The organism is Marinobacter xiaoshiensis (assembly GCF_031631795.1).
GTDB classification, from domain to species: Bacteria; Pseudomonadota; Gammaproteobacteria; order Pseudomonadales; family Oleiphilaceae; genus Marinobacter; species Marinobacter xiaoshiensis.
In genome coordinates, this window is sequence record NZ_JAVMBO010000013.1 from 1 (window position 1) to 57,671 (window position 57,671).

A 57,671-nucleotide genomic window follows, 5' to 3' on the forward strand; every position below is an offset into this window, starting at 1 on the left:
GGGGCAGACCAGAGCGGCCGTCATCAGGATGCCTCGCCACCAAGGCAGTCGCTGCAGGTTATTCGCCGCTTCCCGCCACGAAAGGCATAACCAAAGTACGATAGGAATTCCGATCAGAACGATGGCCAACGGCCCTTTGGACAGGAGCCCGATCACCATTCCAAGAAAGAAAATCCATCGCCACAGACCTCCCTCTCCTGCCATCACCAAACAGAAGCTGACGAGAGTAAGGGTTGTACCCAATGCCAGGAAGGCATCTGTCATAACGGCGCCAGCACTGATGTAAGTGAGCGCCATGGTTGCGAAAACCAGGCAACTCCATTGAGCAACCTGCACACTCCAGATTTGCCGCGCCAGTCGCCAAACAAGCCACACCATAGCGACCGTTGCCAGCCAGGCCGGAAACCTCAGCGAAAACTCCGAAACACCAAAAACCTTGATGGCCGCCGCCTGCGTCCAGAACGACAAGGGCGGTTTACCCCAAAAAGGTACGCCGGGCTCGAACCACGGCGTAATCCAGTCACCGGTTTCCGCCATCAGGCGGGCAATTTCCGCGTAACGCGGCTCGGTGGTATCGGCAAAAGGGAAAAGTGCCATGCCTATAAAGCGACTAACCAGCACAGCAACCAGGATCAGCAGCCAAACATTAAACCGCTTTGACATGTCGCACCCTCGTTGTTTTACGATGCGCCTGTTGGCGTGTACCACTCAGGTTTTCGATCACCTCATCTGTCAGGTACACCGGGCGCTGCTTTGATTCCATGTAAGTCTTGCCGACGTATTCGCCCACAATGCCCACACTCATAAGCTGAATACCGCCGAGAAAGCTGATGATGGCCACCAGCGAGGGGTAACCGCTGGTAGCATCACCCAGCATCAATGCCTTGACCACAATCCACGCCCCGAATACCGCACCCATGCTGGCGGCAATTAGCCCGATCAAAGTGGCCCAGCGCAAGGGCGATATAGAAAACGACGTCAGTCCTTCCAGTGCTAACCCGACCAGCCCGGGGTAATCCCATTTCGTTTCGCCGGCCGCTCGGGGTTCACGATCGTATTGGATGACTTGGGTCGGCATACCAATCCAGGCAAATAAGCCTTTCATATAACGGTTGCGCTCTTTCAGACCCAACAGCGCATTAACGGCTTTGCGGCTCATCAACCGAAAGTCACCGGTATCCACCGGGATATTTGTCCGGCTGGTCCGGTTCAGCAGTCTGTAGAAAAGATGCGCGCTCCAGCGTTTGAACGCGGTTTCGCCAGCCCGTGAGCGCCGCTGCATCAGAACAACGTCAACACCCGACTGCCAGCTTTCGACCATGGCCGGAATTTGCTCAGGCGGATCTTGCAGGTCTGCATCCAACACAATCACCGCATCGCCGTTGGCGTGCTCCAGTCCTGCAGTCATTGCAGCCTCTTTGCCGAAATTACGACTCAGTTTGACCAGTCGGACGCCGGACGTTCGGTCAATAACGCTGCGGATGTATTGGGCACTGCCATCATCACTGCCGTCATCAATCAGCACGATTTCCCAGTGCAGGTCCAGGGTGGCAAGCACCGGTAGAACCCGCTCAAAGAAAAGGGGCAGCATCGGGCGCTCGTTGTACAGCGGCACCACCAGCGATAACAGCGGCTTGCCAAACGGGTCATCCAAAGGTACGACGGGGAACTCAACGCGTTTGTTCATGGAAAACCAGCCTCTGGTAGACGATGTAATTCAGTGCAGCGACAAGCCCTGTGGTCACGATTTGTGACAAGGTGACGGGAAGTCCCAATACGTTATTGAGTAGAAAAAAGAAGGCGAGATTGCAGAACCAGGCGCCAAGACAGGAGACGATATAGCGCCACAACGTGACCCTGTGAGGGCCGGCATTGCGAAATGCCAGGCGCCGCTGGAGGCCGTAATTTAGCAGCGCACCAGACACGCTTCCGCTAACGGTTGCCAGCACTGGTTCAAGCCCGGCAGCGATCAATGCTGCCATTACAAACCAGTGGAGCAACGTAGAAAGGCCGCCGGCCGCTACAAATCCCTGAAGTTGGCGCGATAGGAGTGTGCTCATGACAATAATCACCACATTGACGACTGAAAAAGTCGACCTGACATTGAGTGGGTATATTGACCCACCCTGTGTCACAGCTTTGTGGAGGTTTTATCAGGAAAATGTCAAAACATGAGATGATCCGCGCCTGAATCCGGCTTGCGGATTAATAATGGGCAGGAAAGTTTAAGCAGGCTTGATTTATATAAGTGGCGAGTAAAAATCTTTTACGCAACCACACCAAATATTCGACCTACTCCGGCCGTAAGTGCCATTGCGAGTGCACCCCAAAATGTAACTCGGATTGCGCCGATAGTAATAGAAGCCCCACCCGCTCTCGCAGCAATCCCGCCTAGAAACGCAAGAAAAACCAGTGAGGATCCTGCAACAACAAAAATTAGTTGGCTGCCCGGTACAACCCACGCCGCAGCCAACGGAAGTGCGGCACCAATGGTAAAAGTGCCTGCCGATGAGAATGCCGCTTGAGCGGGCTGGGCGCTAACCGTTTCCGAGATGCCTATTTCATCCCTGGCGTGTGCACCAAGAGCATCATGAGCCATTAACTGCTCAGCGACTTGCCTCGCGAGAGCCGACTCAAGCCCTCTGCTTTCGTATATTAAAGCGAGCTCCTCTTTTTCAAACTCAAAGTCCTGTTCCAATGATTTTTTTTCAATAGCCAGGTCTGCCTTTTCCGTATCGGACTGCGAGCTAACGGACACGTACTCCCCAGCAGCCATAGACATAGCGCCCGCTACTAACCCCGCAAGGCCTGCCAGAAGAATGCCTCCATGAGCACTGTTAGCGGCAGCCACACCAATAATCAGACTTGCCGTGGAAACTATTCCGTCGTTTGCACCTAATACAGCTGCGCGTAACCAACCCACGCGATGTGAGCGATGGACTTCACTATGACTCATATGCTTTCCCAATCACGCTGCCGAACAAAGACACGATTATCTTCTACGCTTCACCTCACCACATCAAGATCCATGGCCGCCACCGATTGCTTAATCCGGGGCCGAAAAGGAAATCTGTTTCAGCGAAACTCAAAACTTTCTTGATGAAAGCGCAATGAAATAGGCTGTTGCTTCAGACCGCTTCGCAAGGCTTTGGCCAGTCCCTGCGGCCCGCAAAACCAAACATCCACCCGGCGATCATGGATTTGCAGTTGATCCACTGTCAATCGCTGCTCCACCTGGCTATCGTATATGTGCAGCAATATGTCCGGAAGTTGCTCCGTCAACTCTTGTAGACGGGTCACCATTGGGTCGACTGTAGCTCCGGTAGTGCAGTAATGAAGTGTGATAGCCGGATGTTTTTGTTCGGAATTGATCAGACGCTTTTCCAGAGCAGCCAGAAACGGTGTGATACCTATTCCGCCAGCCACCCAGATTTGTTGGGCGTTTTTTCTGCCGCTGTCGGGGTCGAAGCGACCATAAGGGCCTTCCAGAGTAACTGTCTGGCCACTACGTAGCTTACGGGGAATCTTGCGGGTGTAGTCTCCCAGTGCCTTGATATGGAAACTGAGCTGTCCGCTGTCATCGTCAGCACTGGACAGGCTGAAAGGATGTGCCCCTTCGATTCGGTCGAAGGTTACCAGGGCGAATTGTCCGGCCTGATGACCGGGCCACCGCTTGCCCATGTCACAGACGACTTCTGTGATGTTGGCTGATGTCTGCTTGACGGCCTGAACCAGCCCCTTATAACGACGACTCCTTCCGATTTGCCCGGTCAGTGATTGTAGGCCTGCAACGGCACCACCTGCGATCAATAACGTCATGAGCCAACCAGTGGGTTGTTGCCACCATTTCAGCGGGGCCAGCAACAGTGCGTGGGCGGCCAGTACCAGATAGATCACTGGCATCACCCGGTGCAGATAACGCCAGTAATAGTAGGGCACCCATCGAGTCAGGGTAATAACAACCAGAAACAGCAGCAGATACAGGCCGGGTTCGCCCAGGTCTTCAGCGCCATCCTGAAGGCTGTCCAGCAGGCCCGAAAAGTCAGCTTCTTTCAAGCTGCGATCCGAGCCAAACAGCGCTTCCAGGCCATCATCCGCCATTTCGGTAAGCCAGTGTGTGACCGCAAAAACGACGGCCAAAATTCCGGTCCATTTATGCAGTTTATACATGCTGTCCAGACCACCCAGCGGGGATTCCAGCCATGCAGGTCGGGTAGCCAGCACCATGGTGATGGACATGAAATTGATGGCAAGATAGCCGCTGAGTGTCAGGAACTGCTCATAGCTCAGCCCCGGGGTCCAGAAGCTGATCTGAGCCGCCAAAAGCAGCAAAAGGGTGACACTGGTACGTAGGTTAGGCACAAACAAACTCCGTCTTGGGTTTGTTTGAATTCTGCAGGGTTAACCTGACACCAGCCTTAAACGTCTGTGTGAACCACGACAACATTCACTTCTGCTTCGAAACCATCACTCCGGCCTGAGGCTGGTGATCGGAGGGTCAGGACCGTACCCGCACCGCTGGCAATGGCGTCCACGATTGCAAGCCCGATACCGGAGCCCAGTGTTTTCGAATCGGAACGCACAAACCGGTTGCGCAACAATGCGAGCTTCTCTGGCGGTACAACCTCACCTGCATTAGCGACTCGTAAAGTGCCCTCACCTGTCAGGCTGATATTTACTGCCTTGTCGGCTGCGCCGTGCCTGAGTGCATTCTCTATCAGGTTTCTTAGCAGGATGGCAAAGGCGTCAGGATCGAGTAATGACATCACGCTATCTTCAGGTAAATTCAGCCTGAGGCGCCCGGGGGCATTACGCTCATAATCGCTGGCGATTATTTTCAGTATGGGTACAAGGTCGTTGTAGTGTTCAGACAGCGCGCTACCACCCTCAGCCTTTGCCAGTTCCAGCAGCTTCTCCGACAGTCTGGACAGGGTGCGAAGAGACTGTTCGATTTCGCCAGCTCGTGCTTTAACTCCGGCATCCCGGGTTTCGGTTTTTAACCGCTGAAGCTTGGCCAACGCCGTTGCCAGCGGGGTTCGCAGCTCATGGGCGCTGTTGGCGGTAAAGCTTCGCTCGGCTTCAAGCGCCCTGCGCAAACGTTCCAATAAGCGGTTGACTGAAACCATGGTAGGTTCAAACTCTTTTGGCAGGCGATCTACCACTACCGGAGAAAGATCACTACCACCACGGGTTTCTATCGATTGCTGCAGCAAAACCACCTGACGAAGTGACCGTTTTATCACCCACCACACCCCGATCAGGCTGATGGGAATCAGAAGTATTAATGGAGTGAGCAATGCGAGGCTGGTATCCAGTATGGCTTCGTTGCGGTGGGCCAAGGGTTCGGCAACCTCAATGTACAGGGTATCGCTGATGGCGCCCTCCCCGTATATCCGGTGCGTTGACGTTTCAGAAAACCCTTGTTGGGGTTTGGCACCGAAAATTCGGGGATCTGCGTCGTGGGACTGCAGCAGGAGTTTGCCCGATGCGTCACGAACCAGATAGGTTAGGTACTCGTCATGCTCTCTCAGGGCCAGTGCCCGCTGATTGCCTGTTTCATTTTCCCGATTCAGAATATCGGTCACAGCCAGTGGCAAGATTCGCTGCGCAGTCTCCTCCAGGGCGCTGTCGAAAACCTCATTCATTTCATGCCGGGCAATGACCCCGGAAGCAATAACGCCCAACAGCCAGAGCAAGGTCACGCCGAGGGTCAGCCAGGTACCAAGGGTTTTCTGCAAACTGGTTTTAGTGGTCATAAGCGTTTAACCGGTACCCCATTCCCCGGACCGTCACTATGGCATCGCGCCCCAGTTTTTTACGTAAACGGCTGATATACACCTCAATCGTATTACTCTCGATTTCGGCACCGAATTCGTATAACCGGTCTTCAAGCTGTGAACGCGAAAGCAGTATTCCCGGGCGCTGCAAAAACCCTTCAAAGAGCGCCCACTCCCGGGCGGTGAGCTCCACTGGCTCGCCGTTGCGGCTGATGCGGTGATCACCAAGATCCACTTCAAGATCGCCGATATGCACCAGAGGGTTCGGATTGCCGCGATAGCGTCGTGCCACTGCCGCCACACGGGCAGACAGCTCTGACAGATCAAAAGGCTTCACCAGATAATCGTCGGCACCGGCATTCAGCCCTGCAATCCTGTCTGAAACCTGGTCCCTGGCGGTCAGAATGATGACGGGCGTTGTGTCACCGGCCGCTCGCAGTTTTTTAAGAAAATCAAAACCGTGGCCATCCGGCAGCATTAAATCGAGCAAAATCAGATTATAAGCGGTGGTTTTCACGCTGGTTTCCGCAAAACAGAGACTTTGCACCCAGTCCACGGCATGGCCATCCTCGCTGATCTGATCCCGCACTGCCTCACCCAGCCCGGTTGTATCCTCAACCAACAGTACCCGCATGTTTCACCTTTTGCCTGATCACGATCCGAAGATACTACAGCCGTAACCTGACAGCAGCCTGAAGCGCTCAAATACCCGCTGGCAACCCTATTATGTGGTCGTCCGTTCAGCCCACTGTCAGGTAAAAGCCTTAGGGTTGATTAAACCGATTCAACGGGAGACATGCCATGAATATCAAACCCATTGTTATCAGCCTTTCGTTACTGCTGGTGAGCGGTGCCGCCCTGGCAGACGATGACTGCGATGACCCGGTTGCCCAATGGCAGCCCCGAGAAAACCTGCGAAAGCAATTGGAAGCTGAAGGCTGGACCGTGTTCCGCATCAAAGTGGATGACGGATGTTACGAGGTCAAAGGAAGGGACCCGGATGGCTACCGCGTGGAAGCTGAATACTCTCCGGCAACCTTTGAGCTAATGGAAATAGAGCGAGTGGACGACGATGACGATGACGATGACAAGCATCACGACAAGTCCAAGCGCTACAGCGAACCGACCAATGAAGATCGGGTTCCGCGCAAGGGCATTGTTAAAGGTCGCCCCAGCGTAACGGTTGAATAATTAAAGGAGATTACATCATGAAAAAGATTCTGTTTGCTCTGGGGCTTGCGACTGTAATGGCATTGCCAGCTTATGCACAGGCCCGGGAAGTCACCTTTACCACGCAGCTGAAAAACTATGGCGGTGACGGGGCTTACCTGGCTCTCTACTTGACGGATGCCAACGGACAGTACCAGGGAACTCTCTGGATTTCAGGTGAGAAAAGCAAATATTACAAGCACCTGCGGGACTGGGCACGCGGCAGTGGCCTGAATCAAGCTGAATACGACGGCCTAACCGGCGCCAGTGTGACCAGCGGCCGCGCTCTGAAAGTGACTCTGGAACTTGAAGACGCTTTGATCGACTCCGGTTATCAGATTCGTGTTGATACTGCCGTTGAAGACATGCGTGACAACCGTTCGGATGTGGTTGTGCCTCTGACCACTGAAGGCTCCGGAAAAACGGTTTCTGGCCGCGGCTATGTCCAGTCCTTTGTCTATAACCTCAAGTAAACGACGGGAGACACATTAATGTTGCGCAAGCTCCATGGTTTACCGGGATTGGTCGCCGCACTGTTTTTGGTGGTGCTGGCGACTTCCGGGGTTGTGTTGTCGGTAGTGCCGACACTTGAGAGGTCGGCCGCGACGGTTCCCGCTGCCGGCGAACTAAGCGTGGCCGACCTGGCCGAGCACGTAGTGGCGAATTATCCCGGGACCGAACAGATCGCACGCTCTCTATCAGGCGAGGTTGTTGTTTATTACAGCCGTGATGGCCAGCCAGGTGCCGATAGGGTTAATCCCCTGACGGGTAAAGGCATTGCCCCCTACCAGCCATCGGCTTGGTTCCGCTGGGTAAAAAACTTGCACAGATCCTTTCTCATGGACGATGCCGGACGAATACTGGCCGGAGTTTTGGCAGCACTAATGGTATTGATCTGTCTGTCCGGAGCCTTTCTGTTGGCTCGACGCCTGGGGGGCTGGAAGGCAATGTTACGACCCATTGCAGGTTCTGGTAGCCCGCGAATTCACGCCGAGCTGGCACGATTTGCGGTTATTGGCTTGTTGCTGTCGGCACTGACCGGCAGTTATATGTCTGCGGTAAGGTTTGGTCTTTTACCGGAAGGGACGATTACGGAGCTCTCTTTTCCTGCGGAGGTTTCAGGAGGTACGCCGGCACCGGCAGGTTCTTTGAGCGCGCTAAAGAGCGTGGACGTTAACGAACTGCGTGAGCTGGTGTTCCCCTACCCGGATGACCCCATGGATGTTTATTCACTGAGCACTGCCCAGGGTTCCGGATTCGTGGATCAGGCAACCGGGGAGCTGCTGCAGTACCAGCCACGTTCAGCCGGCAGCAAGTTTCAGCACTGGATGGCTCGCCTGCACACGGGTGAAGGCTTGTGGTGGTTAGGTCTGATTCTCGGGCTAGCTGCGCTGACCGTGCCGATGTTGTCATTTACCGGCCTGCAGATCTGGTGGCAGCGGCGCTCATCAGCCATAAGCCTGGGTGAAAGTGCGAGCATCGAAGCCGCTGACACCGTCATTCTGGTGGGCTCGGAAGGCAATACCACCTGGGGCTTTGCCAAAGACCTTCAAAACAAGCTCAATCAGGCAGGCAAAAAGGTGCACTGCGCGCCCATGAATGATCTGGCGGAGCACTATCCGCAGGCCTCTGTGCTTTTCATTCTGACATCAACCTATGGTGATGGTGACGCGCCCTCTTCCGCCAGTCAGTTTATCGCTCGACTTGAACACTTTCAGGCGGATGACGGATTGAAGTTTGTGGTTCTCGGGTTTGGCGACCAACAGTTCCCGAAGTTCTGCCAGTATGCGCAGGACGTGGATACAGCGCTCCGCAGCAAAGGCCTAAAACAAATGCATCCCCTTACCCGAATTGACCGCGGTTCCGCCACGCAGTTTCAGGAATGGGGCGAGGCTATCAGTGAACGCATGGGCATTCCGCTGGCACTGACTCATAACCCCGCACCCGCCGTCACTTCAGAGTTTGAGCTTGTTGAGCGGGTTGATTACGGGGTTGCAGTCAATGCGCCTACCAGCATCTTGCGCTTCAAGCCGGTAAAAAGTGAAAGAAAGCTCTGGCAGAAACTGCTGTTTCAAAACCGGCAGAATCTGCCGGACTTCGAGGCTGGCGATCTGTTTGGGGTTGCGCCACCTGGAGATCGGGCCGCCCGGTTCTATTCGCTGGCCTCCTCTGCGTCGGATGGGATACTGGAAATCTGTGTGCGTAAACAGACCCATGGCATTTGCTCAGGATATCTGCACAGCCTAAAACCAGGAGACAGAATCAGCGGGTTTATCCAGAAAAATCCGGGTTTTCGCCCGGCGGGAGGCGCTACGCCGATCATTCTCGTTGGCGCTGGCGCGGGAATCGGTCCACTTGCCGGTTTCATCCGAAAGAATACCGAGCGCAACCCCATGTACCTCTACTGGGGCGGCCGTAACCCGCAATCAGACTTTCTCTACCGACCGGAACTGGGTTGTTACCTCGATGACCACCGGCTTACCGGGCTGAGCACCGCGTTTTCACGGTCGGCAGAGAAAAACTACGTTCAGGATGCCATCATTGCGGATGAACCCGCACTGCGACAACTGGTTGAGGCAGGTGCACAGATATTGGTATGCGGAGGGCGGGATATGGCCTCCGGTGTACGCCAGGTGTTTGATTCAATTCTCAAGCCGTTAAACCTGGATGTAGAAGAATTGAGAAACGACGGGCGTTACCTGGAGGATGTTTATTGACAGGTAAAGCGAATCGCCTGGTACACCGGATCATCTGTTGGACGGGTGTACCAGGCTAATCATCAGTGTTTGATTGGTTTGAAATTCGGGTCATCAAAATAGGTAGCGTAACTTTCAATTGCGCCCATAACTTTCACCGCACCATCCCGCGCATTGGCTTTGCTTTCCATTGCAGATGCCCCTTCCATCAGTTCGGCAATAATCAGGTGAAGCTGGGCATCCGCCTCAGGCTCAAGGTTGCAGTTTTCAACCATGTAGTTGACTTCATTATTGATTTTAGTCGCCAGTACAGAATATTTCTCTTTTGGCAGTTTGCCAGAATGAATGGCGTCCAAATCCTTATGCATGGCACTTCCGATATTGTTCATCGCACGACTGAGTGGCGCATCAACTGCCCACTTGCTGCCATCGTTCAGCCTGAGTTCCATCTCCCCATGGCCATGGCCATGCTCATGTTCATTGTTGGCCGGCGCGGCCATAATACTGGTGGCTGACAGGCCAAGTACCATGCCAGTGATGATTGCAAACTTTGAAAAACGGGATTTGATGTTCATGAAACGCTCCTTTGAGTGCACCGTTTGGTCGGCTTGAAAGAAGTATCCCAAAATCACCTTAATATTCGCTTAAGGATGCAATTTGTGGCCACAAATATCGACAAACCGAAAGGATCGACCGTCTCTATTCTGAAGCTGCTTTGAAACGCACGGATACAATCAGGCCTTCTCCCGAATCATTGTTATCATCAAACCTCAGAGAAGCTCCATGCAGGTGAGCTATGCGTTCTACGATTGATAGCCCCAGCCCACTACCTTCTTCACCGCTGCCAAGCCCGCGATAAAACCTCGACACCACCACATTACGCGCTTTCTCCGGAATTCCCGGCCCGGTATCAACAACAAGAAGCACCACCTCCTCGCCGACTCGCTTGATTCGTACATCCACTTGTCCGCCCGCAGGTGTGTACCGAACAGCATTATCCACGAGGTTACGAACAAGAATCCCAAGCAAGGTTGCATCACCCAGAACCGCCCCGTCATCGGCCGCCTCAAACCCCAGATCCACGCCCTTGCGTATCGCCGCTTGGGCATGTGAAGCCACGCACTCGTTCACCACTGCAGAAAGTTTGACCGGTTTTGGATTCGCCGATGCTTGTTCTGAATCTACTTGCGAAAGCACCAGCAACTGTTCAATCAGATGCGCCGCACGGTCTGTACCACTGACAATCCTGTCTAGCGCATGCTCCAGTTTTCTCGGGTCCCGGGCAGCAAATGCCACCTGCGCCTGAGTTTTTATGGCCGCCAGCGGAGTACGCAGCTCATGGGCCGCATCGGCAGTAAAGCGTCGCTCATGCTCCAGTGAAACCTGTAAGCGCCCGAAAAGAGCGTTGAGCGCATCCTGCAATGGCATTACTTCCCGGGGAGTATCAGTAAGATCAAGGGGGTCCAGTTTATCCGGTTCACGCTGTTTTACTTCCCGGGTAAATCGGGATAAGGGTGCAAGCCCAGCACCAACGGACAGCCAAATCAGTAGGCCTAACACAGGAACAGCAAAATACAGGGGATGCAGAAGGTGGCTTGCAACACTTTCTGCGAGTGCATCGCGCAGCTCATATTGCTCACCAACGCGCACATTCAGGTGGCCGGCCTTGTCCCATTGGCTGTAAACCCGGTAGCGAACACCATTGATAGTGGTGCTTTCGAAACCATCGCGCTGTGTACCCAGGCGTTCTTCAGGAGCCGTGCTCGAATCGAGGAGCAGCGTGCCGTCACTGTTCCATACCTGCAGCACGGTGCCCGTATAATCACGCACTCGCTGCCCGACCTCACTGGCATTTTGTGATTTGTCCAGGTGCATCGAGATCTGCTCAGCCGCTTTTACCAGTCGGGAGTCAAGCGTCATGCCGATCTCCTTGCGCGCATCAAGATAGGTGAAGAACGCAGTCGCAATCCAGGCCAGCAATACTGATACTGCAAGAATCGTAAAAAGGCGCCAACGCAGCGACGACCTCATGGCGTAGTTTTCTCAATCATGTAACCGACACCGCGAATAGTACGGATCAGTTGCGGAGACAACTTTCGTCGCAGGTGATGAATAAAGACCTCTATCGTATTGCTCTCGATCTCCTCTCCCCAGCCGTAGAGCTGCTCCTCGATCTGTGCCTTTGACATTACTCTCCCTGCATTAAGCAACAAAGTGTGGAGAATCGAGAATTCACGTACAGAGAGATCAACAGGCGTTCCGGACCAAAACACCGAATGACTGACGGGGTCGAGTTGGAGCTCTCCTTGACGGATGACCGGTTCGGCATGCCCCTTGGAGCGACGCAGCAATGCCCGCAGCCGTGCCTGTAATTCGGCAAGATCAAAAGGCTTTACAAGGTAATCGTCGGCACCGGCATCCAGGCCGGCCACTCGGTCCTCCACGGCATCACGTGCAGTCAGAATCAGAATCGGAAGGTTTTTTCCGCTTGCACGGGCTCGTTTCAAGACCTCCATTCCGGAAAGCCCCGGAAGGCCCAGATCAAGGACAACAGCATCGTAGGAGCCTGTGGCGAGTGCAGTATCGGCCTGCCGGCCATCCAGTACCCAGTCCACCACCAGGCCGGACTGAGCAATCCCTGCAGCAATTCCGTCACCGAGTATGCCGTCGTCTTCAACCAGTAGAACTTTCATGGGCAATAACTCCAGTTGGAATCAAGTTGAAATAATTAAGGTCACGACGGATTCACTCATTCATACCTACTTTGCCAGTCAGGGAGTGCGCCTCCCCTATTTCCGCCCAATGAGTAATGCGTTGTTTATCTCCATCCCAGAAATACTTCAGGTGTGGCCCTTGCACCGGGATGGAGACAGCTTTGGGTTTAAACGCTGCAATACACTCACCGCCCGGATGGCGAACGCTGTTATACAGCAGCCCGTTTGATCCTTTTTGCCGCCAACGGCTCGCAAACTTCTGGCTTAGGGCGTAATCATCCGCATCCGGATTGTGCAGATCTTTGAATTCAGGCCCGCGAATGTCGTGCATCTTCATCACCACGGAGCCAATGTAGGCTCTCATGGTCAGTGCTATTGAGTCCTCGTTGGCGGCTGCCATCTCCCGCTCCTTGTGAAATACGGTCTCACGAATAGCGCCTTCAAGAGTGCTGGCCGCGTAGTAAACCCCAAAATGCCGGTCAGCAAAGCGGCTTCCAAACCCAAGGTGCGTGAACGATGCCATTACAGGCGAACTTCCGGGGCCACTGATCCTGTCGCAGGGCTGCACCAGATGGATATCCCCTGCTTCATCCCGCAGCCTGGGGTTTGTCATACTCTCAATCTCGAACGCCAGCTCAAACTCGTCTGGCTCATAGATGCGTTCGAAAAGATCTATGGGCGGGTAATGGCTGGGGATGATCCGGTAGGTTTCCCACTCGGGAAGGTACAGCGGAGGGGGTGAAAACATCACCATCCCCGCTTGGCATCGAAATACTGACGGGTCATCATCAGGTTCATCATGGAGCCTTGTGTCATAAACTCCATGGCAGACTTGCCGCAAAAGGGTATGTCTGATGTTTTCAGGCGAATTCTGCGGTTTGCTCGCTCATGGGTCGGGTATAGAAGCTGTAAGGCCTTATAGATGCCCAGAATGTAGCTGATGCGCTCCATAGTGTCGTTAGAAAGCTTGATTGGATTCAGCTTGGCATAGTTATAGAGCGTTGTTCTGGAGGGACCGCCCAGAATTTTGCTTCGCTCTTCAGCGTTACACCCCCACTCCTCGGTTACTCGAAAGAAGCCCTTTAGCGCAACTCGGCCTTTTTCAGCTTCGCGATCACCGTCAACATTTTTACGTTCAACGACAGCCGTCATGGATTACCTCCCGCCTTGCGATGCCCAACTATGAATAATATAGCAAATCCTGTTCATATTTGCACAATAGAAGTGTCTGCTTCGATATTTCAGGTGCCGTTGGCCCATTGTTAAAGGAACTTTGCTGGAGAGGACCTGGCCCAGCAGTTGGGGCGGCGGTTTTGCGTTGTAAAGCGGGTGCGTACGAATGTAGTAAAGGTGGCAGTAATCTACGTACAGAGGGCGATAATCCAGCCCGTAGAGCTGGCTATGCTGAGGAATAGGGCCAACATCCGCCTTATCGTTAAAAACCATTGCGCCAGGCGAAACGCCGAAGAAAAGCATCTTTGTAACCACCACCGCAACTCACACAAAGATAACTTGCATGGGAGTCCTAACTATCAATTCTGCGATCATTTATTGCTTCGTGCGATTGGGACTAAGCTTTCATTAATTCTTAGGAAACAGGAGCGTAAACGTGAATCGTAGTCCCCATTCGGGTCCATTATCTGGGGCATCAAGGTAATAGCGGGCACCGCCCTGAAAGCTTACCAATTGCTTGCCGAGTTTGGTTACTTTGCTGTAGGCGATATTGAGCGGAACGGTCCACTGCTCAGTCTCCCAGTTATAGGTAGACTCCAGGGCGGCATTGACAGTACGACCATTACCAAGGCCCTTCGCAAGGAACGGCTGTAAATAGGTGGTGTTGATGTCCCCTCGGTCGCTCGCTCCCGCAAAGGACCAAATATGATTAGCCAGCGCACCGTACGTCCAATCGGCGGCCGTTTGTTTCAATGCAACAATAGTAGGACCCGCACCCCATTTTTCTGTCCCAAGCAGGTCGTCGGTTGCTATAGAAATAAGAAGAACCGGTCCGGCGCCCCATGTCCAGCCACTTGCCGTCAAAGCTTTGGGCGAAAAAAATAGACTCTGCGTTACATCGCCAAGTCCAGACTGGTCGCCTGCGTCGGGAAAGATCTCATCCTGATAAACGAGCGGAACGATCGTGCGCGATATCATATTCCAGTCTTCACTGATCGAGACGGGTATCACTGGCTGCACGTTGAGGGTGTACTTGTAACCATCATCCTTAGTGCCGATACCGTCGTCGTAGTTGAGCTGCATTGGCACGCTGGTAAGGCTGGCAATGGGGTTTGCGAGTTGCTTGGCAAGCTCGTCAGCAGAACCCTGCGCATAGGCAGCAGTGCAACCGATGCCCAGCGGAATGGCCAAAACAGTCAACGAGCAAGCTTGCCGAAAAAGCACATTCTTTCTTAATTGTGGGCGCATTGGTTTACTCTCCGGTCCCAAAGCTGTGAGGGTTCGTAAGGTTTTTCTTCTATTCACTTAGCCGTGTAGCCACGGCCTTCGAGGCAGGCAGCATAGGCACGATTGTAATCGTCGTTCTTTGCAGTAGATTGGGCTACCAGCTGTTGCTCCTCCTGTTGATGTTCCTCTTGCGCCTCCCGATTGGCACGGCGCTGCCTTAGTCCACCAACAACGACCCCTGCCACAGCACCGCGCCGCGCCGCTTCCGAGCTATCGCCCGCGATGGCACCCAGGGCGGCACCGCCGGCGGCACCACGCACTGCACCGCCGGCTTGCTGCACTGGCCCCAACTGCGCCACATTGCCAAGCGCCGGATTAGCCGGATCGTAGCCCGCATTTGATTTTGCCCAGTTAGAACAGTCGAGCGTGTCCTTCGCCTGTTGGTCGGATGACTGTCCTTTATCCGGATAGATGAATAACTCTTGTGCCAGTGCCTGATGTGCGGCACTGAGTAGCAATAAAGTGAGCAAGCATTGGTTTAACGTATTCATTCCATAGCCCCTTTATGTCGTTATTTTAGAACCGGATGCCCAACCGCTGGCTCTACGCTAATCGCAAGTGATTCCTGGTACAGGGCATCCACTTGGTCACCAACATGGATATTGGGCAGATCGATATCCTCATCCACGGCCAATGTCACAGTGTGCTCAGCACCATCAAACGTCACTGTTCGTAATTCCGGATCGATAGCGCGTACCACACCCGTGGCATGGATGGTCGAACGTAGCGTTCCGCCAGGCTTTTGGCCAAGCTCGGTACGATCCAGAGTCACGGTATCGACACGTTCGCGCATGCCGTTGGAGGCATCAGATGGGCTGAGTGCCAACGCGACCCCAATGCTGTAGGCCACAACGACCCTGTCACCGGCCCGCACCTGAGGAAAATTGCGTGCCTCCTCACTGACTTCTAGCCGAATGAGTTCGTCATCTTCAGTTCTCAGCACCAAGGCACGGTTGTCCCAATCAACTGCGACAACGATAGCGGTCACCGTAGCGCCCTCTCCTACCAACACGGCCGGCATTTCACGACTGGAATCAACACCACTTATCGACTCCAGCTCACCGGGTCGCCACGTTTTATCAAACCAGGGCTTCAATGGGCCATAAAGGCGCAAAATCGGATACCACCCTTTGCCTGGAACTGTCTGGATCCAATTAGCTTCCTTGCCTTCAGGCGCTTTCGGGGCAAAATACAAGTCCACTGAACCGTCAGCGTTCTCCTGCAAGGCATCCCGCTTGCTGTTCTTGCTTGGGAACGGTTGACTGGTTTGCAGTTCGGAGCGGGTCTGCGGGTCATAGATCACCACCGACCAGAAGTCCGCAGCCGGAACATTGCCTGGAATTTTCAGCCGATAAGTCTTATCGCCATAGAGGTAATCACCATTCTTGTCCACCGTGGTAGCGGCGTATTGCGATCCTTTGCCGACCATTTCCATGACCATTGCAGGCGTATTGACTGTGGCTTGATAGAAAAAGAGTGCCCGAGCATCCAGGTTACGCCCACCTTTGCCACCATCTTTCAACCATTGGTAAGAGCTGCCAACAAAACCGGTTCCCCAGCCACTACCCGGATAATAAGAAAATCCTTCGAGGCGCGGACGAAAAACGATTGCGCGAGCAGTTGCATTACCAATTGCAACCGCTTGTGTCAGTATTTTCTTCATTCGGGCATCGGGATTGAACGGTTTACCCTTCTCAATGCCAATGGACGCAAACAGACCACGCAATTGCGGATCAAGCATTGATACCGGTTCGCGCTCGATCACCGTATGCAATTCTTCGTAGAAATCGAAGTTGTTTGCGTGAATGGTGTTGAAGCTTTTCCCCGAACCACTGATGAACTCCATCTTCGGCGGGTTGCCAGCATCTCTCAGCGGGTAGATTTTAAGGCCGTTTTCAAACATCGCGGTTGCCACATCGGGCTTTCCGTCGACCAAAAATCCACGCAGGAACAGTAAGTTGATATAGCTGGTAGATTTGGAAACGAAATATGTCTCTCCATCCACTACTGCCTTCATGCCGCCCTCAGGAGGGTTGAGATCGCCGTCATAATCAGGCGGCAAGATCAGGTACTTACCACCCTCACCCGCGTCGGGCCCGGTTACTCCCATATCTGTTACGAAGCGAAAGTAAGCGTCATCCACGGTTCCAGGCGCAGATTTAGCAGGGATCTCGACGACGGTGGCTCCGTCTTTCTTGAGATCGAGAAATGCCATGCAGTAGACCGTATCGGTGTTACCGGTCAGGAACAGCGGGCTGGAATCAAGCAGCTTATCCATGATGACAGCTTTGTTCGACGCGTCGGCCCCGATGTCCCGAAAACCCAGACGCATCCCCTCTATTGAGGTAGCGGGAATTCCGTTCAAAAAGGTTTCCGTTCCGCGAATGAGATCAAGGTTGTCGTAAACCTTCTCAACGGTTGCTGAATCAGGCATGCCATCAAAAAAGTTCAATGTGCCAATGGGTGTTTCTACCTCGTCCGGAGTTAGGATTTTGGTAGGAATTTTGTGGTTGTAACCAGGCGTTGTTTGCTCCGCATAGGCTGAAGTTCCTAAAACAAGCATGGCGCAGACCATTGAACAAATGCTCCAACCACGCATGCTCCAGTATTTGCTTATCATAGTAATCTCCAAAGTTGCGAGCATAAGTCATTGATTGTGTTTGTGTTGCCGCTTGTATACTGCAGCGACATACTGCTCCGCGTTTAGTCACGGTGACTGACGGCATCCCTTTGCTTTGCCAATTGCCTCAGTCGACCATAACTATGCCTGGTGGTTGCCAAGTACCTTGGCCCGGCGGCAATACGGAAGGCGTCTCGTTAGCTGGTTTCGGCCAGTACATACGCAGTGCCAGGTAGATCGGCCCATCCGGCGCCGGCAGCCAGTTCGACTCTTTACCCGTGCCGGGCGATTCATGCTGTATATAGACAGTCAGTGAACCGTCTGCATTCTTCTTCATATCAGGCAGCATTGGCGAATTGATCAGATAACGGTTGATCGGATTTTTGACCAGCAACTGACTATCACCGTAGTAGATAGTCACGGACCAAAAAGAGTTCACGGGTGGCAACTGGTCGGCGGCGAAAGTGAGGGTGTAGTTGTGCTTACTGCCATCCAGAACCTGCCCCTTTGCATCGGTCCGGCCCAGAATGTATACCGCTTCTGCGGCGGTGTTGCCGTAGATTCCAGCCTTTGCTCCGCCGGCGCGTTTGAGCCAGTCACCGTTGTAGAAATCGCTGTCGCCCCATAAAGAGCCGACCTGCCAACCATTGATGTCCGTGGCGCCACCGGCTACGAACTGGTTAACCTTTTCGTCGCCGGCTTTCATCCCTTCGGCTATCGCCTGTAGTTGCTCCGACGAGAAACTGGCCATATCCAAGGTCTTCCCCGGGGCGACGCCTATGCTGGCCAACCTGGCGCGAATGGCCTCGTTGTCGTCGGTTTCCGGAATGAACTCAAGCGCAGCGCTGAGATAGTTCCAGAAGTGGGCCTTGACCCCAGCAGATGTCGCGGGCACAAAGTCGATCGCCGGCGCAGCCGCTGGCGCGGGCTTGTCTTGAAATGCTGACAACGGTGCCACCTTGTACTGGGCCTGCACCGTTTCTACGTTGACCATATCTTCGGGGTCGAAAAGCTGAGTGCGAAAAATGACGAACATGAAGGGCGTCGTCGAACGGAAGAGTTTGTTGGTACCCTCAGGTGTTTCGCCTTGCCAGTTGGGGCCAACAACCGCATAGGAGCCGGCGTCACTACCGGTGGCACGGCTGCCGATGTAACCATCGTTGTAGAGGTTCCCGTCGATCAATTGTACGGAGTAGTAACGGTCCTTATCGACCTCGGGGACGCTGATTACAACGGGCTCCGCGCGCAGGTCCAGCCACGCAACCGAGTACGGCGTATCGCTGTTCGGGCTGAGGATCGTGGTGTCCTTGTAAGTATAGACACGCGCCTCGTTCTTGATGTGGTTGAACGGTGCTTTGTACTGATCCGTGTTCTTGTTGACGGCATACTCGTTCATGACGGCGTAGTTCATGACTAACGGCAGGCCATAAATATAACCCTCTTCGGCGATGGCTTTAAATTGCTCTGTGCTGAGCTTTTCTGCATGGGCCGCACCGACGAGCGCCACAAAGGCGGCCATTATCAATATCATTCGAAATTTCATAACAACTCCGTGGGAAAAATTTCCGCTCATATGCTGGATATTTATAAGGTGCTTCTGAATTATTAGTACATAAAAAGCGACGTGGCTCGCGTGTTATCCCCTCCTCTGAAATTCTTTTTTCAGTATTCCCTTCAACGCATCCGCTCGCTATCAAGAAAACGCATGGCCTTATCAGAACAGGATTGGAAACAGGATGGCTGATCGGCTGATTACTGCCTGCCCGGTATCCGGTCGGCTTGTGGGTGTAGGTGCAAGCTGTCGGACGGTGATTCGCCAAGCAGTCGCTTGTAGTCGAGCGAAAATTGCCCCATGTGGGCGAAGCTGCATTCGCGCGCGATACTCGCAACCGTGGTAGTAGTCGGGTCGGCATGGTGCAGTAGCCTACTAGCTTTCCTCAAACGTTCCCGTTTAACGAAAGCCATGGGTGTAATACCGTAGGTGTGCAAAAAAAGATAACCGATCGTTCGCTTGCTCACACCAGAGGCTTCAGAAAGTTGACCGAGTTGGATTCTTTCTTTCATGTGCTGCGCGATGTAGGCGAGCGCTTCATCCAGCCTGTTGTGATGAGTCGATCCCTTACTTTCTATGGTCTTGTTAATTGAGGCCACCCCTGGATGCCAGGTTGCGTAAGAGTTGATTCTAGTGCTGTGAGGAACAGCTTCGCTATCGCGAATCCGCACGGGTACCGATTGGCGAGAAAGAAATGGGAGCGAGCCTTACTGTAACTATGCAGTAGCCCGCGCAAGCGTGACGCTGGGGGACTCACCGAATGCATTCTTGTATTGGGTGGCAAACAGGCTTGGGTGGTTAAAGCCCAATCTGAGCGCCTCAGTTGTGACAGTCGTTCGGCCACCTGACATCTTGAGCCTGCTGCGGACCTGGTGCAGCCGCATCAGGCGTAAATAGCGCGAAGGGCTTGTTCCGAAAGCGTCAGCGAAGGCGTATTCCAGGTATCGACGGCTGGCGTGCATCGACGCGCACAGTTTATCGATGCTGACCGGTTCTGTGATTCTCTCGCGCATATAATCTTCGGCTCGCTTCGCGAAAATATAATGCCCCCACGCCTGAGACATGACTTTCGCTGAAGGGGCATCCATAGAGCTCAGGGCAGCGCCCAACGCATTACGGAGATCGGTGACCAACCAGTCGTCCCCCAGAGGACCCAGCGGAATTTCAACGAGTTGCACAATGTTTGCAATGGCTTGCCGCAGATCCTCTAATTTATCGGCGGGGGGCCTGATGGTTGTACAAGAGGCGATTTTGGTTATGTTCGTACGCGAAGTGGTTTGTTCAATTGACTCAATCCATTCGGGGGGAACGACTAGGGAGATCCATCCGTAGATTTTCGAAAGGTAACCGTTGAGTTCCTGGCCTGGCTGGCAGACTAATAGATGCGACTCGTCGACGGGATTGCCGTTCCAGGTAGCCTGAACGCCCTTGGTGAACGCGCCAATGCTGAATCGACTTGGATCCAGTTCGCCCATCGCTCGGATAGGCAGGTTGACGGTACCGAGGTCGATTGAAAGATCACCTAGTGAAATTTGCTCAAGCGCAATATCGAGGTTTCCGGGCTTCAGTTGGACAAATTCCAGGTTGGCGCCGCTAACGGCATGATTAACCTCGTCCAGATCGTGATATCGAGCCGGGGGCTGGTATTGATTTCCTGAAGTACCAAATCCTTCGCTCATGGAACGCTTCCTGCGATTTTTTGATAGGCCCGTAGAAGTATAGGTCAGACGGCACCTCACCACTAGAAAACCATCAACAAGCAATCAGCTAGGCGCCCTTTCAAGATTACCCTCTGAACCCGGCTTTGTCTTACGCATAATTGATTCGGTTTCGCAGCCTTCGCCCAGGCTGTTTCAAAGACCGAAAACAAACCGGAAGCGATCGCCGAGCAGGCTTATCTCTATGGTGCCCTACAGGCAATATTTTACGGTCAGCGCTGGATCTATACCCAGAACGATGAAGCAACCAACGACATCTACTCGGGACTGAACAAACTCTTCTTAGCCGTCACCATCTACGATACCCGGACACGTCCACTGCTGCAGACGCCTCAACCGTTCCCGACTCTTGGCAGCCAGGACAGCAGCTTTGAAAAAAATGCGGAGGGGTTGAAAGCATCATCATCCCCGCTTGGCATTGTTATAGAGCATTGTCCTGGAGGGCCCACCTAGCAACTTGCTCCGCTCATCGGCATTACACCCCCACTCTTCCGTTATCCGGAAAAAGCCTTTTAGTGCCACACGCCCCTTTTCAGCCTCGCGATCACTTTCAGTGCTTCTACGTTCACATATGAACAATGTAGAACATTGACCACTTTTGACCCCCGCTATTTAGTCTGACGCTTCTTGACAGAGAGGCCGATACAGGGGGAATAATACCCAGATGACCGCTTCTGCCTTAAAACAAGCCATGTGCGCCGATCATTGTTTCTTGGATAGTAAGTGCATCGTTTGATCCGCGTATTCTGAACGCAGCTTGGGAGCACAGCAAAATGGTGTCAGTCAAAACGTTACACGGCTCAGCACAATTGCTCCTGGATGCCACCAGTGGTGTTACTGATATTACGGAAAAGATGCACCGCACTATCGCGCGGGATGCCAATCCACTATACCGGCTGCTCGATGTTGCAGGCTTGTCTACGGAAGAGCGGCGAAGGCACACCACCTACCGGGTTATTCAATCAACCACCTATGTGCTGAAACAGGGGTTGCATTACTCCCTCTCCAGATTCTCAAGGAGTGAGGGGCACCCATATACTTCAAAAAGTATGAGAGTTGTAGCTGCATTGAATGGTGTTTGCGGCGATCACCTTGAGGCCAGTAACAACCCGCTGGCAATCAACATGAATTTCCGAAACAGTCTTGGAGAGAAGGTACAGCCGGGCTCGGGCAATCTCAGCGCAACGGTTCCGGGTGCCAGCCCGCGTATCGTGGTTTTGGTTCACGGTTTATGCCTCTCACATGAGTACTGGAAAGGGCACAACGAAGGCAACCTGGGCACGGAACTGCAGTCCGCTCATGGCTTCACGCCATTGTATCTGAACTACAATACGGGTCGACACATTTCCAGTAATGGCAAAGAGTTAAGTGAACAACTTCAGAAGTTAGTTGAAGCCTGGCCTGTTGAAGTTGAAGAGCTCACACTGATTGGCCACAGCATGGGTGGGCTCGTTATACGTAGCGCATGCTGGTACGGCAGTGAACGAAACCTGCCCTGGACAAAGCTATTGCGAAACGCCCTTTATCTTGGTTCACCACATCACGGTTCGCCCGTCGCCAAGGCCGGGCATATGCTGACCTTCCTCATGAGGCAGTTTCGCTACGTCAGCCCCTTAGCGCTTGGTAGACACACCAGTGCCGGCATCAAAGACCTGCGACACGGTAACTTGCTGGACGATGACTGGGATGGCATTGACCAAGACGACTTCCACCCGGATGGGCGCAAGCCGGTTCCACTTCGCGAAGGCACCCGACACTACTTTATAGCCGCAGCTATAGGTAAGCGTGTGTCGAATATTCCCAGCACTATGATGGGTGACCTACTGGTTCGTCTGGACAGCGCCAAAGGGCATCACGCGGATGACTCGCGAAGGCTGCCAATACGCCTCGAAGATTGTCGTGTATTTGAAAAGCTCAATCATCTGGATTTGCTCGACAACAAGGTGGTGCACGACCAGATACTGGAATGGCTCGCGTAGCAGGCCTTAGCCAGGATACCTACTGCGGTACTCCTCCATAATCAGCGCCACCAATTCGGCGGCGGGCAATTCCCGCGCCATGGGTGCGCCCTGACCTGCCCATTGCGCGGCGAATTCATGATTACCGAGCTTCGAAGCTGCCGTGTTCAGGCGCTTTGCTGCATCGTAAGCCACCGGGTAATCGGCAGTTTGAGGGCTGTCGCTAGCTTCGCCGAAGGATATCAGGCGGTTAACGATTCCACGTGCCGGGCGGCCAGAAAGCACCTTTGTTAACCGTGTATCTGCTGCCCGCTCACTCTTGAGCGCTTCACGGTAGGCCTCATTCGCAGACGACTCCGGGCACAAAACAAACGCTGTTCCGAGCTGAACCGCTGCCGCACCTGACTCAATTGCAGCACTCACCCCGAAACCGTCCATCACGCCACCAGCGGCAATAATGGGTAGCGTGGTCTTCTGCGCCAGCAACCGCACAAGCACAAAGGTGCTCAGGCACTGATCCGCAGCCTCCGGATTGAACATACCTCTGTGGCCGCCTGCCTCAATACCTTGAGCCACTATGGCATCAATTCCTGCAGCTTCAATTATTGCGGCTTCGTCACGACAGGTAGCCGTCGCCATGGTAAAAATGCCTGCTTCCTTCAGTGCGGCAATACGTTCTGCCGATGGAATTCCAAAGTGAAAGCTGACAACCGCTGGTTTCAGCTCAAGCAGCATGGCCAGTGTTTCGTCATCTTCAATAAACGATGTATAAAGTTCGCCGAGTGAATCCGGTGGTTCTATGCCGGCCTCGCCAAACAAAGGGGCCAGATACTGCACCCAGGCAGCCTCAGTGCTCTCATCCCGGCGTGCAGGTTCGTGGCAGAACACATTCACATTGAACGGCCCGCTGGTAAGCGCCTGGGCCTGCTCAATCATCTTCCGGGCCTGAGCCGGTGTGCTGGCACCGATCCCCAGCGAACCCAGTCCTCCTGCATTGGTGACCGCTGCAGCCAATTCCGGTGTAGCAACCCCGGCCATTGGTGCTTGCACGATCGGATGGCGAATACCTAAACGCGCTGTGAGACGGCTGGAAGAATTCATACAGGCTCCTGTTCTGATGAGGCGTTTTCGTAAGTTGCTTATTCCACTGGGCGTACGCGAAACCCGAGTTTCGGGAAATGTACGTGGACAAGCCCAACTTCTGAGGTTTCTCTGGCAAGAATAGTCACACTTTTATCGGTATAGACGAGTGTGCCAGTAACCGGGTCACGGCCATAATCGTCCGGCGCAATAGTGACTTCCTGGATCAGCTGAAACTCGTCTTCCGCATCGGGCAATGCTCGAGGCTGTGCATTTTTTGCTCGCATAGCCGCTTCGCCGGCACTGAGATTTTCAGGCTGTCAATGTCCGAATGCAGTCATTCGTGACAACCAGGCACTTACCTTCGGGTAACCTTGCAACCAAGGCTTTCCCGCCAATTCAACAACGAACCACAACCCGTGATCCCAAGCATTACGCGGATTTTCTCGGAGAAAGGGGATAAGGCGTAATTGTAGAGAATCAGATCGGGCATTTAGTGCAAGTCCTTGTCTGAAGACTGGAGTGTAACGCAGATTACCGCACGCTGCGGCAGCCCAATAAGGCGAAACAGGCCCATTTAGCCAGTGTTTTCACGGTCGTCTTTGACAAACAGCTAATAACAGACAATGGTTCAGGGGTATAGCATGGTCTAAAGCCAAGGAGCGTTTAAAACGCATTCAGAACCCTGCAAACCAAAAGGCCCCCTGAATGCACAGAGCTCCCCAATCGGATATATCGTGGGATTTAGCGAATGACCTTTGCACGCATTGCCGGCACTGGCTCTTACCTGCCAGAGAACATTGTTACCAACAAAGACCTCGAAAAGACGGTTGATACCACGGACAAATGGATCCGTGAGCGAACCGGCATTGAGCAGCGGCACATTGCCTTGAAAGGCCAGACCACCGTGGATCTTGCAGAGCAAGCCGCGTTGAATGCCATTGAAGCTGCCGGCATAGATGCCAGCGAGATTGACCTGATTGTGTTTGCTACGTCCACCCCGGATAAGATCTTCCCTAGTTCTGCCTGCATTCTTCAAGCCCGGCTAGGGATTCATGGATGCCCGGCGTTTGATATTCAGGCCGTGTGTAGCGGATTCGTTTATGCCCTCTCGGTTGCCGACAAATTTATAAAAACCGGGTCCAGCAAAAAAGCGCTGGTTATTGGCGCTGAGGTTTTCTCCCGAATCATTGACTGGTCCGACCGGGGCACCTGCGTGCTGTTCGGGGATGGTGCTGGTGCTGTGATTCTGGAGGCACATGAAGAAACCGGTATTCTTTCCACCCATATTCATGCAGACGGACAGTACGAAGACTTGCTTCATGTGCCCTGCGGAATTGCCAGCAATTACGACCAGGTTAAAGCGGGCAAGGCCTTTGTAGAAATGAAAGGCAGCGAAGTCTTCAAGGTAGCCGTAAACACCTTGGGCAAGATCGTTGATGAAACTCTCGCAGCCAACCAGATGAAAAAATCCGAAATCGACTGGCTGGTGCCTCATCAAGCTAACCTGCGCATCATTGCTGCTACCGCGAAAAAGCTGAGCATGCCCATGGATCAGGTTGTGGTTACCGTTAACAAGCACGGCAATACCTCAGCGGCCTCTATACCTCTCGCCCTGGATGTTGCCGTTAGAGACGGACGTATTCAGCGCAACGATGTTGTAATGCTTGAAGCCTTTGGCGGGGGCTTTACCTGGGGTTCAGCTCTTTTACGCTACTGACACTCATCAGGGCTTCTATAATTCGAAAGCACTCCGCTCTCTTTTTGGCAAAGGACAGGATTGATGGTCGAATTCATGGCAGCCGTGGCTGAGCAAATAAAGAAAAACCTTGGTGACACACTAAACGCCTTTGGCGGCCATGAGGTGGCTTGGCGTGAAGTTGGCGCTTATGTGTTCAGCCAAGCCGTGATTTCGACTCTGTATTTGGCTTTGTTTTTGGGCGCCTACCTGGTGGTGATTGGGCTTGTTCGATTGGTAGTCGGAAAGCGCAATGTAAAGAGCCCGATGTTCAGGCACGGTAGGAGCGGTTTGCGTTATCTTGCCGGGCTGGGTGCGCTACTGATAATACTGGCGCAATTTGGAGCTGGGGTTGAGTTTCTAAAGGCGGCATCCAGAGCGGGTCTGTTAGCGCTGAGCTTCTACGTAGCATGGCTGGTTAGCCGTCGTCTGACCACCGAAACCTTGCGTCGCAACCAGTTAGATGCATCTATCCAACAGTTAGCGGGCAATGTGTTGTCTGTGGTGATGGCGACCTTTGCAGTGGTCACCATTCTTGCGCAATTCGGTTTTGACCTGCTGTCGATTGTTGCTGGCTTGGGTATTGTGGGCATTGCTGTAGGGTTTGCGGCTCAGTCGACGCTGTCAAACTTCATCGCTGGTATCACCTTATTGATTGAGCGGCCATTTCGCATTGGCGACTGGGTCACAATTAATGGCCAGGATGGCAAGGTGGTGAAGATTGCCCTGCGCACCACCTGGCTGCGGACTCGCGACAACATATTCACCATGATTCCCAACGACAGCGTGGCGTCTTCAGAGATTGTGAATTACAGCGCAGAAGGCGCTACAAGGCTGAACATCCCTGTCGGCATTGCTTACAAAGAGTCTGCCAAGGCCGCCAGAGATATCATTATGCCGGTACTTTTGGCGCACCCGGAGGTTTTGCAATCTCCGGGCATGGAGCCACGGGTAGTGCTTAAAAATCTGGGCGACTCCTCAGTAGACCTGGAAGTAAAAATATGGATTACTCCAGATAATCTGGATGTTCAGCCCGGCATCATGGCCGAAGTGTTGGAGCAGATCAAAGAGACGCTCGATGAGGCTGGCATCGAAATACCCTTCCCGCACCTTCAATTGTTTGTTGATGAAGCCAAGGGCTTGAAGCCATTGTTCGAGTCGCTTTATCCGGAAATTCGTCCAGATCGCCCCGTAGAGCGTGAGTAAATGGGTTGCTTCTCCCCGATTGAGTGTATTTCTCCGGGCAAGTCGGATACACTGTATACCTATACAGTAAATTAGACATTCACTGCGAGGAATGACCATGGCGGTACAAGCAGTCTATTTTTCCGATAGGGACGGCCTGGATATGGCATTAAAAAATCCTGAGACCATGCTTTTCACATCAAAGGCGGATGCCGATGCCAGAGATAAGATCCTGGAGTTGGCGGAAGAAATTCAGGTTTATCTGGCCCGAAAAGTAGAAGGACTGGGCGACGACTTGGCGGAAAAGTGCGCCATGGCCATAGCCGAGGATAAAGATCTGTTCCAGAGAGCCCTGAAAAAACCGGATTTGCTCAACGCTACCCAAGAATAGCTCTTTCCCCTTACAAGCCCTATCTATCAAGCCGCGCCTCCCTGGGAAGTGCGGCTTGATGGTTTTTGGGGTCAGTAAAACTACCCCTGAGAACGTGAGACCTGGCGTTTACTGCCACCAAATCTGGCACAAAAAGCCATGACTTGGGTGGCAATAGACACATATAGTGAACAAGGCGTCATTATTTTCACAAGACTGGATATCACGGGTATGGCCAACAAAAACAGCAACACACAACCCTCTGTCATCATAATCGGAACAGGGTTTGGCGGAATAGGCATGGCTATCCAGCTAAACAAGGCCGGATTCACCAATGTCACTTTGCTGGAAAAAGCCGATCGGGTTGGCGGAACCTGGCGCGACAATACCTACCCCGGTGCAGCATGTGATGTGCAGTCCCACTTTTACTCCTATTCTTTCGAGCCAAAGCACGACTGGTCACGAAAATTCGGGCTGCAACACGAACTCCTTGGCTATATGGAACACTGCGTTGAAAAGTATGGGCTGAGTGAACAGATCCGCTTCAACTGTGAGGTGGCGGAAGCCGTGTTTGACGAGGCGCATAACCACTGGATCCTCACGCTGACAAGCGGCGAAAAACTGCAAGCACAGGTTGTCATTTCAGCCACCGGCCAACTTAATCAGCCGGCGTCACCCAATATTGACGGCATGGAAGCGTTCAAAGGCACCTCCTTTCACTCCGCTCGCTGGAATCACGATTACGATCTCAAAAACAAGCGGGTTGCGGTTATCGGCACGGGCGCCAGCGCCATCCAGTTTGTGCCCGAGATTGCCCGTGAGGTGAAATCGCTCGCGCTCTTCCAGCGTTCTGCTGCCTGGGTAGTCCCAAAGCCTGACAGGCCTTTTAAAACCTGGGAGCAAAACCTGTTCAAAGCTGTTCCTGCATGGGACAGGCTGTACCGATACCTGATCTATTGGAAGAATGAAAGCCGAGGCCTCGCCTTCACGGGGTTCAGCAGCCTGTTGAAAGTATTGGCTTTGCAGGCCAAAAAAGAAGCGCGCAAGCACATTAGCGATCCCGGGAAACGGAAACAGATCATTCCGGATTACCAGATTGGCTGTAAGCGCATTCTGATTTCCAACGATTGGTATCCGGCCATCAATCGATCCAACCTGGATCTCGTTACAGACCCCATTGCCAAAGTAGATGCGACTGGCGTTCAAACGCAATCGGGTAAACATTACCCGGTTGATGTCATCATTTTTGGTACCGGGTTTCGTGCTTCTGAATTTCTGTCTCCGATTCGTGTTACCGGGCGCGGCGGCGTGACACTGAACGAAGCCTGGAAGAATGGTGCGACAGCGTTTAAAGGCATCACTGTATCGGGTTTTCCAAACTTGTTCATACTGTATGGACCCAACACAAATCTGGCCCATAACTCCATTCTCTACATGCTCGAATCACAGTTTCAGTACATTCTTGGCTGCCTGAAGGTGCTACAAGAGCATCCGGGTGCGGCCATGGATGTCCATCAACACCGGGTAGAGAGCTATTCCAGCACCATTCAGAAAGATCTTGAAGGCAGCGTGTGGAGCTCCGGCTGCTCATCCTGGTATCTTGATGCCAATGGCAAAAACACACTGAACTGGCCGGGGTTTACCTTCTCCTATCGTCTTGCCACTCGTAACGTTAACCCGGCGGACTACCAACTCCTTAAATCAGCCGGGTAACCCCCGGCTTTTGGCATACTCAACAAGAGCGGCGCTTTGCACCGTCTCTTGGTGTTTGTGATTTCCTTGCTAATGCATTTGCATCGACAACTGATTCATAGGATGATTCTATGATCAGCTGAAGGGATGACCCACAATGCTCAAAAAAATTCAAAAAGGCTCTCTGGTAGAGACCGCTATAGAAAGCTTGAGGCACGCGATAGAAACGGAACAATGGTTGGTCGGCGACAAGCTTCCGGTGGAAGCTGAGCTTTCAGAAGCCCTTGGTGTCAGTCGCAACACGGTGCGAGAAGCGGTACGAGTGCTCGCTCATGTCGGTATGCTTGAAACCCGACAGGGAGACGGCACCTATGTGAGAGCCACCCGGGACGCCGGTGAAACCCTCAAGAGGATCGCCCGCACCCAGCTAACCGATCAGCTTGAAGTTCGGATTATGCTGGAGACCGAAGCCGCAAAACTGGCGGCACAACGGCGCACTGACCAGGACGTTCGTGCCATGACCATGGCACTGGATGCCAGAGGCAAGGCCGATTCGAATTTGCAAGAGCGCATTCGTCACGATGAGGCTTTCCACCACGCGCTTGTGGCCGCGTCCCATAACTCGGCGCTTTCGGAACTTTACGATTACTTCTCCCACGCAATAACTCAGACAATCGAGCGCACCGAAAGCGACGCAGACCTTCCGGAGCCCTCCCAGGAAGATCACGAACTACTTCTTGCGGCCGTTCGCCGTCAGGATTCGGACAAAGCGGAGAAACTTGCCCGGGCACTCCTCTCCCCCAGCCTTCAGGCCCTACGAAAGAGGGGCACGTGACCATGAAATTCCGGCCAGACACATTTACCATTATGTTACTGGGCGCTGTTGCCCTTGCTTCATTTTTGCCGGCCACCGGCGTTGTCGGAGAGTTATTGGCGGTGGCAGGGACAGTTGCCGTTGCCCTGCTCTTTTTCTTCCATGGAGCAGCATTATCACGACAACAAATCGTCGATGGGGCATCTCACTGGCGACTGCACATACTCATCACCGCGCTTACCTTTGGCTTCTTCCCTCTGGTCGTGCTCCCCATTAACGGCATGAGCAACTTCGCACCTTCATGGATGCCCCCAGACCTTGGGCTTGGCTTTTTGTATCTGGGTGTATTGCCATCTGCCGTGTCTTCATCCATTGCATATACAGCTTTGGCCCGCGGTAACGTACCGGCGGCTATATGCAGCGCTGCAGCATCGAACGTATTCGGAATGATGCTGACGCCCTTTCTGCTACTCCTATTGGTAAGCTCTGCTGGTAGCGGGGATTTTGCGGTGGGCGAAGCCCTGAAAGATATCGTTCTGCAGCTACTGCTGCCCTTTGCTGTCGGCCACGCCATGCGCCCCATGTTGGGAGGATTTCTGGGCCGGAATGAACATCTGATGGCGCGCTACGACAAGTGTGTGATCTGGCTGATCGTGTATTCCGCCTTCTCCCATTCCGTGGAAAGTGGTCTTTGGCAAAACCTGCCGCTGAAAGCTATTGTTCTCACCATACTGCTGTGTATCGGGTTGCTGGCTCTGTTTATGTTCTTTGCACGCTTTATGGTGCGGCGGTTCGGGCTCAGTCTGGAGGACGAAGCTGCGGTAGTTTTCTGCGGCTCAAAAAAGAGCCTGGCTTCGGGGCTGCCCATGGCCAAAGTGCTATTTTCCGGACACCCCGGCTTTGGGATGATCGTATTGCCGATTATGTGCTACAACCAGGTCCAGGTTATTATTGGCGCCATACTGGCACAAAAGTATCGTGACAAAATTGCCGAGTCGAAATTACCAGGCGAATCACAATAGGCGGCTGCCTCTTCAGCCGCCACCCATACCTCCAAATATTGTGGCAAGCACTACAAGCCCGATGATCCAACCTATAACGGCCGGCCAGAAGTTAACCATTTGCGGTGCGTCTTCATCCATATGCTCCTGGCCCGGCTCCGGGTCAGGGTATCGGCGCTCCTCATCCTGGATTGCTATTTCCTGAAGACTTTGCCATTCAAACCACTCCGCCAAAAAGATAACAACCGGGGGAGGAAGACTGCCGTTTTCGGCCATAGGCCGAAGCTGCGGCTCCAGTTGTCGGCCAAGCTCCCGCCGCAACAGCGCCTGATCAGCAGGTGGCTCACGAAGAATAGCCTTCCATATGCCTGCATCCCGGCTTCTAGCCGGATCATTCAAAAGCGCCTTGATCTGGATCATAACCTCACGGACGACCTGCCCTTCCGAGGCATCAAGATCACGATCAACCAGGCTTAAATTCTTATCAGGCATATTCCAAACCTATCGATTCATTACGTTTTTGAGAGACAATCATCGTGTAGTCAAATACGATAGCTAAAACATACAAAAAACGACGTTTTACCTTCTACTCGGCAGATTATAGAACGACACCCATGTCCGTTACGAATTTCGACAAAACCGCCTTTCGGCCCACCGCTTTTTACCGCACAAACGTGACGGTAATGGTTTTGGCGACTGCCGTTTCATTGGTGTCAATGGATACTGCCGCCCAATCCCCGGATGGTGATGCTCAATTGGCTGGCTTCTACGGGTTTAACGACGAGATTCCAGAAGTTTTAACAACCACCCGGCTCAGACAACCCAAAACTCGGGTTCCAGGCACCACGACGGTCATTGAAGGCGAAATGATCCGTGATCTTGGCATTATGAACCTTGTTGAGGTATTTCGGCTGGTTCCCGGCATGGTTGTGGCTGAGGTTGGCAGCAACTCCCCTGTCACCACATATCACGGCACGGTTCATTACGAACAGCGGCGCATGCAGGTCCTGGTTGATGGTCGGACAGCGCATCGCGCAACACTGTCTGACATGGACTGGCAAACCATGCCGGTGCCGCTGGAACTCATCGAGCGAATAGAGGTAAGCCGGGGGCCTAACTCAGCAGCATATGGAATTAACGCCTTTTTAGGCACCATCAACATTATCACCAGAAACCCCGCCGACACCTCTGGTGTCGAGATACGAGCCATTCGGGGCTCCAGAAACTACGTTCGCACCTTTGCCTCGGTTGGTGATGCCAATGATAGTTACGACTGGCGGCTTGCCTTTGAGAAGCGAAAATTTGATGGCTTTGATTACCAAAGCGGAGGCCCTGATCCGGAGCCATTTCATGACGGACATAATATCAACTCGTTTAATTATTCTTCCCGCCTGAAGGTAAACTCCGGGTTTAACGCTGATATTCGACTGGGTGTCGTAGATGGCGTAAACGAGCAAGACAAGGACAGAAGCGGAGAACTGGAAGCTGTCGGTCATCCAGATATTGATCTGCGGGACTATTACCTCCAGACGCAGCTTAACTTTACACCCTCAAACAATCACTTCTTTCATATTCTGGCGAGCTTCGAGAACTATGACCGCAGACAGCAGTGGCCCATTGAACTACCGGAAACAGCCGTGGACTGCCTTGCCAATGGTGACCTCCTTTTTTTAAAGGCCAACAAAGGCCTGTGTTTCCCCGGAAGCCCCGGAGGCATCCCGTTAACGGCGGAAGTTAACGCAGATTCAGAAGACTCCCGGTTTGAACTGGAACTACAAGACACGCTTTTATTTAGTGACGATCTTAAGCTGGTAACTGGCATTGGCTTCCGGGAAGACACCTATCGTTCTGAAACCTACTTTAATGGCCGGGGTAACAACCACCAATCCAGGGTGTTTGGTAATCTTGAATACTCACCGACCACCTGGCTCACTTTGAATGGTGGCGGTAACTGGGAGCGCACAACGACAACGGATGAAGGTTATTTTTCACCCCGGGTTGCGGCGAACTTCATCCTTGGCAATAACCACGCACTCAGGTTCGTTTTCTCAAAAGCAGTTCGCACGCCCGACGGGTTTGAGCAAAACCCGGATTATGGATATACACTTAGAAATGTTGAGCCCGCAAAGTATGCGGGATACGAGGGGTACCGGGTAAATAGTACTGATGTATGGAAGCACTACTCCTACGTAACACTCGGGGAAACGCTCAAAGAAGAGACGATAGTATCGAGAGAAATCAGCTACTTCGGGCAGTTTCCTATGGAGACAGGTCAACTGTCCCTGGAGGTTCGCTTATTCAAGGACGAACTCCGGGATATGATTAGCGGCGTTATCCAGTTTAAGGATTGGACCATTGATAACAACGTGGCACTGGATCAGGAGGGCGTTGAAATTGAGGCGTCACTTGAGTTCCCAGGAACAACATTCAGGGCAAGTTATGGCTATCTTGAGCAGGATGGCTGGTATACAGGCCCGGTCATTCGTGATGAAAATGGCAACCCCGACCCAGCTCGCCAGGAATACAATGTTGACTTGCTTGGCCGCATGTCGGCCAGACACTCAGGCAGCCTGGCACTTATTCAGGATCTGCCATTTGGCATCAGGGGCTCTTCCGCATACTACTGGGCGGACAAGTTTCGGAGCTCCCGGTTTGAGCGCATCGATTTCCGATTGGCAAAGCGGTTTTTTCAACCGCGCTACTCAGCGGAACTTGCGCTCACCATGCAACACTACATAAACGAAGAACCGGATATGAGCAGCGCCAACAATATTGCGGATCCCAATCAACTCTTCGTTGAAGCGGGTATACGTTTCTGATCGTTAATCAGGGACGATTTCTGGCCTGGGATGGTATGAAACAAAAGGGGCAAGTCATAAGACGCGCAGCAATGCAGGCAGCTAAGTCCCTGACTGCAACTGCGTTGCTTTGCACCCTGATAGCAGCCACCATTTTCTCCGCCACCCCTACTGCCCTCGCCCAAGACCCTTCACCCGTGTATCTGGCCAGCTCTGGAAACCTGGCTCTGGATAGTCATATCCAAGGCCTCCTTGAACAAACACTCGGCGGACAGCACCAACTGGTGCCTGTTACGGACGAACAAGCGGCGCAGACTGACGACGGCCCAATTGTCACCTTGGGGCCTGGTGCATTTTCACGAATACGACAAGTGAACCGTCAAGCCCCTGTGTTAGCTCTGCTCGTAGAGCCAGATTTCCTGGGCGGGTTCGCTCGCCGCTCATCAGGGCAGATTTCCGGTATCTACCACGGTGCTCCGTTACTCAGGCAAGCACTTATTGGCAAAGCTATTCTCCCTCAAGCTACGCGTATCGCATTGATTGCGACTGCTGGTACGGCAGAGCTATACGATACGCTCATTGATGAACTTCCAGCTTACAACCTCGAGGCACAACTTTTCGTAGTGGATGATGACAAACAGCTCATCTCTACACTTAACAGAGCGCTAAGCTATGGCGATTTTTTGCTGGCTGCGCCAGACCGCACAATCTATAACCCCAGAACCATGAAGCACGTTCTGCTTACAGCCTATCGCCGAAACAGAATTGTGATAGGTCCGAGCCAAGCTTATGTCAAAGCGGGTTCCCTTGCCTCTGGCTACGCATCCTTCCCCGCCATGGTAGAGATGGCAGGGGGGCATCTACAGACATTCTTCGAAACCGGAAGGTTTCCAGACCCGGGTTATCCTCCCCAATTTCGGGTTGATATCAACGAACAGGTTGCTCGCTCACTGAACATTCCACTGGCTACACAAGAGCAGATCATCCAAAACGTAGAACTACGCTTAGACAGCCATGGAGGACAAGGTGATGAGTAAGCAGCCCATCAACACGCCTTTGGCTCGCAAGCTCCTACTACTAGGTGCGCTCCCTTCCGTCGTGATGTTCATTACCTTCATGGGCTTTTTTACTTCCGCCCGTCTGGATGACGCCAGGCGCGATCTCTCGGACAGCAATCAGCTCCTGGCTGATACCTTGGCCCCTTCTCTGGAATACGCCGTTGTATCCGGCAACACTCAGGCGCTGCAGGAAATACTTTCCCAGTCGATCCGGCACAGCAGGGCAGACTGGATTCGCGTGGTGGACGTGACCGGCGAACAGATCGGTTACGTCAACTCCCTTGACAGCGAACCCGGGGATAAGTCGAGCGAATTTCAGATATATCAGGCAGAAATACTGCAGAACCCTCTGGAATTTGAAACCGATCGCCCAACGCTGTGGTTTGAGCCCGAGTTTGGCCTCAGTTCCGGAGCGCTGCGGGTCGGCACAGTTATGGTTGGTGTGAGTAGCAACGCCCTGATAGAACGACGAAACGATATCCTCTGGTCGTCGCTAACGGTAGGCTTGTCTTTATTGCTATTCAGCATTCTGATCATAAAGCATACGTTGAATACGATTCTCTCCCCGATTACTGAGGTGTCGGGACGCATCAATCGCCTTATCGAGGGCGATTATCGCTTGAGCAAAGTGAACAGACGTAAAAATTCCCGGGAGTTGGTTGCGATTGAACAGCAGTTAAACCAACTGGCCGAGCATCTTGAATCATTGAAAGCTTCGAGAGATCAGACACTGGCGATATCTGAGCGGGCCCGTGAAAAAGCGGAAACCGCAAGCCAGGCAAAATCCGAGTTTTTGGCAACAATGAGCCATGAACTTCGCACTCCGTTAAATGGAGTCCTGGGCATGATAGATCTTGTTCAGGAAGAAACCCTGAGCCCGAGGCAGCGTGATTTTTTGAAGACCGCAAGGCAGTCAACGGAAGACCTCTTAACAGTTATCAGCGACATTCTTGATTACTCCCATATGGATAGCGGCGGTATCGTGGTAGACCATCAGCCGTTCAATCTGCACACGCTTGTTACAAATTGCGTTGCATCGTATCGCCACTTGGCAGAAGAACAGGGATTAGCATTAACCCTTAACTTTTACGGGGACTGGCCCGAAACACCTATGGTAAAAGGGGATGCACCCCGGATTCGTCAGATTCTCGCGTGCCTGCTTGATAACGCAATCAAATTCACCACCGACGGTTTTGTTAACGTACAGCTAGGGTGCTTTGGAGTTGAGGACGGCTGCATCATTATCAACTGTTCCGTTAGCGATTCGGGAAGCGGTATTCCCAACGGCCGCGTTACAGACATGTTCAGTACTTTCCAACAACTCGAGGGTGGAGATGCCCGAAGTTTCGGTGGCGCCGGTATTGGGCTGTCTCTTGTTCAAAGGCTGGTGGAGCTACTCGGTGGTCATATCCAGGTGGAATCACATCATGGGGAAGGCTCGTCATTTCGATTTGAGTTACCTCTTGAAGTCGCCTCTACAGCAACCTTATCAATTGAACCTGAATCTGTATTACATGTGGAGACACCTCTTTCCAGGCGTGCCTTGGTCGTTGAGGATAACCCGGTAAACCAGCGGGTGGCGGTAGCACTGTTAAATCGTCTTGGATTTGATACGGAAGCCGTCACCAACGGGCAGGAAGCATTGGAAAAAGTTCATGCCAGCCACCAAGGCTTTGATGTCATCCTCATGGACTGCCAGATGCCAGTCATGGATGGCTATGAAACGACACGCTATATCCGGGAATGGGAGACTGCTAACGGTGTTGGCAGAACGCCAGTAATTGCACTAACCGCAGATGTTCTGCCCGGCACGAAACAAAACTGCCATGAAAGTGGCATGGACGACTACCTGTCCAAACCTGTACGGAAGGAAAATCTTCGGGAAGTGCTGGGGCGCTGGGTAACACTGCTGTGAGCAGCCCGAAAAAACAATCGGTATATAAGCCCGTCCCTGGGCCCATGGTATCTATCAGGCGACTGGCTCCCGCATGGTGACGAATTCTTCTGCGGAGGTTGGGTGAATGCCAATTGTTGAATCAAACTGGGCTTTGGTTGCGCCAGCCTTGATGGCTACGGCAAGCCCCTGAGTGATTTCACCTGCATCTGCCCCCACCATGTGTGCCCCCAGAACCCGATCTGTTGCGTCATCAACAACCAGTTTCATCAGGCAGCGCTCTTCACGGCCACTGAGTGTGTATTTCATGGGGCGGAACTCTGAGCGGTAGATTCTCAAGGTATGCCCTGCTTCGCGCGCCTCTTCCTCTGTCAGACCCACTGTGCCGATATTTGGCTGGCAGAAAACCGCAGTCGGGATTGCGGTGTAATCCATCTCGCCCTTTCCGTCTCCGAACATTCTGCGGGACAGAACCATAGCCTGTGCAAGCGCTACCGGCGTTAACTGTGGCGTACCAATCACATCGCCCAGAGCGGTTATTGAAGGCACAGAGGTTTGGAAGTAATCGTCTACAACCACATGCCCAGAGGCATTAAGTTCGACGCCCAACTCAGTAAGGCCCAAGCCATCAACCAGCGCCCTTCTGCCCGTTGCCGCCATCACAAGACCAGTCTCCATGACCTCGCCATTACTGAGTTTGACTCGGTAGTGGGAGTTTTCAGGCTCAACAGATTCAATTGTTACGCCAAACTCGAGCCGAATGCCCTTCTTGCGCATTTCCTGTTCAGTAAATTTGCGCACATCGTTGTCAAACCCACGAAGGAACAGATCGCCCCGATAAAGGAGCGTTGTCTCCACACCAAGGCCTGCAAGAATACCGGCGAACTCAACTGCAATGTAGCCACCGCCCCAAACAACAGCCTGTTTGGGCAGTTGCGGCAAATAGAACATTTCATTCGATGTAAGAATGCTGTCCTTACCTGGAATATCAGGAACAACTGGCCAGCTGCCCGTTGCAACAGTTATGTGCTTGGTTGAGTATTCCTTATCACCTACGACAACCGTATTCGGATCCTTGATAGATGCGGTGCCTTCAATGATGGTAACGCCAGCATTCTCAAGCAGGCGGCCATAAATTCCGTTGAGTCTTTCAATTTCAGCATTTTTGTTGGCGACAAGTGTTGGCCAGTCAAAGCTGACGCCGTCCATCGGGATATCCCAGCCATAACCTGCTGCATCCTCAAGGTCGTCGCGAACATGAGCCCCATATACAAACAGCTTTTTAGGCACGCAACCAACGTTAACGCAGGTGCCGCCAAGATAACGGGACTCAACTACAGCTACTCGCGCTCCACGCCCGGCAGACATACGCGCAAGGCGCACTCCGCCGGAACCGGCACCAATCACAATCAGATCATAATCCAGGCTGTCAGACACGTTGTCTCCTGTTGCATATTACGGCGTTAATTTTGGTTAGCGGCAACCTTGGCTTCCGGATGGATCTCGCGGAACAGTATGTGATCCTCAAAACCTCCAACACGGAGTTTTCCCAGGCTGCGGAAGCCTTCAGATTCATAAAACGGCAGATAACGACTGTTTCCCGTATCGAGGACCAAGCCTGTTCCACGAGGATTTTCTGCGCACAAACGTTGAACGGCTTGTAGCAAGAGCCGCCCGTACCCACGATTCTGGTACTTGGGGTTAACCCCCATCAATGGCAACTGATGAGCCAGTGGCTGAGGTAACATTGCACGTATCCTTTCGTGATAGTGCAGGTATCTGCGAGTAGAGGCAAAACCTGCAGTCAGAACCATGCGAATTCGCCAGCTAAACTGGTTCGCCAGATTCAACCTCAGATCCGGATCGCCGATAAACGCCACAGCGACCAAGGTATCATTAACCATCACGCCGACCGATTCCTGATTCAGATCAAAGTACAAATCAACAAGCTCACGAACGGTTGCCCGAACGCGCTGCTTATAACCGGGTTTACGATGATTAAACAGGTATTGGAACGTTGGCTCATCCCGGTAGGCATCATACAGAATCGATCTGGCTTCATTCAAAGCACTGATGTCTAACCGAACAATAACCGGATCCGACTCTTTTTTGTTATCGCCACTCATATTTTTGCTCCTGCCCCTGTCCGGCGAGACCACTCCGGAACCAAGTTATTCAGAATCAGATTGCCAATGTCAGGCGAACAGACACCTTGCCTGGCTCGTTACCACGATCCAGCGCAGCCTGGTCTATCACAACCCCGTGTTTGCCATTGAGCATTTCTAGCCATGCCGCAACGTCTGAGTAAGGAGCGGCTTCCAACCAAACCCGAATGGCGCTGTCACCGCTAGGTTCAAAGCGCTGCAGCGTAAGGCCGGAATCCCTAGCCGAGCGGGTTACCAAGCCCATCAGTGCGCGGCCATCGGCCGGTACATCTCCGGAGGTTGCTGCCGGTTTACTGCCACTGCTGCCCAAGCGTCGGATAACTGGCTCATTGGCTTGAATCCAGGCGACCAATTCGGAAGCATTCTCTTTACTGGCAGCCGCTTTATCGTGAAAGCTGGTAACCGGACTCCAAATTGCGAAATACAGAATCCCGAGAAACACAGCAATCGCCAGAACCACAAGCGCCTGCTGATCACGCTTGGGAAGTTGATCGTACTGTGCAATCAGTTTTCCGACGGCGGGCTGTTCTTTCAGTTTCGTTAGCATGGCCTTAGCCTCCGGATACTGTGAGGCGGCCACGGGCGCCACTGGATTCGTTCACCACTGAGCCTATTTTGGCATCCAGTCCCTGACTCGCAAGGCCATTTCTGAGTGTGCTCAAGCGATCGTAGCTATCTGCCCGCACATCAACCACCAATTCCCCTCGAGACTGACTGTAGTTAATGGAATTAAACGTCACCGTACCTGTGCCTGCAACATTGGAGTATTGCTGGCCGGTGTACTTCATCAGAGTGACAAAGTCAGCACCCGGGCCGTCTGAGCCCGCCATGCGTAACTGGCCTTCAATTACCCGCTTTACATTACCCGCGTGGGTTCTTCGGTCCTGAGGAAATGCACTCCTGTATACCGACATGGCCTGCTGCCGCATTTGGTCAGCTTGTTTCTGGTAGTAAAAGCCCATTCCGGCTTCCAAAGCCAACTGCACAACAAACCAGACTGCCGCGACTGCAATCAGGGGCTTCCAGGGCTTCAACGGACTTGCTTTGCCGCCTTTTACCGAGAAATCACGCTGGCACAGGTTGATGGGGCGACACAAGTGGTGATGGTGAGCGTGGGCAAGCAACTCCAATGGCATCAGTTCCAGCGATTCACGGCGAACGGACAGTCGCCCTGGCACCATGATTTCACCGAGCACAGCCTGCTGTTCGTCAAATTCAGTATCAGTGCCATAGATGACCACGGGGACTTCAGCAACCACGTCTTCAGAAGGTGGCATTGCCAGGGTCTGTGCAAACATTCCAAGGTTGGCCGACTGCATGCTCAGCCACTCCCCACGGAAGCTGGCCATCATTGCCGACTCTCCATCAAGGCAAATAGACCATCCTTCTTCTGTAACCGGGAGCAATGCGGCATCGGGGTATATGGCATCGAGCCTGGTGTGGGGCCAGCCCCTGAAAAGTTCCAGCCATTGGGCCATTCTGTCCCGATCAATCGCTGCGACCCTGTACCCCTCTTGTGTGTGCATGCCCAGCGCCAGATGCACACTGTCTATATCCTGGGCTATCTGCTCTTCTACCGCATAAGGCAGGGCCTGGTTAATAAACCGGCTTTGCTTGGCAGGAATATCCGCCAAACAAAACAGGGCTTCATCACCTGGAATGAGCCCCACAAGCAAAACATCGTCAAGCCCGTTCTGACTCAACGTCTGTTCAATGGTACTACGAAAATCACGGCTACCCTGTGCCTGTGCATCACCACCGGCATCATAAAGTACCCAGTTGAAGAGGCGTTCTTCCGGATTTTCTCCAGAGTCCGCAAAGGGCGCTAAGGGTCGCACGTAAAGGCGGTAAGACATGGTTATCCTTCCGAGATGGTGTAGGGTTCTTTGGTAATTCGGTTCTTCTGTCCGGTATCCCTGTGAACCGTCCGGACAATCCCTTCCTGATTACGGAAAACTGTACTCACCATATTTACAACACGGTTATCGTAGGTAATCCGTGAAACAACTTCAAAAAAACGGGTTTGCAAACCCAATCCCACGGGCTTCAGGCCAGATGCGGCAAGCTCCGGGAGTGCGAGAAAATCCTGAAGATTTTCAAATCGCTTTTCTTCACGCTTTTCAACAATAGACTCAGCCTGAGCAGACGACAATTCATCATACAGCGACATCAATACTTCGGCCGTTGCCGTGTTCACATTGATGCCCAACCCATTCACCGGCAAGGCCGTAACATGGGGGCGCAAAGCGACATAGATTTCTTCAGTCATACCTTCTATCAAGCGAAGTTCAGACACGCTCACAAAAGGCTGGTTTGCCGCACGGTAACCTGGCTCTGCCATAAGGTATTGCCCGTCTTCTGCGCCATAGGCACTGATTGTCTGGTCGTCAGGATCTACCCAGTCAACCAGGGCATCCGCAGAAATGCCTGTAATGCCCAGCGCCACAAGCAAACGGGCAAGGCGGTCTTTGGTTATCGGATCCACCTGCCCCTTACCAATAACCAGATCATTCAGGTTAATCCGTCCTCCAAGGTCGTCTATCTGCACCTCTGCTACGCCATTGTTATCGAGGGGCAGGATAGCGGCGTTCTTGGCCCAGAATTCATCCAGGCTGTCGACCATCAGGTTATCTTCTTTATCTTCTTCAAAATCCCTCACCAGAATCTGCCTGGCGAATGCTTCCGCACCCAAGGCAATACTCTGGCCTTGTTGCTGTGCCAGGTAATGGCCGGCTTTGAATACCCGCACATTTTGTTGCTGGCTCATTCCGGATGCCAGCATGACCACCAGGGCCATGGCGAGCAGGACCATAATCAGCGCAACACCCTGCTGGGTGTTCGGGCCCGAATCATAGGAGTGCATAGTCATAGCATTCTACCCCCCTTGCCCCGACGTGCCCGCAGCTTCTTCTTCAGCTGCTTTGTCGTTCGCCTGCTTCAACTGGTCCAGAAGACCCTGAGCACCTTCAAGATCGAAGTCGGGCAGCACAAAGGTTCGCACGATCTCACCAAAACGCTCGTGCTCCAGGGTGATTTCTATCGCTAGAGGAAAGGCTATTTCCGGACGTGTACCGGGGCTTAACGAAGCCATGGCTTGTTCCGGGGGCCATTCCGGCTCCCAGCTGTTCTGATCGTTCATAAACCGCAAATCAAAGGCGGTAACGCCATCCAGAAGCAGGAGGTCCTGGCTGTTGTCCTCCTGACCCTGGTCCACAGTAGGCCAATAACGCCGCCGCAGTTCACTGCCTGTATATTCCCAGCCAACCCGCTGCAAGCTACTGCGCCTTATCCCGAGGGGATTACGCCAACCCTGCCGGGTCAGCATAAGGGAAAAATCATCTTCGCGACTCGTTAATGCCGGCTTGAAATCACCGTAGATATCTCGTGCGGATCGGTTAACAATCTGCATGATATCCCGCTCCATAAGGAGCATGGCCCTCTGCAGGCCATCGAAGCTTTCGGAAAGCTCATCCACGCGATCTCGGGAAGCGATCACATTATTTAAAACCTGCCAGACGCCGATGCCGATAACCGCAGTGATGCTTATGGCTACCATCACCTCAAGAAGCGTAAAGCCCCGCAGGCCCTTAACGTCTCTCATTTTTGGCCTACGAAAGCAGAGAGCGTATGGACCGGGTAAGACTTTGAACTACCGTCCCGGTAACGAGCAACTTCAACTTCTACACGGCGCATTTTAGGTTCGGCGGTGGCCATGACTTTCGTGGTCACTTGCCAGCGGTAAGGGCCGTAGTCTCTATCTTTAGAGTTCTCGGATATGCCTGGCAGGCTTTTATCCAAGCGAATTTCGTTCATGCGATTGTCGGCTAGCCACCCGGCAAGGGTTTTGTCCCGGATGCGCTCATAGCTGGAGATGTACTGACTGGCCACCTCCGCTGAAGCGGTTGCGATCAGGCCGAACACCAGCAGTGCGATCATCACTTCAATGAGAGTGAAGCCTTTGCCGTAATTCGGGAGCTTGGCATGGGTGTGAGGCCTCATCGGTCGCTACCCTCATCGCCGGGTTTGCGCCACTCGATGGGAGAAATGCCATCCGATGCCAAAATGTGGGTGTAGTCCGTCTGGCTACCAATGGTGAACTCAAGTTCAAAAGGCGTGGTTTCGCCACTGGAGAAAAACACCAGATCGGGCCTTAGTTTGTCCTCAACGGACGCCAGCCTCGGTGCGTCACTCTCGATAAACCGGGTGGCAACCAACCAATCTGGGAAGTCTCTGGCTCGGAATATACGCTCCCCTGTAGCTTTCCAGTCGCCGGATTCATCCTGAAACGCAACAAACTGATAACCGTTTTCTTCAAAGAGCAAACCATGCTCGAGATTATTCAACACTGCCTGTTCTGATGCGGTCTGCATTAACAGGTATAGCTCCCGCACTTCATTTTGCAGCTCACGCTGCTGGGAGTTCCCTCCCATGGTAAAAACCGCCAGAGCAGCAAGCAGGCCCACAAGAACCAGGACAACAAGTATCTCAATCAGCGTAAAACCGCTGTCGTTGTTTACTGGCCCTGTGCGCCTCATCAATTAATTGCCGATATTCGATACGCTGATGTCTGCAGCGTCGCCGTCACCGCCGTCCTGACCATCAGATCCTTTGGAGTAGAGGTCGTAGGCGCCATCCCTGCCCGGGCTCACGTACTGAAATTCGTTGCCCCACGGATCCATGGGTACACTTTTCATATAGCCATCGGGGTTCCAGTTCTTAGGTTCAGGGCTACCGCTCGGGCGAGATACCAATGCATCCAGGCCCTGTTGTGTGGAGGGATAATGGCTGTTGTCCAGTCGGTACATGTCCAACGCTCCCGCAAGGTTCTTCAGCTGGGTTTCAGCAATAGTCACCTTCGCCTGGTCACTCCGGCCCATAATGTTCGGCGCCACAACGGCCACCAACAGGCCAAGAATGACCATGACAACCATGATTTCGATAAGGGTGAAACCCCGGCTGGATGTTAGTTTATTCAGTTGTTTCATCGTCTTTACGTCACTCTCTTTATTTTGGTTTAAAAAGGTTAGTTAAAGCTTTGGTTTATATAGATTAATTGTCAAGCTTCAGCACTATCCGACAAGATTACTCATATTCAGTATGGGTAGCATTATGGCCATCACAATGATCAGAACGACCACGCCCATAATCAACAGCATCATGGGCTCAAAAAGCCCAACGATGGCGGCAATTTTGGCTTGCAGTGTCTTTTCCTGCATATTGGCGGTGCGCTCCAACATGCTATCCAACTCACCGCTGGCTTCTCCACTCGCAATCATGTGCAACATCATCGGCGGAAAATAGCCGGACTGATCCAATGCCCGATGCAAGGAACCGCCCTCACTAACTTTGCGGGCTGCTTCCCGTAGCTGCTGTCGTAAATAATCATTGGATAGCACCTCGCCCGCAATTCTCATGGCATCCACCAGAGGCACACCACTGGTTGTCAGGATGCTAAGTGTACTCGCATATCGGGCTGTGTTTACCCCGCGAACCATGCCGGAAAACAACGGCAAATGCAGCAGGCGTTTATGAAAACGCATCCGGAATGCCGCTTTGGTTAATGCGAAACGGAACGCCATAATCGCTAAAACCAGAAGAACAAAGACATAGACACCGTAACTGGTAAGAAATTCCGACATAGCCAACATAGCTTGTGTAAGAGCTGGCAATTCCTGGCCCTGCTTGAGAAACACATCAATGATATCCGGCACCACATATGTCAGCAGGAACACCACAATGGCAATCGCCACAAAACTCAGAATAATTGGATAGATTGCTGCCAGCTGGATTTTCTGACGCGCTTCCTGACGGTTCTCGGTGTAATCCGCCAGCCGGTTAAGTACAAGATCCAGATGCCCTGCATGCTCCCCGGCTGCAACGGTTGAGCGGTAAAGACGCGGGAAGGCTTTCGGAAATTCTCCAAGGCTATCTGCCAACGTATAGCCTTCCATGACTTTCGCACGGATGGCGATGAGCATGCTGCGGATACGTGGCTTTGCGGTTTGCTGAGCCGCAGCCGATAGCGCCTGTTCAATAGGGATACCAGACTGGATCAAGGTTGCCAGTTGGCGTGTGACCAGTGCAAGATCTGCAGCGGCTAACGAACCTCCACTGCTTAAGGGGTTAGTCGGGGTGCGCTTCTGTACGGCCGGCTCAACCGCAAGTGGTATAAGGCCCTTTTCCCTGAGTTGCTGGCGCACAGCACGTGGTGCGTCGGCCTCGACTACTCCCTGTCTTTGTTTGCCCTTTGCATCCAGGGCCTTGTATTCGTAGGCAGGCATGGCTTACTGGCCCCGGTGCGTTACACGGAGCACCTCTTCCACCGTGGTAATACCTTCCAGGATCTTTCGGACACCGTCTGAGTGAATACTCGGGCCTTTAATACGGGCTTCGCGCTCCAGATCCAACTCACCCGCACGCTTGTGAATCAAGGCGCTGATCTCCTCAGTTATTTCTACCACCTCATAAATACCAATCCGCCCGCGGTAACCCAGGTGATTACATTCCTCGCACCCTTTAGCCCGGTATATGGTTGGAGGTCTCGAAAAGTCCTGCTGCAAGAATGCACAATGCTCTTCAGTTGGTGTGTAGGCCTCGCGACACTCTTTGCACAGGACTCTTACAAGGCGCTGAGCCACGATTCCAACCAGACTTGATGAAATCAGGAAGGGCTCAATGCCCATATCCATGAGGCGTGTAATGGCGCCTACCGCAGTATTGGTGTGCAGTGTGGATAGCACAAGGTGGCCAGTGAGGCTGGCCTGGACGGCAATTTCAGCCGTTTCGAGATCCCGGATTTCACCAATCATTACCACATCCGGGTCTTGACGGAGAATCGCTCGCAAACCTCGTGCAAAGGTCATTTCAACCTTCGGGTTTACCTGGGTTTGTCCAATGCCCGGCAGGTTATACTCAATAGGGTCCTCAACCGTCAGGATATTGCGACTACGATCATTTATTTCCTGCAATGAGGCATAGAGCGTTGTGGATTTACCCGAACCCGTCGGCCCTGTAACCAGCAAAATGCCGTATGGCCGGTGAATCAGCTTACGCAGGATTTTCAAATCATCCGGGGCCATGCCCAGAGATTCCAGGTGAATAGCGCCCGCCTGCTTGTCCAGCAATCGCAACACAACCCGCTCACCACTGGATGAAGGCATTGTGGATACGCGAATATCGACTTCACGGCCTGCTACCCTCAGAGCAATCCGTCCGTCCTGCGGTACCCGCTTTTCGGCGATATCCAGCTTTGCCATAACCTTGATCCGGGAAACCAGTAAAGGTGCCAATGCCCGCTTTGGCTGTACAACCTCCCGTAAAACACCATCTACACGAAACCGAACCACCAGGCGTTTCTCATAGGTTTCAATGTGCACGTCCGAGGCACTGCTTTTTACGGCCTCAGTGAGAATCGCGTTGATCAGTCGGATTATCGGTGCGTCGTCTTCTTGCTCCAAAAGGTCTTCCGTTTCCGGTACCGAATCGGCAAGGGACGCCAAATCCATATCATCACCAATCCCCTCTACCATTTGCATGGCTTCGGCAGAGTCGTTCTGATACGCGGCATTCAGCGCATGATCAAAGTGATTTGGATCGATGGTCGTAAACCGGGCACGGCCGCCGCTGATGCGGTTGGCTTCTGCCAATGCAGAGTGAGGAGCACCGGGCCTGACCAGAATAACCGGGTTGCCTTCTTCTGAGCGCGTCAGAATTACGCCGTTGCGCTTTGCAAAGGTAAAGGGCAGACGACCCAGCGGAGCATCCTGCGGCTGAAGTTCGGTTTCTGTGGTCAAGGTTGTCCTCGTTATTATCGGGCAATCGGGGTTTTGTGCGCACGCGCACACTCTGAAACCCTTTCTGTTTTATAGGATCAGAGAAGGCTACCACAGGATATAGGCCTGCTGAATAACCCTGTACACTATACTCCCAATAAAAGACGTTATTCTGATAACCTGTGGTACTTTCAGCGTTTTCACGGCAGTGGTTCTCAGCCTGCCTTTAATGATCAACGGTATTTGGCAGCTTGCGAACGTGCATTCAGGACAATCAATGCTCTCTATAAACCCAAAGGTTCCACCCGCACTGGCCATTGTCGCAGGGTTGGCCATGGTGGGCGTTACCGCATGGCAGAGCTATGGGTTCTGGCAAACCCAAAGCAACATTGCCCCACAGGGGAAAACGGCTGTCACACAACCTCTGGAAGATAAGCGTAATACACCCAAATTACCGCTAGCATCTTTGGAACTGTTTGGCACAGCGCAAATCGGCCAGATCGAGGCTGAAGAAAGCACTGAGGATTTGCCAGAAACCAATCTGAGAATCTTTCTCCGGGGGGTTCTGGCAGCCGACGGCGAATTCCCGGGCAGCGCCCTCATCGAGAATGACAAAAGCAAAACAGATGTTTTTCTTGTGGGCGATGAATTGCCCGGCAACGCCAAACTTCGCTCTGTTCATCCAAACCGCGTAATTCTGGATCGCGGCGGAAAACTGGAAAACCTTTATTTTCCAGAGCCTGACGATCGTTCCGGTATGACCTTCTCCGCCGGTGCGGACGACCTTGACCAAGCTGAAGGTCCAGCCGAGACACCAAGCACTTCCAGCCTGCCCACCCCAGCGACGCCTGCAGCGAATGATCAGCCCCGCCGGGAAGAAATCCGCAAACGCCTTGAGCAACTCAGAGAACGTCTGCGCACCAACGGCTAGCAGATTTCCAGTGTTAGTGTTCATGGCGGCAAATGACACAACCAATGTCGCCATGGGACAGTGTACCCGCCCGATAAATCGATAGAATGAACGCTATTCAATTGATAACGGGAGTGTATGTTGATGCGACGTTGGAACGGTTGGGGCGATGAACAATTCAGCCTGGAGCTTCCCGCACAGGGCCAGGGCTTTCTTTCAGAGCGCATAGGGGCAAGCCAACCTCTGAGTGAAGCCACCCTTGAGTCTGTCTGCGCCAAGGTTCCTGACTCACGTCTTCCGGCTGACGCCACCGTTGACGCCTTGATCGACACCACCCCCGATACTCGTGTTCGCTATTCCCGTGGCCAGAGTCTTGATGACTGGTTAGCCATGCGCAGTGGCGAATTCAAGGTTTTCCCCGATGGCGTTGCCCGCCCTGAAAGCAGTCTGGACGTACAGAAGCTGCTCCAGTATGCACAAGCCAACAAAATCGATGTTATCCCATACGGTGGTGGTACCAGCGTTGCCGGGCACATCAACCCGCTAGCTGGCGACAAGCCCGTACTTACTGTAGACATGGGCAGAATGAACCGCCTTATGGATCTTGACCGGGAAAGCCAGATTGCAACGTTCGGTGCTGGCACTCCAGGCCCACTGGTTGAGTCGCAACTGCGCGCTCACGGCTACACTCTTGGCCACTTCCCCCAGTCGTTCGAACTCTCTACCGTAGGCGGTTGGGTAGCTACCCGTTCAAGCGGCCAGCAATCCCTGCGCTATGGCAGAATTGAACAGCTGTTTGCAGGCGCTCGAGTTGAAACACTGAAAGGCACGCTCGACATTCCATCCATTCCAGCCTCAAGTGCCGGGCCGGACATTCGCGAGATGATCCTGGGTTCCGAAGGTCGGGTTGGGTTGATTACTGAGGTGAAAGTTCGGGTTAGCCGCCTGGCAGAACAGGAAAGCTTTCACGTTGTGTTTTTCCCGGATTGGGACAAAGCACGCACCGCATGTCGCAAGCTGGTTCAAAACCGCACACAGCTTTCCATGCTGCGCCTCAGCAATGCCATTGAAACAGAAACTCAACTTGCACTGGCCGGGCACCCTCACCTTATCGGTGTGATGGAAAAAGTTCTGTCCCTGCGCGGAGCTGCTGAAGGCAAATGCATGATGACCTTCGGGCTGACTGGCAGCAAACATCAATGTGCCAGCGCCAAACAGGAGGCAAAACGCATCTGCTCGGAGTACAAAGGTGTGTACACCGGTACCCGGCTTGGCAAGAAATGGTCGGAAAAGCGTTTTACCATGCCCTACCTCAGAGAGGCACTATGGCAGCTGGGCTACGCGGTGGACACGCTTGAAACAGCGACCGACTGGGAAAACGTAGACAGTCTGCTAGGCCTGATGGAAAACAGCCTTCGCACCAGTTTGCAGAGCCGGGAAGAAAGCAAAAACGAAAGGGCTCATGTATTCACTCATTTGTCGCACTTTTATGGACAGGGCTGCAGCATTTACACAACCTACGTATTCCGGGTTGCAGACAGCTACGACGAAACTCTGGCCCGCTGGAAACACCTGAAGAACACCACCTCTGAACTTATCGTGCGCAACCGTGGCACCATCAGCCATCAGCACGGAGTTGGCAAAGACCACGCGCCCTTCCTGCCGATTGAAAAAGGTGAACTTGGAATGCTGGCGATTCGGTCTTTATGCACCACCTTCGACCCCGAAGGCATGCTCAACCCGAAAACCTTGATCGAATGAGCGGAGCGCCCCCGATGAACCGCCGAGACGCATTGCTACGCGAACTTAAGAGTAGCCCCCAAGCCTTTGATGTGGTTGTGATTGGGGGCGGCATTACGGGTGCAGGCATAGCACGGGAGGCTGCAGGCAGCGGCCTGAAAACCTTGCTGGTTGAACAAAAAGATTTTGCATGGGGCACCTCCAGCCGATCCTCAAAAATGGTTCACGGTGGCCTGAGGTATCTTGGCAGCGGCCAATACGGTCTGACTCGCGATGCTGTAACTGAGCGCCAGCGGTTGATGACAGAAGCGCCGGGGCTCATTGATCCCCTGCGCTTTATCATGCCCCACTTTCAGCGCCAGTTTCCCGGGCCCCGGCTGTTTCAGATACTGCTTCGTGTTTATGACTGGATAGCCCATTCCAAATCCCGCCATTTGCTGACCCCGGGTGAAACCATGCAGTGGGTGCCCGGCCTGAATATGCAAAAAATGATAGGTGCCAGTGGCTTTACTGATGCTGTCACAGACGACGCCAGGCTTGTACAACGAGTAATTTCAGAAGCCCGCCAGGACGGCGCATGGTGCCTCAACTACGTTAAGGCCGTGCAAGTACTCCGCACGAATGGAAAAGTCAGTGGGCTTGAACTTAAAGCTGAAGACGATGCGAACACCTTTGCGGTTGATACACCTGTGGTTATCAACGCCACCGGTGTGTGGGCAGACCGACTGCAGCAATCCGACAACGGCGAGCAGCCGATGACGATTCGTCCCCTTCGTGGCAGCCATCTTGTCCTCCCGTGGAAAACTCTGCCCATTTCCTGCACTGTTTCCTTGCTCCACCCGGATGACAAACGCCCTGTTTTTGCCTTCCCTTGGGCCGGCACTACAGTGTTGGGCACAACTGATCTAGACCATACAGACAGCCTGGATAGAGAACCGCGCATTTCAGCTGAGGAAGTTGATTACCTTTTGCGTATTTCCAACAGCCTGTTTCCCGGTGCCGGTATTTCAAAAGACGATGTGATCTCAACCTGGGCTGGTGTAAGGCCGGTCGTTACCGCAGCGCCAAAACCTGCTATCGGGAATGCCCAGTCAAAAGCACCGTCCAAAGAAAGCCGGGAGCATGAGTTCCGTGAGGACAAAGGCCTTATAAGTATCGCGGGCGGCAAACTCACCACCTTCCGCTTGATCGCAAGAGAAGCTCTCACAAGAGGCCTCGGCGGTAACGAGAAACTGCGCCCCGAGAAAGATGCGGTATTCAGACCAACGCCAGTGGCTCACAAGCCCGGGGGCATCACCCATCAGAATTGGCAACGCCTCACCGGTTTTTATGGTGCAGATCTGGCCTCCGTACTTAAAGCCGGCCCCGCTGTCCCTGTAAGTAATAGTAGTGGCCTAGCCTCAATCCCGGGCGAACTGTTGTGGGCCGAGGTTACATGGGCCTGCTTGCAGGAAGATGTCAAACACCTGGACGATCTTATGCTGCGCCGCACCCGGCTTGGGCTGATAGTCCCCGAAGGCGGCAAAGCGCTGTTACCAGCACTGAAACAACATTGCCAAAGCGCTCTTAACTGGGATGACGAACATTGGCATGCCGAAGAAGCCAGGTATCTGGCACTCTGGAGTGAGGCCTACTCCCTCCCGGGACGGCCGGAGCCAAAGCATGCAGCCTGACCCACTGATTTTAGCCATTGATAACGGCACTCAAAGCATTCGCGCCCTGCTCTTCGATACCAAAGGCAACCTGATTGCCAAGGGTCGACAAGAGATTGAGCCATACTTCTCAGTTCAGCCGGGCTGGGCGGAACAGCATCCAGAGTACTTTTGGGAAAGTCTTGGCAAAGCCTGTGTTGAACTTTGGGCATCTACAAATGTAACACCCGACCAAGTGGCAGGAATCGCGGTAACCACCCAGCGCGGCACCGTGATTAACCTCGACGAGCATGGCAAACCGCTACGGCCAGCAATTATCTGGCTGGATCAGCGCCATGCTCGGGTTGACGGCCCGGTAAAAGGTCCTTGGGGGTGGATATTCAAACTGGCGCGGCTTGAAGACACGGTTAAACGGTTCCGAGAGAATACACAAGCGAACTGGATTTCCCAGAACCAACCGGAAATCTGGAAAAAGACCCGACACTTCCTTCTGTTATCCGGATACCTGAATTACCGTTTAACAGGCGAATTTAAAGATTCTACCGGCAGCCAGGTGGGTTACCTGCCCTTTGATTACAAAAGGCACCGATGGGCCGCCAAAAGGGATTTCAAGTGGGATGTAATGCCCGTCAAAAGGTCCATGCTGCCAGATTTGGTCAGCCCCGGCACCACTCTCGGCCACCTCACGGCAGAAGCGGCCATCCATCTTGGGCTTTCGGAAGGTTTGCCGGTAATTGCGGCTGCGTCTGACAAGGCCTGTGAAATCCTTGGTTCCGGAGGCCTCACACCTGATGTTGGCTGCATGAGCTATGGAACAACCGCCACCATCAATGCCACCAACAAGCGGTATGTGGAACCGGTTAAATTGATGCCGCCCTATCCTTCCGCAAGACCCGGGCACTATTCCACCGAGGTAATGATATATCGGGGATTCTGGATGGTTAGCTGGTTCAAGCGGGAATTCGGTTTGAGGGAACGGGAGATTGCCGAAAAGCGAGGCATAGAGCCTGAAGAACTGTTTGATGAGCTGGTTAAGTCCGTGCCTGCCGGCTCCATGGGCCTGATGTTGCAGCCCTACTGGTCACCTGGCGTGCGCCAACCGGGGCCGGAAGCAAAAGGGTCTATTATCGGGTTTGGTGATGTTCACACCCGCTCGCACATCTACAGAGCGATCCTGGAAGGCCTGGCTTACGCACTCCGGGAAGGCAAAGAGAAAATTGAAAAGCGCAGCGGTATCAAAATCACCAAGCTTCGAGTGGCCGGCGGTGGCTCCCAGAGCGATGCAGCCATGCAACTCACGGCAGACGTTTTCGGCTTACCCGCAGAGCGCCCCCACACCTATGAAACCTCGGGGTTGGGAGCGGCCATAGATGCCGCAGTTGGCCTTGGCCTGCACCCGGATTTTGAAACAGCGGTCGCCGCAATGACAAGAGTTGGGGACGTGTTTCATCCCAACCCCGAAGCACGCAACCTTTACGAAAAGCTATACTCCGAGGTTTACCTGCGCATGTATCCGCAACTGCAACCGCTGTACCAGAAGATCCGGGATATCACTGGCTACCCGAAGTAAATTAGATTCACATTAACTCCAAGGGCATGCCTGCAGGTGCCCTTGGAATTCAGGGATCAAAGCCGTGGCAGCTCGGTTCCCTCAGGAACCCGAATCTCGAACCCGGACTTCAGGTTGACGGTTCCACCTGCGGGTACCTCTCGATCCCACGCCAAAACGCCTTTTTTATCATCAACATTCCGCTGAACAGGCTCGCTTATCTCAAGGGGCTTAACGGTGAGGATGTCTTTCTGGGATACAGGAATCCGATCAAATACCCGGACATTTACCGCTTTGGAGTGATGGTTGGTGATCTCAAAACGATTTTGCCGGCGCTGAACATTTTCACTCTTCCACACGCCTTCCTCGCCTGTGCGCTCAAGCTCATTCACTACCGCTACCCGGATGCCTTCATCCACGCCGAACCCCAAGGTTAGCTCCTCGCCATCCGTCAGTTCCGGCAGATAGCTTTCTCCCACGCTCTGGCCATCCCTGTAAAGAGTAACTCGCCCTGCGGGAATCGGAGCCTCTGATTTGAATATGCCCGTAGCATGCAGGTAGCCGGTCGTGTTCATTACCGGTGCGACCCATGTGGCAACCTCAGCAGGAATGCGGTGCTCCGCTACCGTCAAACGCTGCCCGGAATTGCCACTTGGAATGTCCACCGGCTGGGACAGCCGATAACTTTGAGTGAAGGTGCTCTGGCGTTCCACAACAGCCGGGCTAGCCATTACCATTTCAGCCTGCATATCTGCTGAGCGCGCTAAAGACTTGGTGTTGTATACCTCAGGCGGCTCTGGGCTGACGACCCAGGAATATAGTGGTGGCATCGCGGTTCCCCGGCGGACATTGGCAGTTGCAAGGTGCAGCTCTACACCCTCCCAATTGGTGCCTGTTGATTGCTGCACCACTGCAAGATGTTCCAGGGCCATTTCGCCACCAGCCTTACCTTCCAGCTCGGATTTGAGGCGTGCAGTGAATTCGCTGCGCCAGCTGGCCTCCAATGTTTGAAACTTGAGCTTTACCTGAAGCTCACCAGTCACCGGTGCCTGGTAATGCACACGCACTTTCTTGGTGGCCTTGGCACCTTGCTTGATTTGAGCAAGATCCCGCATCAAACGGTCCCTCAAGGCTACGTCGCCAGTCATTTCCGATCGAATAGCCCTGATCTCCGACAATGCTCCCTGGGTTGTATCCTTCAACGCAGCGGCCATCTCGTTCAATTCGGAAGCCTTCAACTCATGGGGCAGTTCTGCGGCTTTGCTGGCAAGGGTTACCTGTTGGTTCCAGGCTTTTATCAAATCCTCTTGCGCCTGAATCCGTGCATTAACAATATCCAGCTCATCCCGGAGCCTGCGGGTCTCACCGGCCACAAACTCTGCCTGCTCCACACGGCTAATCTGTACCTGCTGTATCCGGGCTCCGGTAATTCCCTCAAGCACTACCTGAAGGCTCTGATCCTGCAGGCTAACCGGCAAGCCATCGATTTCGATAATGCCTACACCTGAACTTACCTGCTCGCTCTCCAGCCAGGTGAGCTCGGCGTGGGATGGATACAGAGTTGCGGCGGTGATGTCTGCCTGAGCACTTAACGGCGCTAACGCAATGGCGATTGCAAGTAGGCTGTGCTTTCTCATTCAAGGTTACCTTTCGGGTTGCAGCAGGTTAATGCGGAAATGACACTACCGGTTAAAGTACATGATACACACGCCTTTGGCATCGAAGGCGGCCCTACCTTACTCAAAATACATATTCCGGAAAGGTAATACTGGCGGCAACAATACATTTGTTCGTAGGGCTCGACTCCCACTCCTGTCAGCATACAAGTCATTTTATTTTGACAATTATCAAGATAATTTCTTTCATCACAGGCATCTTGGCTAAATTCATAGAAATACACCATCCTCAGATAGTGTTTACCAATAGGCTAATTGACCATGAAAAAAATTCCGATACTGCTGACAGCATTTGGGTTGTCTAGCTGCTCGGCCTGGGTGTTTGCGGAAGCAGACGCCGAGCGAGGCGCAGCATCTGCGGCCATGTGCATGGCCTGCCACCAGGCCGATGGCGGCGGCATGAACATCGCAGGCGGTGAATCCTGGCCACGCTTGGCCGGGTTGAGCGCAACTTACATTTCCAAGCAGTTGCATGACTACAAATCCGGCGCCCGAAGCAATGCCAGCATGATACCGTTCGCCAGTATGCTGGATGAGCAGCAGATCGAAGATGTGGCCGCGTACTATGCCAGCCTCCCGGCAACTCAAGGTAAAGGCAGTGAAGGTGCAGATGAAGCAACCCTCAACCGCGGCCAGCAGCTTGCAGAACGTGGTGATTGGTCTGCTTACATTGTCTCGTGCAAAAGCTGTCATGGCTCGGACAGCCAGGGTGCCGGGGGTGATTTCCCCGGCATCTCCGGTCAACACGCCGGTTACATTGAAGCCCAGCTACAAGCCTGGAAAGCAGGCAACAGAAAGAATGACACCCAAGACCTGATGGGCTCCATCGCCCGCCGGATGAGCGATGATGATATTCACGCAGTAGCCGTTTGGCTCGCAAGCCAAAGCCCTGCGGGCAACTAAGAGGATTCCGACATCATGATTCGCACATTGAGTTACGCCGCCCTGTCTGGAACCCTGTTGCTTTCGGTAAATGCATCTGCAAAAGACACAACTACCCAACAGTATATCGACACACTGACAGAACTCGGTTACCCGGCCCCGAAGGGCAACGAGCTGGTGCACATTCCGCCCACGATGGAAGATCTCGAAAGCGCCAAACTGCATCCGGAGTTAAAGCGTGTTATCCGGCGCGGCTACGACCTGTTCACCAACACCCAACAGCTGCGTGGCGAGAACGTATTCAACAACATGAACTGCTCCAGTTGCCATTTGGGTGAAGGCCGCATGCCCTTCAGCGCCCCTGTGTGGCCTGCAGCCGTAACGCTACCGAACTTCCGTGGTAAAAATGATCATGTAAATAACCTGGAAGAGCGAATTGCGGGCTGCTTCACCTACTCCATGAACGGCAAGCCGCCAGAGTATGGCAGCGACAATATGCTTGCCATATCCGCTTACCACCAGTGGTTGGCCAAGGGCGTCGCCATGTACCCGGAACAGCCCATCTATGGCCGCGGGTTCCCCGCACCAGATCGCCCTGAAGAACTAAGCTATGCTCGCGGTGAAGCGGCCTTTGAAGAAAAGTGCTCCGTTTGCCATGGCAACTATGGTGAAGGGCTACGCGTGGGGAGTGAGACTGTTTTTCCGGCAACCTGGGGTGATATGTCTAACAACTGGGGAGCCGGAATTGTGCGGATATTCACTGCGGCCGGGTTCATCAAGAACAACATGCCTTTAGGGCAGCCTAATAGCCTTAGCGATCAGGAATCCTGGGATATAGCTTACTACATGAGCAATCAGGAGCGCCCACAGGACCCCCGTTACACGGGAGATGTGGCAGAAACCCTGAAAAATACCGAGGCACGTTTCCATAAACATTCAATGTACGGGCAGACCAGGGAAACTGACGGTCACGTGCTCGGGGATCACAGAAACACAGGTGAGAAACCCTTCCTGAAACCCGATTCAATTCGCTCAAGAACGTTTGAGTAATAGAAATTGAAAGAGGCTGGCCCTATATGCCAGCCTCTTTAAGCTAGCCCTCAGCTCCAGGCATTCTCATGGGGATGATGGCCTGCATGACTTTGCCCACAGGGCCGTGGCGGTCGAACAGAGTGGTTTCAACAAGGCCAACAGCTGTATCTTGCATTCGGCTGCGAGCATCCAACCCCAACCACTCCCCCACTGGCATTCGATGAAGATAGAGTGTTGCATCAGCATTGATGCAACCAACATCACCACCCAAGCCCAACTGACCTACACCGTTACCAAAATCACAAAGCGTAGCAGCCATAACGCCAGGGCTTGTTTCGATGCCTTCCACAACAGGCACCGGCAGCTTCATCCATGCAATGCCTTGACCTTGAGCCTTAACACCATCGATGAGAACAGCTTTGGCGGTGCTATGGAGCCCCACCGGACTGTATTGATTTGTCCAACCTGCTGCCTCCGATATGTTTGCCTCAACCGGTCCTGCAGGAGGTTCGTATTCTGATGGCGAAAAGCGACCGTATTCCGGAACGGCGACCTGAGAGTGCTCCAGAAAAAGGGCACTTGCGCGAGCAACCTTGGTGTCGCCAGCAAGTAATGATGCCTCAAGTATTTGAAGCCGCGAGCCGCCACGAACCAACCGGGTGGTCACCGTTAGAGGTGCATCCGGTGCAGGCCTTAGCAGATCCACAGTAAGCCTCGTTAAATTCAAGCTCGCGTTATCCGACGCATGCTCCATGGCATGTGCCATCAATCCCACCACTGGCCCGCCATGCAGGTGGTGTCGGCTCCAGGGGCCCCGACTCGAAGGCGTTGGAACGAAAAAGTCTCCTTCACGCCGAAATAGCGCTTCAATCATGATTGGTCCTTGTTGTTAAAATAGGCTGCTGAAAATTAGCGTCTCTTTGCGACAACACTGCCTGAATAACGCCCGAGACGATAATTAACGCGCAGCCAGACATCTGCAGCGTGTTCAGGCTTTGGCCAAACAGAAACCACCCGAGCGCCACCACGGTTATGGGCTCCAGGTATGCCAAGGTTCCATAAGTAGCCGTTGGGAGTGCTTTCAAGGCTACAACGGCTAACATAATAGCCAGAAATCCTGGGACAACACCCGCTGTAACAAGCCACCCCCACTGCATGCCAACAATGCTATCACCCTGTTGCAGCATAAAAGGCAGCATACACAAAGCACCTACCAGCATCTGATAGCCACTGCGTGTCAGCACATGCACCTGCTCAGGAATCAACCGGTTGGTCACGATAAAGGCTGCATAACAAAGCATGGCGCACAGAGCGTAAAAGAGACCCACTGCTTCCTCCATTCGCCCCGAGAGATTGAAGTTAAACTCCATCATCATCGCGAAGCCAAACAACGCCACCCCGATCAATGCTGTGCTGGAACCTGTTAGCCGTTCGCCCATAAAGAAGTGCGCAGTAATAGACGCGGTTACAGGTGCCAGGTACAGCAACATTACAGCGTTCGCCATAGTCGTATAGCTCATCGCTACAATATAAAAAACCACAAACCCCGCAAGGAACCCGCCTGTTACCAAAACCTTCAGGCCTGGCCATGCAAGCATCTTATCTTTCTGGCCAGTAAACAGAAGAAAGCCAGCCATCAAAACGGCGCCAATGAACAGGCGATAGAAGGTTACCGTTTCAGCGCTGACATCGGCGTAGATGGAAATCGCCCCGATGGTGCCCATAAAAACGGCAGCCAGAATGGCTGCCAATATGTGTGGGTTCATTTGCTCAGGATTCCGTATGCAGAATTTCAAGCTTTTGAATAAAGGTAATTGTTGCAGGCTAACAGGTAGGCAGCTTCAATTGCTTAGAGAGGCAATACTGCTTGATTTCGATCGGTAATCCAAGGGCTTAGTCGGCATCATCACACTTTCGATTTTACCGCGCTGTTTTTCCGGGGCTAGATAGAGCTCGGGT

General features: G+C 53.2%; 54 protein-coding genes and 1 pseudogene (1 of these 55 running past the window's edge). 19 read left to right on the plus strand and 36 right to left on the minus strand.

What is annotated here, in order from left to right:
• From RKA07_RS09390 to RKA07_RS09420, 7 genes are all read right to left on the minus strand, one after another.
• Positions 1 to 663 (minus strand): ArnT family glycosyltransferase (locus RKA07_RS09390; protein ID WP_310966197.1); only part of this gene is annotated, 663 nt, incomplete at its 3' end.
• Positions 647 to 1,687: a glycosyltransferase family 2 protein gene (locus RKA07_RS09395; protein WP_310966187.1), complete on the minus strand. Its 1,041-nt coding sequence runs from the start codon at positions 1,685 to 1,687 to the stop codon at positions 647 to 649. The genes RKA07_RS09395 and RKA07_RS09390, both read right to left, overlap by 17 nt.
• Complete coding sequence (locus RKA07_RS09400; RefSeq protein WP_310966190.1) at positions 1,671 to 2,060, minus strand: GtrA family protein; 390 nt, start codon at positions 2,058 to 2,060, stop codon at positions 1,671 to 1,673. Before RKA07_RS09400 ends, RKA07_RS09395 begins: the two co-directional genes overlap by 17 nt.
• A 206-nt stretch (positions 2,061 to 2,266) precedes the next feature.
• Complete coding sequence (locus RKA07_RS09405) at positions 2,267 to 2,956, minus strand: VIT1/CCC1 transporter family protein (RefSeq protein ID WP_200371463.1); 690 nt, start codon at positions 2,954 to 2,956, stop codon at positions 2,267 to 2,269.
• Between the two features lie 119 nt (positions 2,957 to 3,075).
• A complete protein-coding gene (locus RKA07_RS09410; protein WP_200371460.1) occupies positions 3,076 to 4,362 on the minus strand; it encodes a ferredoxin reductase family protein in 1,287 nt (428 codons plus the stop codon).
• 56 nt (positions 4,363 to 4,418) lie between these two features.
• Complete coding sequence (locus RKA07_RS09415) at positions 4,419 to 5,756, minus strand: ATP-binding protein (protein ID WP_200371458.1); 1,338 nt, start codon at positions 5,754 to 5,756, stop codon at positions 4,419 to 4,421.
• Positions 5,746 to 6,411, minus strand: a complete 666-nt coding sequence (locus RKA07_RS09420) for a response regulator (RefSeq protein WP_200371456.1) — start codon at positions 6,409 to 6,411, stop codon at positions 5,746 to 5,748. Before RKA07_RS09420 ends, RKA07_RS09415 begins: the two co-directional genes overlap by 11 nt.
• Before the next feature lie 167 nt (positions 6,412 to 6,578).
• Here RKA07_RS09420 and RKA07_RS09425 point away from each other — a divergent pair, with 167 nt between their 5' ends.
• Genes RKA07_RS09425 through RKA07_RS09435 form a run of 3 tightly spaced genes read left to right on the plus strand, consistent with a single transcriptional unit; the run spans position 6,579 to position 9,703 of the window.
• Complete coding sequence (locus tag RKA07_RS09425; protein ID WP_200371455.1) at positions 6,579 to 6,968, plus strand: PepSY domain-containing protein; 390 nt, start codon at positions 6,579 to 6,581, stop codon at positions 6,966 to 6,968.
• A 17-nt stretch (positions 6,969 to 6,985) separates the two neighbouring features.
• Positions 6,986 to 7,459, plus strand: a complete 474-nt coding sequence (locus RKA07_RS09430) for a DUF2271 domain-containing protein (protein ID WP_200371453.1) — start codon at positions 6,986 to 6,988, stop codon at positions 7,457 to 7,459.
• A gap of 18 nt (positions 7,460 to 7,477) precedes the next feature.
• Complete coding sequence (locus tag RKA07_RS09435) at positions 7,478 to 9,703, plus strand: PepSY domain-containing protein (RefSeq protein WP_200371451.1); 2,226 nt, start codon at positions 7,478 to 7,480, stop codon at positions 9,701 to 9,703.
• 62 nt (positions 9,704 to 9,765) lie between these two features.
• On the opposite strand, the gene RKA07_RS09440 is transcribed toward RKA07_RS09435, so the two are convergent.
• The 11 genes from RKA07_RS09440 to RKA07_RS09490 all read right to left on the minus strand — a co-directional run bounded on the left by RKA07_RS09440 (position 9,766) and on the right by RKA07_RS09490 (position 20,707).
• On the minus strand, positions 9,766 to 10,257 hold the full coding sequence (locus RKA07_RS09440) for a hypothetical protein (RefSeq protein ID WP_200371449.1): 492 nt from the start codon (positions 10,255 to 10,257) through the stop codon (positions 9,766 to 9,768).
• Between the two features lie 124 nt (positions 10,258 to 10,381).
• Positions 10,382 to 11,713, minus strand: a complete 1,332-nt coding sequence (locus RKA07_RS09445) for an ATP-binding protein (protein ID WP_200371447.1) — start codon at positions 11,711 to 11,713, stop codon at positions 10,382 to 10,384.
• A complete protein-coding gene (locus RKA07_RS09450; RefSeq protein WP_200371445.1) occupies positions 11,710 to 12,375 on the minus strand; it encodes a response regulator in 666 nt (221 codons plus the stop codon). The genes RKA07_RS09445 and RKA07_RS09450 overlap by 4 nt, the downstream gene beginning before the upstream one ends.
• Positions 12,376 to 12,427: 52 nt before the next feature.
• On the minus strand, positions 12,428 to 13,144 hold the full coding sequence (locus tag RKA07_RS09455) for an RES family NAD+ phosphorylase (protein WP_200371443.1): 717 nt from the start codon (positions 13,142 to 13,144) through the stop codon (positions 12,428 to 12,430).
• Entirely contained in the window at positions 13,144 to 13,548 is a 405-nt protein-coding gene (locus tag RKA07_RS09460; protein WP_200371441.1) for an antitoxin Xre-like helix-turn-helix domain-containing protein, read from the minus strand. Before RKA07_RS09460 ends, RKA07_RS09455 begins: the two co-directional genes overlap by 1 nt.
• A 429-nt stretch (positions 13,549 to 13,977) precedes the next feature.
• Positions 13,978 to 14,817, minus strand: coding sequence for a transporter (locus RKA07_RS09465; RefSeq protein ID WP_310966198.1), 840 nt, complete (start codon positions 14,815 to 14,817; stop codon positions 13,978 to 13,980).
• Positions 14,818 to 14,870: 53 nt separating this feature from the next.
• Entirely contained in the window at positions 14,871 to 15,347 is a 477-nt protein-coding gene (locus RKA07_RS09470) for a glycine zipper family protein (protein ID WP_310966199.1), read from the minus strand.
• Positions 15,348 to 15,367: 20 nt separating this feature from the next.
• Positions 15,368 to 17,476, minus strand: coding sequence for a DUF1214 domain-containing protein (locus RKA07_RS09475; protein WP_310966200.1), 2,109 nt, complete (start codon positions 17,474 to 17,476; stop codon positions 15,368 to 15,370).
• A gap of 127 nt (positions 17,477 to 17,603) precedes the next feature.
• Complete coding sequence (locus RKA07_RS09480) at positions 17,604 to 19,019, minus strand: DUF1254 domain-containing protein (RefSeq protein WP_200371439.1); 1,416 nt, start codon at positions 19,017 to 19,019, stop codon at positions 17,604 to 17,606.
• A gap of 209 nt (positions 19,020 to 19,228) precedes the next feature.
• Complete coding sequence (locus RKA07_RS09485) at positions 19,229 to 19,627, minus strand: helix-turn-helix domain-containing protein (RefSeq protein WP_200371434.1); 399 nt, start codon at positions 19,625 to 19,627, stop codon at positions 19,229 to 19,231.
• Positions 19,628 to 19,744: 117 nt separating this feature from the next.
• Positions 19,745 to 20,707, minus strand: a complete 963-nt coding sequence (locus RKA07_RS09490) for an AraC family transcriptional regulator (protein ID WP_200371427.1) — start codon at positions 20,705 to 20,707, stop codon at positions 19,745 to 19,747.
• Positions 20,708 to 21,519: 812 nt separating this feature from the next.
• Here RKA07_RS09490 and RKA07_RS09495 point away from each other — a divergent pair.
• A complete protein-coding gene (locus RKA07_RS09495; RefSeq protein WP_310966201.1) occupies positions 21,520 to 22,725 on the plus strand; it encodes an esterase/lipase family protein in 1,206 nt (401 codons plus the stop codon).
• Positions 22,726 to 22,731: 6 nt separating this feature from the next.
• Here the strand turns inward: RKA07_RS09495 and RKA07_RS09500 are convergent, their stop codons facing one another.
• Together RKA07_RS09500 and RKA07_RS09505 are read right to left on the minus strand one after the other, a co-directional pair.
• A complete protein-coding gene (locus RKA07_RS09500) occupies positions 22,732 to 23,805 on the minus strand; it encodes an NAD(P)H-dependent flavin oxidoreductase (RefSeq protein WP_200371425.1) in 1,074 nt (357 codons plus the stop codon).
• A gap of 38 nt (positions 23,806 to 23,843) precedes the next feature.
• The gene (locus RKA07_RS09505) at positions 23,844 to 24,071 is read right to left on the minus strand and encodes a hypothetical protein (protein ID WP_310966202.1); all 228 of its coding nucleotides are present in this window, start codon (positions 24,069 to 24,071) and stop codon (positions 23,844 to 23,846) included.
• Positions 24,072 to 24,535: 464 nt separating this feature from the next.
• Here RKA07_RS09505 and RKA07_RS09510 point away from each other — a divergent pair, with 464 nt between their 5' ends.
• The 6 genes from RKA07_RS09510 (at position 24,536) to RKA07_RS09535 (ending at position 30,605) form a co-directional block, all read left to right on the plus strand.
• Entirely contained in the window at positions 24,536 to 25,504 is a 969-nt protein-coding gene (locus tag RKA07_RS09510; protein WP_310966203.1) for a beta-ketoacyl-ACP synthase III, read from the plus strand.
• A gap of 63 nt (positions 25,505 to 25,567) precedes the next feature.
• Entirely contained in the window at positions 25,568 to 26,728 is a 1,161-nt protein-coding gene (locus RKA07_RS09515) for a mechanosensitive ion channel family protein (RefSeq protein ID WP_200371420.1), read from the plus strand.
• A gap of 97 nt (positions 26,729 to 26,825) precedes the next feature.
• The gene (locus RKA07_RS09520; protein WP_200204658.1) at positions 26,826 to 27,098 is read left to right on the plus strand and encodes a YebG family protein; all 273 of its coding nucleotides are present in this window, start codon (positions 26,826 to 26,828) and stop codon (positions 27,096 to 27,098) included.
• Between the two features lie 210 nt (positions 27,099 to 27,308).
• Positions 27,309 to 28,790 carry a flavin-containing monooxygenase gene (locus tag RKA07_RS09525; protein ID WP_200371418.1) on the plus strand — a complete coding sequence of 494 codons (1,482 nt, stop codon included), beginning with the start codon at positions 27,309 to 27,311 and terminating at the stop codon, positions 28,788 to 28,790.
• Positions 28,791 to 28,926: 136 nt separating this feature from the next.
• Positions 28,927 to 29,604 carry a FadR/GntR family transcriptional regulator gene (locus RKA07_RS09530; protein WP_200204660.1) on the plus strand — a complete coding sequence of 226 codons (678 nt, stop codon included), beginning with the start codon at positions 28,927 to 28,929 and terminating at the stop codon, positions 29,602 to 29,604.
• A 2-nt stretch (positions 29,605 to 29,606) separates the two neighbouring features.
• Positions 29,607 to 30,605 carry a bile acid:sodium symporter family protein gene (locus tag RKA07_RS09535; protein ID WP_200371516.1) on the plus strand — a complete coding sequence of 333 codons (999 nt, stop codon included), beginning with the start codon at positions 29,607 to 29,609 and terminating at the stop codon, positions 30,603 to 30,605.
• Between the two features lie 12 nt (positions 30,606 to 30,617).
• Here the strand turns inward: RKA07_RS09535 and RKA07_RS09540 are convergent.
• Positions 30,618 to 31,031, minus strand: a pseudogene (locus RKA07_RS09540) (J domain-containing protein); the annotation flags it as partial.
• A 167-nt stretch (positions 31,032 to 31,198) separates the two neighbouring features.
• On the opposite strand from RKA07_RS09540, the gene RKA07_RS09545 reads away from it, so the two are divergent.
• From RKA07_RS09545 to RKA07_RS09555, 3 genes are all read left to right on the plus strand, one after another.
• Positions 31,199 to 33,403, plus strand: a complete 2,205-nt coding sequence (locus RKA07_RS09545) for a TonB-dependent receptor plug domain-containing protein (protein WP_310966204.1) — start codon at positions 31,199 to 31,201, stop codon at positions 33,401 to 33,403.
• Between the two features lie 71 nt (positions 33,404 to 33,474).
• Complete coding sequence (locus RKA07_RS09550; RefSeq protein ID WP_227714941.1) at positions 33,475 to 34,419, plus strand: ABC transporter substrate-binding protein; 945 nt, start codon at positions 33,475 to 33,477, stop codon at positions 34,417 to 34,419.
• Positions 34,412 to 36,355: a response regulator gene (locus RKA07_RS09555; RefSeq protein ID WP_200371414.1), complete on the plus strand. Its 1,944-nt coding sequence runs from the start codon at positions 34,412 to 34,414 to the stop codon at positions 36,353 to 36,355. The genes RKA07_RS09550 and RKA07_RS09555 overlap by 8 nt, the downstream gene beginning before the upstream one ends.
• Positions 36,356 to 36,409: 54 nt before the next feature.
• On the opposite strand, the gene gorA is transcribed toward RKA07_RS09555, so the two are convergent.
• From gorA to gspE, 11 genes are all read right to left on the minus strand, one after another.
• A complete protein-coding gene (gene gorA, locus RKA07_RS09560; protein ID WP_200371412.1) occupies positions 36,410 to 37,771 on the minus strand; it encodes a glutathione-disulfide reductase in 1,362 nt (453 codons plus the stop codon).
• A gap of 26 nt (positions 37,772 to 37,797) precedes the next feature.
• Complete coding sequence (locus RKA07_RS09565; RefSeq protein ID WP_200204665.1) at positions 37,798 to 38,460, minus strand: GNAT family N-acetyltransferase; 663 nt, start codon at positions 38,458 to 38,460, stop codon at positions 37,798 to 37,800.
• A gap of 55 nt (positions 38,461 to 38,515) precedes the next feature.
• Positions 38,516 to 39,046, minus strand: a complete 531-nt coding sequence (locus RKA07_RS09570; protein WP_200371410.1) for a type II secretion system protein M — start codon at positions 39,044 to 39,046, stop codon at positions 38,516 to 38,518.
• Between the two features lie 4 nt (positions 39,047 to 39,050).
• Positions 39,051 to 40,355, minus strand: coding sequence for a type II secretion system protein GspL (gene gspL, locus RKA07_RS09575; protein ID WP_200371408.1), 1,305 nt, complete (start codon positions 40,353 to 40,355; stop codon positions 39,051 to 39,053).
• Between the two features lie 2 nt (positions 40,356 to 40,357).
• On the minus strand, positions 40,358 to 41,368 hold the full coding sequence (gspK, locus tag RKA07_RS09580) for a type II secretion system minor pseudopilin GspK (RefSeq protein ID WP_227714940.1): 1,011 nt from the start codon (positions 41,366 to 41,368) through the stop codon (positions 40,358 to 40,360).
• Between the two features lie 6 nt (positions 41,369 to 41,374).
• A complete protein-coding gene (gene gspJ / locus RKA07_RS09585; RefSeq protein ID WP_200371406.1) occupies positions 41,375 to 42,100 on the minus strand; it encodes a type II secretion system minor pseudopilin GspJ in 726 nt (241 codons plus the stop codon).
• The gene (gene gspI / locus RKA07_RS09590; RefSeq protein WP_200371404.1) at positions 42,097 to 42,498 is read right to left on the minus strand and encodes a type II secretion system minor pseudopilin GspI; all 402 of its coding nucleotides are present in this window, start codon (positions 42,496 to 42,498) and stop codon (positions 42,097 to 42,099) included. The genes gspJ and gspI overlap by 4 nt, the downstream gene beginning before the upstream one ends.
• Positions 42,495 to 43,034: a type II secretion system minor pseudopilin GspH gene (gene gspH, locus RKA07_RS09595; protein WP_200204670.1), complete on the minus strand. Its 540-nt coding sequence runs from the start codon at positions 43,032 to 43,034 to the stop codon at positions 42,495 to 42,497. The genes gspI and gspH overlap by 4 nt, the downstream gene beginning before the upstream one ends.
• Positions 43,035 to 43,037: 3 nt before the next feature.
• Complete coding sequence (gene gspG, locus RKA07_RS09600; RefSeq protein WP_200204671.1) at positions 43,038 to 43,484, minus strand: type II secretion system major pseudopilin GspG; 447 nt, start codon at positions 43,482 to 43,484, stop codon at positions 43,038 to 43,040.
• An 84-nt stretch (positions 43,485 to 43,568) separates the two neighbouring features.
• Positions 43,569 to 44,780 (minus strand): type II secretion system inner membrane protein GspF, encoded by a 1,212-nt coding sequence (gene gspF, locus RKA07_RS09605; protein ID WP_200371400.1) that lies wholly within the window; start codon positions 44,778 to 44,780, stop codon positions 43,569 to 43,571.
• A 3-nt stretch (positions 44,781 to 44,783) separates the two neighbouring features.
• On the minus strand, positions 44,784 to 46,292 hold the full coding sequence (gspE, locus tag RKA07_RS09610; RefSeq protein WP_200204673.1) for a type II secretion system ATPase GspE: 1,509 nt from the start codon (positions 46,290 to 46,292) through the stop codon (positions 44,784 to 44,786).
• A gap of 256 nt (positions 46,293 to 46,548) precedes the next feature.
• On the opposite strand from gspE, the gene RKA07_RS09615 reads away from it, so the two are divergent.
• The 4 genes from RKA07_RS09615 (at position 46,549) to RKA07_RS09630 (ending at position 52,143) form a co-directional block, all read left to right on the plus strand.
• Complete coding sequence (locus RKA07_RS09615) at positions 46,549 to 47,202, plus strand: type II secretion system protein N (protein WP_200371392.1); 654 nt, start codon at positions 46,549 to 46,551, stop codon at positions 47,200 to 47,202.
• Positions 47,203 to 47,325: 123 nt separating this feature from the next.
• On the plus strand, positions 47,326 to 48,942 hold the full coding sequence (locus tag RKA07_RS09620) for an FAD-binding oxidoreductase (RefSeq protein WP_200371390.1): 1,617 nt from the start codon (positions 47,326 to 47,328) through the stop codon (positions 48,940 to 48,942).
• Between the two features lie 14 nt (positions 48,943 to 48,956).
• Complete coding sequence (locus tag RKA07_RS09625; RefSeq protein ID WP_200371388.1) at positions 48,957 to 50,594, plus strand: glycerol-3-phosphate dehydrogenase/oxidase; 1,638 nt, start codon at positions 48,957 to 48,959, stop codon at positions 50,592 to 50,594.
• Positions 50,584 to 52,143 (plus strand): FGGY-family carbohydrate kinase, encoded by a 1,560-nt coding sequence (locus tag RKA07_RS09630; protein WP_200371386.1) that lies wholly within the window; start codon positions 50,584 to 50,586, stop codon positions 52,141 to 52,143. Before RKA07_RS09625 ends, RKA07_RS09630 begins: the two co-directional genes overlap by 11 nt.
• A gap of 56 nt (positions 52,144 to 52,199) precedes the next feature.
• Here RKA07_RS09630 and RKA07_RS09635 read toward each other — a convergent pair whose 3' ends face one another.
• Positions 52,200 to 53,759, minus strand: a complete 1,560-nt coding sequence (locus tag RKA07_RS09635) for a DUF4139 domain-containing protein (protein ID WP_200204678.1) — start codon at positions 53,757 to 53,759, stop codon at positions 52,200 to 52,202.
• Positions 53,760 to 54,059: 300 nt separating this feature from the next.
• Between RKA07_RS09635 and RKA07_RS09640 the strand changes: the two genes are divergently transcribed.
• Positions 54,060 to 54,701: a c-type cytochrome gene (locus RKA07_RS09640; protein ID WP_200371384.1), complete on the plus strand. Its 642-nt coding sequence runs from the start codon at positions 54,060 to 54,062 to the stop codon at positions 54,699 to 54,701.
• Between the two features lie 15 nt (positions 54,702 to 54,716).
• On the plus strand, positions 54,717 to 55,730 hold the full coding sequence (locus RKA07_RS09645; RefSeq protein WP_200371382.1) for a c-type cytochrome: 1,014 nt from the start codon (positions 54,717 to 54,719) through the stop codon (positions 55,728 to 55,730).
• Between the two features lie 43 nt (positions 55,731 to 55,773).
• Here RKA07_RS09645 and RKA07_RS09650 read toward each other — a convergent pair whose 3' ends face one another.
• From RKA07_RS09650 to RKA07_RS09660, 3 genes are all read right to left on the minus strand, one after another.
• Positions 55,774 to 56,586, minus strand: coding sequence for a thioesterase family protein (locus RKA07_RS09650; RefSeq protein ID WP_200371380.1), 813 nt, complete (start codon positions 56,584 to 56,586; stop codon positions 55,774 to 55,776).
• Positions 56,579 to 57,478, minus strand: coding sequence for a DMT family transporter (locus RKA07_RS09655; RefSeq protein ID WP_200371378.1), 900 nt, complete (start codon positions 57,476 to 57,478; stop codon positions 56,579 to 56,581). The genes RKA07_RS09650 and RKA07_RS09655 overlap by 8 nt, the downstream gene beginning before the upstream one ends.
• A gap of 75 nt (positions 57,479 to 57,553) precedes the next feature.
• Positions 57,554 to 57,671, minus strand: partial view of a hypothetical protein gene (locus RKA07_RS09660; protein ID WP_200371376.1) — the end only. Its footprint extends 512 nt past the window's final position; only the last 118 of its 630 coding nucleotides appear in the window; the start codon falls outside the window, past its right edge; it ends in the stop codon at positions 57,554 to 57,556.

What these genes read in the sequence shown, in the direction of transcription:
- RKA07_RS09620 (WP_200371390.1), top strand. Translation starts at nt 47,326, where the DNA reads ATGCGACGTTGGAACGGTTGGGGCGATGAACAATTCAGCCTGGAGCTT.
- RKA07_RS09635 (WP_200204678.1), bottom strand. Translation starts at nt 53,759, where the DNA reads ATGAGAAAGCACAGCCTACTTGCAATCGCCATTGCGTTAGCGCCGTTA.
- RKA07_RS09470 (WP_310966199.1), bottom strand. Translation starts at nt 15,347, where the DNA reads ATGAATACGTTAAACCAATGCTTGCTCACTTTATTGCTACTCAGTGCC.
- RKA07_RS09550 (WP_227714941.1), top strand. Translation starts at nt 33,475, where the DNA reads ATGCAGGCAGCTAAGTCCCTGACTGCAACTGCGTTGCTTTGCACCCTG.
- RKA07_RS09545 (WP_310966204.1), top strand. Translation starts at nt 31,199, where the DNA reads ATGTCCGTTACGAATTTCGACAAAACCGCCTTTCGGCCCACCGCTTTT.
- gspL (WP_200371408.1), bottom strand. Translation starts at nt 40,355, where the DNA reads ATGTCTTACCGCCTTTACGTGCGACCCTTAGCGCCCTTTGCGGACTCT.
- RKA07_RS09490 (WP_200371427.1), bottom strand. Translation starts at nt 20,707, where the DNA reads ATGAGCGAAGGATTTGGTACTTCAGGAAATCAATACCAGCCCCCGGCT.
- RKA07_RS09645 (WP_200371382.1), top strand. Translation starts at nt 54,717, where the DNA reads ATGATTCGCACATTGAGTTACGCCGCCCTGTCTGGAACCCTGTTGCTT.
- RKA07_RS09480 (WP_200371439.1), bottom strand. Translation starts at nt 19,019, where the DNA reads ATGAAATTTCGAATGATATTGATAATGGCCGCCTTTGTGGCGCTCGTC.
- gspG (WP_200204671.1), bottom strand. Translation starts at nt 43,484, where the DNA reads ATGAAACAACTGAATAAACTAACATCCAGCCGGGGTTTCACCCTTATC.
- gspJ (WP_200371406.1), bottom strand. Translation starts at nt 42,100, where the DNA reads ATGAGAGACGTTAAGGGCCTGCGGGGCTTTACGCTTCTTGAGGTGATG.
- RKA07_RS09415 (WP_200371458.1), bottom strand. Translation starts at nt 5,756, where the DNA reads ATGACCACTAAAACCAGTTTGCAGAAAACCCTTGGTACCTGGCTGACC.
- gspH (WP_200204670.1), bottom strand. Translation starts at nt 43,034, where the DNA reads ATGAGGCGCACAGGGCCAGTAAACAACGACAGCGGTTTTACGCTGATT.
- RKA07_RS09505 (WP_310966202.1), bottom strand. Translation starts at nt 24,071, where the DNA reads ATGCGAGCAAAAAATGCACAGCCTCGAGCATTGCCCGATGCGGAAGAC.
- RKA07_RS09445 (WP_200371447.1), bottom strand. Translation starts at nt 11,713, where the DNA reads ATGAGGTCGTCGCTGCGTTGGCGCCTTTTTACGATTCTTGCAGTATCA.
- RKA07_RS09440 (WP_200371449.1), bottom strand. Translation starts at nt 10,257, where the DNA reads ATGAACATCAAATCCCGTTTTTCAAAGTTTGCAATCATCACTGGCATG.
- RKA07_RS09535 (WP_200371516.1), top strand. Translation starts at nt 29,607, where the DNA reads ATGAAATTCCGGCCAGACACATTTACCATTATGTTACTGGGCGCTGTT.
- RKA07_RS09455 (WP_200371443.1), bottom strand. Translation starts at nt 13,144, where the DNA reads ATGTTTTCACCCCCTCCGCTGTACCTTCCCGAGTGGGAAACCTACCGG.
- RKA07_RS09500 (WP_200371425.1), bottom strand. Translation starts at nt 23,805, where the DNA reads ATGAATTCTTCCAGCCGTCTCACAGCGCGTTTAGGTATTCGCCATCCG.
- RKA07_RS09565 (WP_200204665.1), bottom strand. Translation starts at nt 38,460, where the DNA reads ATGAGTGGCGATAACAAAAAAGAGTCGGATCCGGTTATTGTTCGGTTA.
- RKA07_RS09515 (WP_200371420.1), top strand. Translation starts at nt 25,568, where the DNA reads ATGGTCGAATTCATGGCAGCCGTGGCTGAGCAAATAAAGAAAAACCTT.
- gspF (WP_200371400.1), bottom strand. Translation starts at nt 44,780, where the DNA reads ATGCCTGCCTACGAATACAAGGCCCTGGATGCAAAGGGCAAACAAAGA.
- RKA07_RS09625 (WP_200371388.1), top strand. Translation starts at nt 48,957, where the DNA reads ATGAACCGCCGAGACGCATTGCTACGCGAACTTAAGAGTAGCCCCCAA.
- RKA07_RS09530 (WP_200204660.1), top strand. Translation starts at nt 28,927, where the DNA reads ATGCTCAAAAAAATTCAAAAAGGCTCTCTGGTAGAGACCGCTATAGAA.
- gspI (WP_200371404.1), bottom strand. Translation starts at nt 42,498, where the DNA reads ATGAGGCCTCACACCCATGCCAAGCTCCCGAATTACGGCAAAGGCTTC.
- RKA07_RS09520 (WP_200204658.1), top strand. Translation starts at nt 26,826, where the DNA reads ATGGCGGTACAAGCAGTCTATTTTTCCGATAGGGACGGCCTGGATATG.
- RKA07_RS09430 (WP_200371453.1), top strand. Translation starts at nt 6,986, where the DNA reads ATGAAAAAGATTCTGTTTGCTCTGGGGCTTGCGACTGTAATGGCATTG.
- RKA07_RS09395 (WP_310966187.1), bottom strand. Translation starts at nt 1,687, where the DNA reads ATGAACAAACGCGTTGAGTTCCCCGTCGTACCTTTGGATGACCCGTTT.
- RKA07_RS09405 (WP_200371463.1), bottom strand. Translation starts at nt 2,956, where the DNA reads ATGAGTCATAGTGAAGTCCATCGCTCACATCGCGTGGGTTGGTTACGC.
- RKA07_RS09400 (WP_310966190.1), bottom strand. Translation starts at nt 2,060, where the DNA reads ATGAGCACACTCCTATCGCGCCAACTTCAGGGATTTGTAGCGGCCGGC.
- RKA07_RS09435 (WP_200371451.1), top strand. Translation starts at nt 7,478, where the DNA reads ATGTTGCGCAAGCTCCATGGTTTACCGGGATTGGTCGCCGCACTGTTT.
- gspK (WP_227714940.1), bottom strand. Translation starts at nt 41,368, where the DNA reads ATGACTATGCACTCCTATGATTCGGGCCCGAACACCCAGCAGGGTGTT.
- RKA07_RS09465 (WP_310966198.1), bottom strand. Translation starts at nt 14,817, where the DNA reads ATGCGCCCACAATTAAGAAAGAATGTGCTTTTTCGGCAAGCTTGCTCG.
- RKA07_RS09630 (WP_200371386.1), top strand. Translation starts at nt 50,584, where the DNA reads ATGCAGCCTGACCCACTGATTTTAGCCATTGATAACGGCACTCAAAGC.
- RKA07_RS09525 (WP_200371418.1), top strand. Translation starts at nt 27,309, where the DNA reads ATGGCCAACAAAAACAGCAACACACAACCCTCTGTCATCATAATCGGA.
- RKA07_RS09655 (WP_200371378.1), bottom strand. Translation starts at nt 57,478, where the DNA reads ATGAACCCACACATATTGGCAGCCATTCTGGCTGCCGTTTTTATGGGC.
- RKA07_RS09425 (WP_200371455.1), top strand. Translation starts at nt 6,579, where the DNA reads ATGAATATCAAACCCATTGTTATCAGCCTTTCGTTACTGCTGGTGAGC.
- RKA07_RS09460 (WP_200371441.1), bottom strand. Translation starts at nt 13,548, where the DNA reads ATGACGGCTGTCGTTGAACGTAAAAATGTTGACGGTGATCGCGAAGCT.
- RKA07_RS09450 (WP_200371445.1), bottom strand. Translation starts at nt 12,375, where the DNA reads ATGAAAGTTCTACTGGTTGAAGACGACGGCATACTCGGTGACGGAATT.
- RKA07_RS09420 (WP_200371456.1), bottom strand. Translation starts at nt 6,411, where the DNA reads ATGCGGGTACTGTTGGTTGAGGATACAACCGGGCTGGGTGAGGCAGTG.
- RKA07_RS09555 (WP_200371414.1), top strand. Translation starts at nt 34,412, where the DNA reads ATGAGTAAGCAGCCCATCAACACGCCTTTGGCTCGCAAGCTCCTACTA.
- RKA07_RS09495 (WP_310966201.1), top strand. Translation starts at nt 21,520, where the DNA reads ATGGTGTCAGTCAAAACGTTACACGGCTCAGCACAATTGCTCCTGGAT.
- RKA07_RS09510 (WP_310966203.1), top strand. Translation starts at nt 24,536, where the DNA reads ATGACCTTTGCACGCATTGCCGGCACTGGCTCTTACCTGCCAGAGAAC.
- RKA07_RS09640 (WP_200371384.1), top strand. Translation starts at nt 54,060, where the DNA reads ATGAAAAAAATTCCGATACTGCTGACAGCATTTGGGTTGTCTAGCTGC.
- RKA07_RS09650 (WP_200371380.1), bottom strand. Translation starts at nt 56,586, where the DNA reads ATGATTGAAGCGCTATTTCGGCGTGAAGGAGACTTTTTCGTTCCAACG.
- RKA07_RS09570 (WP_200371410.1), bottom strand. Translation starts at nt 39,046, where the DNA reads ATGCTAACGAAACTGAAAGAACAGCCCGCCGTCGGAAAACTGATTGCA.
- RKA07_RS09615 (WP_200371392.1), top strand. Translation starts at nt 46,549, where the DNA reads ATGCTCTCTATAAACCCAAAGGTTCCACCCGCACTGGCCATTGTCGCA.
- RKA07_RS09475 (WP_310966200.1), bottom strand. Translation starts at nt 17,476, where the DNA reads ATGATAAGCAAATACTGGAGCATGCGTGGTTGGAGCATTTGTTCAATG.